General features: G+C 67.8%; 53 protein-coding genes (1 of these 53 only partly in view). 22 read left to right on the forward strand and 31 right to left on the reverse strand.

What is annotated here, in order from left to right; translation table 11 throughout:
- Nucleotides 1–23 precede the first annotated feature (23 nt).
- The 3 genes from IB257_RS02830 to IB257_RS02840 are packed head-to-tail and all read left to right on the forward strand — an operon-like array spanning nt 24 to nt 2,802.
- Nucleotides 24–1,337: an MFS transporter gene (locus IB257_RS02830; RefSeq protein WP_054454595.1), complete on the forward strand. Its 1,314-nt coding sequence runs from the start codon at nt 24–26 to the stop codon at nt 1,335–1,337.
- A complete protein-coding gene (locus tag IB257_RS02835) occupies nt 1,334–2,482 on the forward strand; it encodes a thiolase family protein (RefSeq protein WP_175180893.1) in 1,149 nt (382 codons plus the stop codon). The genes IB257_RS02830 and IB257_RS02835 overlap by 4 nt, the downstream gene beginning before the upstream one ends.
- Complete coding sequence (locus IB257_RS02840; protein ID WP_175180894.1) at nt 2,479–2,802, forward strand: hypothetical protein; 324 nt, start codon at nt 2,479–2,481, stop codon at nt 2,800–2,802. Before IB257_RS02835 ends, IB257_RS02840 begins: the two co-directional genes overlap by 4 nt.
- Nucleotides 2,803–2,814: 12 nt before the next feature.
- Here the strand turns inward: IB257_RS02840 and IB257_RS02845 are convergent, their stop codons facing one another.
- Nucleotides 2,815–3,645, reverse strand: a complete 831-nt coding sequence (locus IB257_RS02845) for a prolipoprotein diacylglyceryl transferase family protein (protein WP_175180895.1) — start codon at nt 3,643–3,645, stop codon at nt 2,815–2,817.
- 29 nt (nt 3,646–3,674) lie between these two features.
- Nucleotides 3,675–4,439 (reverse strand): IclR family transcriptional regulator, encoded by a 765-nt coding sequence (locus IB257_RS02850; RefSeq protein WP_054454586.1) that lies wholly within the window; start codon nt 4,437–4,439, stop codon nt 3,675–3,677.
- A 219-nt stretch (nt 4,440–4,658) separates the two neighbouring features.
- Between IB257_RS02850 and IB257_RS02855 the strand changes: the two genes are divergently transcribed.
- The 9 genes from IB257_RS02855 (at nt 4,659) to IB257_RS02895 (ending at nt 14,543) form a co-directional block, all read left to right on the forward strand.
- Complete coding sequence (locus IB257_RS02855) at nt 4,659–6,203, forward strand: acetolactate synthase large subunit (protein WP_175180896.1); 1,545 nt, start codon at nt 4,659–4,661, stop codon at nt 6,201–6,203.
- A gap of 31 nt (nt 6,204–6,234) precedes the next feature.
- On the forward strand, nt 6,235–7,029 hold the full coding sequence (locus IB257_RS02860; RefSeq protein WP_054454582.1) for an SDR family NAD(P)-dependent oxidoreductase: 795 nt from the start codon (nt 6,235–6,237) through the stop codon (nt 7,027–7,029).
- 30 nt (nt 7,030–7,059) lie between these two features.
- Nucleotides 7,060–8,103: a glycosyl hydrolase gene (locus tag IB257_RS02865; RefSeq protein ID WP_175180897.1), complete on the forward strand. Its 1,044-nt coding sequence runs from the start codon at nt 7,060–7,062 to the stop codon at nt 8,101–8,103.
- An 18-nt stretch (nt 8,104–8,121) separates the two neighbouring features.
- The gene (locus IB257_RS02870) at nt 8,122–8,607 is read left to right on the forward strand and encodes a VOC family protein (RefSeq protein WP_054454578.1); all 486 of its coding nucleotides are present in this window, start codon (nt 8,122–8,124) and stop codon (nt 8,605–8,607) included.
- Between the two features lie 49 nt (nt 8,608–8,656).
- Nucleotides 8,657–9,259: an amino acid synthesis family protein gene (locus IB257_RS02875; protein WP_192491833.1), complete on the forward strand. Its 603-nt coding sequence runs from the start codon at nt 8,657–8,659 to the stop codon at nt 9,257–9,259.
- A 12-nt stretch (nt 9,260–9,271) separates the two neighbouring features.
- On the forward strand, nt 9,272–10,114 hold the full coding sequence (locus IB257_RS02880) for an alpha/beta fold hydrolase (protein WP_054454573.1): 843 nt from the start codon (nt 9,272–9,274) through the stop codon (nt 10,112–10,114).
- 54 nt (nt 10,115–10,168) lie between these two features.
- A complete protein-coding gene (locus tag IB257_RS02885) occupies nt 10,169–11,854 on the forward strand; it encodes a bifunctional 3-(3-hydroxy-phenyl)propionate/3-hydroxycinnamic acid hydroxylase (protein WP_192491834.1) in 1,686 nt (561 codons plus the stop codon).
- Nucleotides 11,851–13,446: a sulfatase-like hydrolase/transferase gene (locus tag IB257_RS02890; RefSeq protein ID WP_192327730.1), complete on the forward strand. Its 1,596-nt coding sequence runs from the start codon at nt 11,851–11,853 to the stop codon at nt 13,444–13,446. Before IB257_RS02885 ends, IB257_RS02890 begins: the two co-directional genes overlap by 4 nt.
- A 110-nt stretch (nt 13,447–13,556) precedes the next feature.
- Nucleotides 13,557–14,543, forward strand: coding sequence for a tripartite tricarboxylate transporter substrate binding protein (locus IB257_RS02895; protein WP_175213330.1), 987 nt, complete (start codon nt 13,557–13,559; stop codon nt 14,541–14,543).
- Nucleotides 14,544–14,603: 60 nt separating this feature from the next.
- Here the strand turns inward: IB257_RS02895 and argE are convergent, their stop codons facing one another.
- Genes argE through IB257_RS02930 form a run of 7 tightly spaced genes read right to left on the reverse strand, consistent with a single transcriptional unit; the run spans nt 14,604 to nt 20,146 of the window.
- Nucleotides 14,604–15,755, reverse strand: a complete 1,152-nt coding sequence (gene argE / locus IB257_RS02900) for an acetylornithine deacetylase (RefSeq protein ID WP_192491835.1) — start codon at nt 15,753–15,755, stop codon at nt 14,604–14,606.
- A gap of 12 nt (nt 15,756–15,767) precedes the next feature.
- A complete protein-coding gene (locus tag IB257_RS02905) occupies nt 15,768–16,178 on the reverse strand; it encodes a RidA family protein (RefSeq protein ID WP_119451512.1) in 411 nt (136 codons plus the stop codon).
- A 45-nt stretch (nt 16,179–16,223) separates the two neighbouring features.
- A complete protein-coding gene (locus tag IB257_RS02910; protein ID WP_054454887.1) occupies nt 16,224–16,949 on the reverse strand; it encodes an amino acid ABC transporter ATP-binding protein in 726 nt (241 codons plus the stop codon).
- 14 nt (nt 16,950–16,963) lie between these two features.
- Nucleotides 16,964–17,923 (reverse strand): agmatinase, encoded by a 960-nt coding sequence (locus IB257_RS02915; protein WP_054454560.1) that lies wholly within the window; start codon nt 17,921–17,923, stop codon nt 16,964–16,966.
- Nucleotides 17,924–17,950: 27 nt separating this feature from the next.
- A complete protein-coding gene (locus tag IB257_RS02920) occupies nt 17,951–18,613 on the reverse strand; it encodes an amino acid ABC transporter permease (RefSeq protein ID WP_088140317.1) in 663 nt (220 codons plus the stop codon).
- Nucleotides 18,603–19,283 (reverse strand): amino acid ABC transporter permease, encoded by a 681-nt coding sequence (locus IB257_RS02925; RefSeq protein ID WP_192327736.1) that lies wholly within the window; start codon nt 19,281–19,283, stop codon nt 18,603–18,605. Before IB257_RS02925 ends, IB257_RS02920 begins: the two co-directional genes overlap by 11 nt.
- Nucleotides 19,284–19,294: 11 nt before the next feature.
- On the reverse strand, nt 19,295–20,146 hold the full coding sequence (locus IB257_RS02930; RefSeq protein WP_119451510.1) for a transporter substrate-binding domain-containing protein: 852 nt from the start codon (nt 20,144–20,146) through the stop codon (nt 19,295–19,297).
- A gap of 185 nt (nt 20,147–20,331) precedes the next feature.
- On the opposite strand from IB257_RS02930, the gene IB257_RS02935 reads away from it, so the two are divergent.
- The 4 genes from IB257_RS02935 (at nt 20,332) to IB257_RS02950 (ending at nt 23,684) form a co-directional block, all read left to right on the forward strand.
- Entirely contained in the window at nt 20,332–21,204 is an 873-nt protein-coding gene (locus IB257_RS02935) for a LysR family transcriptional regulator (RefSeq protein ID WP_054454549.1), read from the forward strand.
- A 116-nt stretch (nt 21,205–21,320) separates the two neighbouring features.
- Nucleotides 21,321–22,112, forward strand: a complete 792-nt coding sequence (locus IB257_RS02940; RefSeq protein WP_054454547.1) for an amino acid ABC transporter substrate-binding protein — start codon at nt 21,321–21,323, stop codon at nt 22,110–22,112.
- Between the two features lie 143 nt (nt 22,113–22,255).
- Nucleotides 22,256–22,909 carry an amino acid ABC transporter permease gene (locus tag IB257_RS02945; protein ID WP_054454544.1) on the forward strand — a complete coding sequence of 218 codons (654 nt, stop codon included), beginning with the start codon at nt 22,256–22,258 and terminating at the stop codon, nt 22,907–22,909.
- 22 nt (nt 22,910–22,931) lie between these two features.
- Nucleotides 22,932–23,684: an amino acid ABC transporter ATP-binding protein gene (locus tag IB257_RS02950; protein ID WP_054454542.1), complete on the forward strand. Its 753-nt coding sequence runs from the start codon at nt 22,932–22,934 to the stop codon at nt 23,682–23,684.
- Nucleotides 23,685–23,745: 61 nt separating this feature from the next.
- Here the strand turns inward: IB257_RS02950 and IB257_RS02955 are convergent, their stop codons facing one another.
- Nucleotides 23,746–24,156 carry a hypothetical protein gene (locus IB257_RS02955; protein ID WP_192491836.1) on the reverse strand — a complete coding sequence of 137 codons (411 nt, stop codon included), beginning with the start codon at nt 24,154–24,156 and terminating at the stop codon, nt 23,746–23,748.
- 144 nt (nt 24,157–24,300) lie between these two features.
- On the opposite strand from IB257_RS02955, the gene IB257_RS02960 reads away from it, so the two are divergent.
- The 3 genes from IB257_RS02960 (at nt 24,301) to IB257_RS02970 (ending at nt 27,515) form a co-directional block, all read left to right on the forward strand.
- Nucleotides 24,301–24,927: an ATP-binding cassette domain-containing protein gene (locus tag IB257_RS02960; RefSeq protein WP_192491837.1), complete on the forward strand. Its 627-nt coding sequence runs from the start codon at nt 24,301–24,303 to the stop codon at nt 24,925–24,927.
- Nucleotides 24,918–25,715 carry an iron export ABC transporter permease subunit FetB gene (gene fetB, locus IB257_RS02965; protein ID WP_054454515.1) on the forward strand — a complete coding sequence of 266 codons (798 nt, stop codon included), beginning with the start codon at nt 24,918–24,920 and terminating at the stop codon, nt 25,713–25,715. The genes IB257_RS02960 and fetB overlap by 10 nt, the downstream gene beginning before the upstream one ends.
- Nucleotides 25,716–25,904: 189 nt before the next feature.
- Nucleotides 25,905–27,515: a glycosyltransferase family 39 protein gene (locus IB257_RS02970; RefSeq protein ID WP_192491838.1), complete on the forward strand. Its 1,611-nt coding sequence runs from the start codon at nt 25,905–25,907 to the stop codon at nt 27,513–27,515.
- Nucleotides 27,516–27,589: 74 nt separating this feature from the next.
- Here the strand turns inward: IB257_RS02970 and IB257_RS02975 are convergent, their stop codons facing one another.
- Nucleotides 27,590–29,818 carry an NADP-dependent isocitrate dehydrogenase gene (locus tag IB257_RS02975; RefSeq protein ID WP_054454512.1) on the reverse strand — a complete coding sequence of 743 codons (2,229 nt, stop codon included), beginning with the start codon at nt 29,816–29,818 and terminating at the stop codon, nt 27,590–27,592.
- 516 nt (nt 29,819–30,334) lie between these two features.
- On the opposite strand from IB257_RS02975, the gene ilvA reads away from it, so the two are divergent.
- On the forward strand, nt 30,335–31,921 hold the full coding sequence (gene ilvA / locus IB257_RS02980) for a threonine ammonia-lyase, biosynthetic (protein WP_192491839.1): 1,587 nt from the start codon (nt 30,335–30,337) through the stop codon (nt 31,919–31,921).
- 10 nt (nt 31,922–31,931) lie between these two features.
- Here the strand turns inward: ilvA and IB257_RS02985 are convergent, their stop codons facing one another.
- A complete protein-coding gene (locus tag IB257_RS02985; protein ID WP_192491840.1) occupies nt 31,932–32,867 on the reverse strand; it encodes a hypothetical protein in 936 nt (311 codons plus the stop codon).
- 59 nt (nt 32,868–32,926) lie between these two features.
- Nucleotides 32,927–33,841: a 5-dehydro-4-deoxyglucarate dehydratase gene (kdgD, locus tag IB257_RS02990; RefSeq protein ID WP_054454508.1), complete on the reverse strand. Its 915-nt coding sequence runs from the start codon at nt 33,839–33,841 to the stop codon at nt 32,927–32,929.
- 303 nt (nt 33,842–34,144) lie between these two features.
- Between kdgD and IB257_RS02995 the strand changes: the two genes are divergently transcribed.
- Nucleotides 34,145–35,122 carry a tripartite tricarboxylate transporter substrate binding protein gene (locus IB257_RS02995; protein ID WP_192327755.1) on the forward strand — a complete coding sequence of 326 codons (978 nt, stop codon included), beginning with the start codon at nt 34,145–34,147 and terminating at the stop codon, nt 35,120–35,122.
- A 528-nt stretch (nt 35,123–35,650) separates the two neighbouring features.
- On the opposite strand, the gene IB257_RS03000 is transcribed toward IB257_RS02995, so the two are convergent.
- Nucleotides 35,651–36,610: a LysR family transcriptional regulator gene (locus IB257_RS03000; protein WP_054454505.1), complete on the reverse strand. Its 960-nt coding sequence runs from the start codon at nt 36,608–36,610 to the stop codon at nt 35,651–35,653.
- Nucleotides 36,611–36,771: 161 nt separating this feature from the next.
- Here IB257_RS03000 and IB257_RS03005 point away from each other — a divergent pair, with 161 nt between their 5' ends.
- Nucleotides 36,772–38,478 carry a thiamine pyrophosphate-dependent enzyme gene (locus IB257_RS03005; protein ID WP_192352093.1) on the forward strand — a complete coding sequence of 569 codons (1,707 nt, stop codon included), beginning with the start codon at nt 36,772–36,774 and terminating at the stop codon, nt 38,476–38,478.
- On the opposite strand, the gene IB257_RS03010 is transcribed toward IB257_RS03005, so the two are convergent.
- From IB257_RS03010 to IB257_RS03090, 17 genes are all read right to left on the reverse strand, one after another.
- Complete coding sequence (locus tag IB257_RS03010; RefSeq protein ID WP_175162810.1) at nt 38,466–39,209, reverse strand: class II aldolase/adducin family protein; 744 nt, start codon at nt 39,207–39,209, stop codon at nt 38,466–38,468. The genes IB257_RS03005 and IB257_RS03010 overlap by 13 nt on opposite strands.
- Before the next feature lie 16 nt (nt 39,210–39,225).
- A complete protein-coding gene (locus IB257_RS03015) occupies nt 39,226–40,218 on the reverse strand; it encodes a tripartite tricarboxylate transporter substrate binding protein (RefSeq protein ID WP_192491841.1) in 993 nt (330 codons plus the stop codon).
- 187 nt (nt 40,219–40,405) lie between these two features.
- On the reverse strand, nt 40,406–41,902 hold the full coding sequence (locus IB257_RS03020) for an aldehyde dehydrogenase (protein ID WP_192327764.1): 1,497 nt from the start codon (nt 41,900–41,902) through the stop codon (nt 40,406–40,408).
- On the reverse strand, nt 41,899–43,146 hold the full coding sequence (locus IB257_RS03025) for a Zn-dependent hydrolase (protein WP_175213348.1): 1,248 nt from the start codon (nt 43,144–43,146) through the stop codon (nt 41,899–41,901). The genes IB257_RS03020 and IB257_RS03025 overlap by 4 nt, the downstream gene beginning before the upstream one ends.
- Before the next feature lie 17 nt (nt 43,147–43,163).
- Nucleotides 43,164–44,876, reverse strand: coding sequence for a thiamine pyrophosphate-binding protein (locus tag IB257_RS03030; protein ID WP_175162802.1), 1,713 nt, complete (start codon nt 44,874–44,876; stop codon nt 43,164–43,166).
- Nucleotides 44,873–45,802 carry a CoA ester lyase gene (locus IB257_RS03035; protein WP_054454493.1) on the reverse strand — a complete coding sequence of 310 codons (930 nt, stop codon included), beginning with the start codon at nt 45,800–45,802 and terminating at the stop codon, nt 44,873–44,875. Before IB257_RS03035 ends, IB257_RS03030 begins: the two co-directional genes overlap by 4 nt.
- Nucleotides 45,799–47,082, reverse strand: a complete 1,284-nt coding sequence (locus IB257_RS03040) for a TRAP transporter large permease (protein WP_054454491.1) — start codon at nt 47,080–47,082, stop codon at nt 45,799–45,801. Before IB257_RS03040 ends, IB257_RS03035 begins: the two co-directional genes overlap by 4 nt.
- A 4-nt stretch (nt 47,083–47,086) precedes the next feature.
- Nucleotides 47,087–47,566 (reverse strand): TRAP transporter small permease, encoded by a 480-nt coding sequence (locus tag IB257_RS03045; RefSeq protein WP_192491842.1) that lies wholly within the window; start codon nt 47,564–47,566, stop codon nt 47,087–47,089.
- Complete coding sequence (locus IB257_RS03050) at nt 47,566–48,561, reverse strand: DctP family TRAP transporter solute-binding subunit (protein ID WP_192491843.1); 996 nt, start codon at nt 48,559–48,561, stop codon at nt 47,566–47,568. The genes IB257_RS03045 and IB257_RS03050 overlap by 1 nt, the downstream gene beginning before the upstream one ends.
- Before the next feature lie 34 nt (nt 48,562–48,595).
- Nucleotides 48,596–49,732 carry a YncE family protein gene (locus tag IB257_RS03055; protein ID WP_192491844.1) on the reverse strand — a complete coding sequence of 379 codons (1,137 nt, stop codon included), beginning with the start codon at nt 49,730–49,732 and terminating at the stop codon, nt 48,596–48,598.
- The gene (locus IB257_RS03060) at nt 49,729–50,541 is read right to left on the reverse strand and encodes an ATP-binding cassette domain-containing protein (RefSeq protein ID WP_192491845.1); all 813 of its coding nucleotides are present in this window, start codon (nt 50,539–50,541) and stop codon (nt 49,729–49,731) included. The genes IB257_RS03055 and IB257_RS03060 overlap by 4 nt, the downstream gene beginning before the upstream one ends.
- Nucleotides 50,538–51,536: an ABC transporter ATP-binding protein gene (locus IB257_RS03065; protein WP_175180920.1), complete on the reverse strand. Its 999-nt coding sequence runs from the start codon at nt 51,534–51,536 to the stop codon at nt 50,538–50,540. Before IB257_RS03065 ends, IB257_RS03060 begins: the two co-directional genes overlap by 4 nt.
- Before the next feature lie 4 nt (nt 51,537–51,540).
- The gene (locus IB257_RS03070; RefSeq protein WP_054454479.1) at nt 51,541–52,410 is read right to left on the reverse strand and encodes an ABC transporter permease; all 870 of its coding nucleotides are present in this window, start codon (nt 52,408–52,410) and stop codon (nt 51,541–51,543) included.
- Entirely contained in the window at nt 52,407–53,324 is a 918-nt protein-coding gene (locus tag IB257_RS03075) for an ABC transporter permease (protein ID WP_119451496.1), read from the reverse strand. Before IB257_RS03075 ends, IB257_RS03070 begins: the two co-directional genes overlap by 4 nt.
- An 85-nt stretch (nt 53,325–53,409) precedes the next feature.
- Nucleotides 53,410–54,915 carry an ABC transporter substrate-binding protein gene (locus IB257_RS03080; protein ID WP_054454475.1) on the reverse strand — a complete coding sequence of 502 codons (1,506 nt, stop codon included), beginning with the start codon at nt 54,913–54,915 and terminating at the stop codon, nt 53,410–53,412.
- Between the two features lie 178 nt (nt 54,916–55,093).
- Nucleotides 55,094–55,828 (reverse strand): FadR/GntR family transcriptional regulator, encoded by a 735-nt coding sequence (locus tag IB257_RS03085; RefSeq protein WP_054454472.1) that lies wholly within the window; start codon nt 55,826–55,828, stop codon nt 55,094–55,096.
- Nucleotides 55,829–56,089: 261 nt separating this feature from the next.
- Nucleotides 56,090–56,192, reverse strand: partial view of a histone deacetylase family protein gene (locus tag IB257_RS03090; RefSeq protein ID WP_119451495.1) — the 3' end only. The gene runs 917 nt beyond the window's last position; 103 of the gene's 1,020 nt are visible here — the last part of the coding sequence; its start codon lies beyond the right edge, outside the window; its stop codon occupies nt 56,090–56,092.

Consider the following 56,192-nt stretch of genomic DNA (forward strand, 5'->3'; position numbering starts at 1 on the left):
ATTCAAACAGACTAGGGGCGGCAATGACGATGGCATACAAAGGGGCGGCCGCGGCCGCTGGCGACGATGCGCGCAGAAAACGCACGCGGCGCGTGGTGATGGCGTCCGTCGCGGGCAACGCGATGGAATGGTATGACTTCTTCATCTACGGCACGGCGGCGGCGCTGGTGTTCGGCGAACTGTTCTTTCCCAAGGGCACCGACCCGCTGCTGGGCACCATGGGGGCGTTTGCCGGCTTTGCGGTCGGCTTTCTGGCGCGGCCGCTGGGCGGCGTGATCTTCGGCCATATCGGCGACCGCTACGGCCGCAAGCTGGCGCTGGAATGGACCCTGGGCTTGATGGGCGCCGCCACCTTCCTGATCGGGCTGTTGCCTACCTATGATCAGGTCGGCTTCTGGGCGCCGGTTGCCATGGTGGTGTTGCGCATCCTGCAAGGCGCGGCCGCGGGCGGCGAGTGGGGCGGGGGCGTGCTGCTGATCAGCGAGGCGGTCGGGGGCAAGCGCCGCGGCTACTTCTCGTCCTTCAGCCAATTGGGAGTGGCGGGCGGCTTCGTGCTGTCGTCGGGCGTCTTCATGCTGGCGCAGCAGCTGCCGCAGGAAGCCTTCATGAGCTGGGGCTGGCGCCTGCCGTTCCTCTTGAGCGTGCTGATCTTCGGCGTGGGCCTCTACATCCGCAAGCACATCCCCGAAAGCGATGAATTCGTGCAGGCCGCCAAGACCGCCAAGCGCGGCATGCCGGCAGTCGAAGTGTTCCGCCGCTATCCGCGCCAGGTCTTTACCGCGATGGGATTGCGCGTGGCCGAGAACGGCGGGTCGTACATCTTCCTGGCGTTTGCGCTGGCCTACGGCAAATTCCTTGGCATACCCAACGACGTCATGCTGGGCGGCGTGCTGGTGTCGATGTTCATCGAGCTCGGCACGCTGGTCTGGTTCGGCCACCTGTCCGATCGCATCGGCCGGCGGACGGTGTACCTGATTGGTTCGGCCGGCCTGGTGCTGGTGGCATTCCCGTTCTTCTGGCTGGTGCAGACCAAGGAGCCGGTGTGGATATTCCTGGCCTTCTTCCTGGGCAACACGGTCTGCCATGCCGCGATGATCGGCACCCAGCCGGCGTATTTCGCCGAACTGTTTCCCGCAGAGGTCCGCTACACCGGATTGGCGCTGGGGCATGAACTGGCTTCTGTATTCGCCGGCGGCCTGTCGCCGCTGATCGCCATGGCGCTGCTGCGCAAGTATGAATCGGCGACCCCGGTAGCGTGGTTCCTGGTGGGCATGGCCGCGGTCACCGTGATCACCTTGCTGCTGACGCGCGAACCCCCACGGCAGGAGTCGGCGTGAGCGCGGCGCGCGGCCCGGGCATCGTCGGCGTGGGCGAAACGCCTTCGCTGCGCCATCCCGGCCCGGGAACCAGCACGGCCGGCCTGATGGCCGAGGCGATCGCGCAGGCGCTGCGCGGCGCAGGGTTGAAGCCCGGCGATGTGGACGGCCTGGGCGTGGCTTCATTCACGCTGCGCCCCGACCGCGCGATCGATCTGGCGTGGCGCCTGGGACTGCGGCTGAACTGGTGCATGCAGGACGAAATGGGCGGCGCCAGCGCCATCAACCTGTTGCGCCAGGCCTGGCTCGCGTTGCAGGCCGGGCAGGCCGAGACGATCGTGCTGGTCGCGGGAGACCATTTCACGGGCGCCGATTTCGCAGGGCTGGTACGCGGCTACAACCGCAGCGCGCAGGACTATCTCAGTCCCCTGGGCTGCGAGGGGCCGAATCCCCTGTTCGCCATGCTCACGCAAAGGCAGATGGCGCGCGCCGGTCTTGCCCGCGAGGACTATGGCGCGCTATGCGTCGCGCAGCGGCTATGGGCAGCAGGCAACCCCAACGCCGCGTATCGCGATCCATTGAGCCTGGCGCAATACCTGGCCGCGCCCATGGTCGCGCCGCCGCTGGGACGCCTGGATTGCGTGCCGGTGGTCAGCGGCGCTTGCGCGCTGGTGCTGAGCGCGCGTCCGGCGGGAATCAGCGTGCGGCTGCTGGCCAGCGATGCGCGCTACAACGATGACCAGCAGGAAGGCGACGGATTGCAGACCGGCATCGCGGCGTTCGCGCCAGCGCTCTGGCAGCGCGCTGGCCTGGGACCGGAAGACATGGATGTGCTCAGCGTGTACGACGACTATCCCGCCATGGCGCTGGCGCAGCTGTGCGATCTGGGCTTCGCCAGCATCGATGACCTGCCTGGCTTCATCGCGCGCCGCCTGGCCACCCGGGACTTGCCGGTCAACACCGCAGGCGGCCAACTGTCCGCCGGGCAGGCGGGCACCGCCGGCGGCATGCATGGCCTGGTCGAAGTGGCGCGCCAATTGCTGGGGCAGGCAGGGGAACGGCAGGTGCGCGGCGGGCGTCACGGCGTGGCTACCGGCTACGGCATGGTGCAGCTGCGTTACGGGATGTGCGCCAATGCGGCCGTGCTGGCGCGGGAGGAAGCATGAGCGTCGACGTCAGCCAATGTTGCAGCTGCGACCATCTGGTCTATCCCGTGCGGCTGTGGTGCCCGGCTTGCGGCCATGGACAGGCGCGCGCGGCGGCGGTGGAACAGGCCGAGTTGCAGGCCTGGACCGAATTGCCGTCGCGGAACGGTGCGCCTGCCGCAGTCATCGCCACGGTCCGGGCGCTGCCCGCGGGACCGGTCCTGGTCGTGCGGCTGGAAGAACCGCCCGCCCATGCGGGCCAGCGCCTGTGGCTATTCGAACGCGATACGGACGGGCAGCCTTTGCCTTGGGCCCGCGTCGCGGCCGAACCGCAGATCTGAAGCGCCAACGCGTCAATCGCCGCTGGCCGGCGCCTGGATCGCCTCCAGGCGCTGGGCCAGCGAAGCCGCGGACAACTCGCCCACGCGCAGGTCCACCAGCCGTCCCTGGGCGTCCAGGAACAGCGTGGCGGGCAGGCCGCGGTTGCTCATCTGGCGCGAGGCCGCGCCTGCGGGATCGAGCAGCACGTTGCGCAGCGACGGCGCGTGCTGCGCCAGGAACGCCGTCACGTCCGGCGGCGCTTCGGCCTGGTTCAGGAAGACGAAATTCACATCGGGATGCGCCGCTTGCGCCTCGGTGAATGCGGGCATTTCGCGGCGGCAAGGCGGGCACCAGCTTGCCCATAGATTGATGACGGTAGGTTTGCCCTGGTAGGCCGCGAGCGCCGCGGGCGTGCCGTCCAGCTGGCGCAAGGCGAGCGCGGACAGTTCGGGCAGGGCCTGCGGCGCGCGCGCCAGCCACCGCCCGCCGCCTATCCAGACCGCGCTGGCCAGCGCCAGCGCGCCCAGCAGCGCGGGCCGCGACGCCTGGCGGCGCAAGGCCGCGTACAGCGTGTAGAGCCATGCCGCGGCAAGCCCGGCCATACCGGCCCAGCCGCCATCGCGCACGTCCAGGATCCGGAGCGGATTCTCGATGAAGTGGGCCTGGAACTGCCAGACAAAGCCGAGCCGGGCGACGACCAGGCCGATGATGAGCGCGCGCCACAACACCGTACTGGTGTCGGGCCGGGACTCCTGCCCGCGGGTCAGCAGCCTGGCGGCCAGCAGTCCGATAGCGGCGGCAACGATGAGAACCAGCAGGTCCGAGGGAAAGACGAGGGGACCGATACGGATGGCGGGCGTCATGCGTGAATCTGGAACTGGCGCGGCGGGGATCAGGCTGCCTGCTGCAGCTTGGCCGGCGCCTGCGCGATGCGGCGGGTGATTTCGGTGGCGGCGCGGCAGGTCAGGCCGGCGAGGTAGTCCTCGCGGAAGGCCGCGAAGGCGTCCTGCATGCCGATGAGCGTGATGCTGCCCAGCACATGGTTCTCTTCATCGAAGATCGGCGCGGCGATGCCGGTCTTGCCGGAATCCAGTTCCCCCGACGAGATGCAATAGCCGGCCTTGCGCACTTGCAGCATGGCCCGGGAAAAGGACTTCCAGTCCTGGCCCAGCCGCTGCATGTCGGGGGCATCGGCGTGTTCGTCGTAGACGCGGCGCAACTGGCGCGGCCCCAGATTGGCCAGGATCACGCGGGCGGTCGCGCTGCGCAAAAGCGGCATGTGCCGGCCGCGGCCGAAGTTCAGGGCCTGGGTATTGCGCCCGGCCTGCTGGTGCACGTTGATGACCTTGTCGTCGTAGCGCGCGCTGAGCAGCACGTCCAGGCCGGTCTGGCTGGATAGTTCCTCGATCAGGTCGCGGCTGACCGTCAGCATGGGGTCGTACTCCCGCATCTGCAGATCCAGCGCGATGATGCGCGGACCCAGCGCGTAGCCGGCTGGCAGGCGCACCAGCAGGCCGCAGGCGCACAGTTCGCGCACGTAGCGGTAGGCGGTGGCGGGCGCGTAGCCGCGCAGCTGGCAGATGGCATCGACGTCCAGGACCGGCCGGTCGGGCTGAAAGAGGTCCAGGACATCGAGCATGCGGCGAAGACTGTTCATGTGCGTGAGGTGTTGTAAGGCTGACGTGCTGCGAGGGTGCACCAAGGGGCGCGTATTGGCAAATCGTCCTGCCGCGCGCGCAGCGTGCACGCGCGTATAGGAGATCCGCGCAGAACTATCAAATAGATAATTCTAATAAATTATCCAGCATCAATCCGCCAAAAGAAATTGCACATTTATCAAATTACGATAAAGTAGCGAAAAAAGGAGGCGGTAATCATGACCGGAGCTAGTGCCTTGCTGGAGGCTCTGCGCAAGCAGGGCGTGGAAGTCTGTTTCGCCAATCCCGGCACGACCGAGCTGGACCTGGTGCGTGCGATGGAGGAGGTGCGCGGCATGCGCTGCGTGGTCGGCCTGCAGGAGAACGTCTGCACCGGCGCGGCCGACGGTTATGGCCGGCTGGCTGGAAAGCCGGCCGCGACCCTGCTGCATCTGGGGCCGGGCTTCGCCAACGGCATCGCCAATCTGCACAATGCGCGGCGCGCCCGCACCCCCATCGTCAACATCATCGGCGACCACGCCAGCTGGCACCTGGAATGCGACGCGCCCCTGACTTCGGACATCGAGTCGCTGGCGCGCCCAGTCTCCGGCTGGGTGGAGCGCATCGCGTCCGCCCAGGACGCCGCTGGCGCCGCCCGCGCCGCCGTGCAGGCCAGCCTGGCCGATGGCGGCCAGGGCGCGACGCTGATCTTTCCCGCCGACTTCCAGGCGGAAAGCGTGACGCCGGATTCCGCGGATGCTGCCGCCGAGGCCGCTGCGCAGCCCGAGACCTTCGACGCCGCCGCCGCATGGCAGCGCCTGAGCCGCGCGCAAAAGCCGCTGTTCCTGCTGGGCGGGGGCGGTCCCGCCAGCGGCCTGGGACGCCGCGCGCAGATTGCGGCCGCGCGCCTGTGCGCCGCCCTGGGCGGCAAGGCTTACGCCGAGACCTTTCCCGCCAGATCGGAACGCGGCCGGGACTTGCCGGACTTCGACCGCCTGCCGTATTTCCCGGAACCCGCTCGCGCTGCCCTGGACGCTGCCGACCTGGTGGTGCTGGTGGGGGCGCTGCCGCCCGTGACCTACTTCGGCTATGCCGGTCACCCCAGCCGGTTGGTGCCGGCGGAACGCCTGCTGGAACTGGCCGCTCCCGGCCAGGACGCGGCCTCGCGCCTGGAAGCGCTGGCCGAATTGGCGGGCGCGCCGGCCTTCGAATCCGCCGCCGCGCCGCTGCCCGAGCCTGCACCAGGCGCCTTGACGCCGCAATCCATTGCCGCAGTGGTGGCGCGGGCCTTGCCCGAAGACGCCATCGTTTCGGTCGAAGGCGGCACCTGCGGCTATCCGCTGTATGCCGCGTCCGCCGGCGCCGCGCCGCACACCGTGCTGACCAATACCGGCGGCGCCATCGGCCAGGGCTTGCCAGTCGCGATGGGCGCCGCCATCGCCTGCCCGCAGCGCCGCGTGGTGGCCGTGCTGTCCGACGGCAGCACCCAATACACGATCCAGGCATTGTGGTCGCTGGCGCATGAAAACCTGCCGGTCACGGTGCTGATCGCCGCCAACCACCAGTACGCCATCCTGCGCAACGAGCTGCGCCGCGGCAACGCCGTGCTGGGCGAACGCGCGGCCGAACTGACCGCGCTGGACCGCCCGCGCATCGACTGGGTGGGGCTGGCCTCCAGCTACGGGGTGCAGGCCAGCCGCGCCGCGACCTCGGAAGAATTGGCCGCGCAGCTGGAATCGGCGCTGCGCCAGCCGGGCCCGGTCCTGATCGAGATGGCGCTGTAGGCGCCGCCATATATATAAGGAGCATCAAAGCATGGACTTGCAACTCAAGGGGAAAGTCGCGGTGGTCACGGGCGGCAGCCTGGGCATCGGGCGCGCGGTGACCGAAGCGCTGGCCGCCGAGGGCGTGCGTGTGGCCATCGTGGCGCGCCGCCAGGCGCAGCTGGACGAAGTGGCGGCTGAAATCACCCGGGCCACGGGCGTGGAAGTGCTGGGCGTGGCGGCCGACGTGTCGGACACCGCCCAGGTCAACGCGATGATGCAGCGCGTGGCCGAACACTTTGGCCGCATCGACATCCTGGTCAATGGCGCGGCCCATCCCGGCGGCCTGGTGCGCAGCGAGATCGACGAGGCCGATCCCGAAGGCCTGCTGGAAGACATCAACATCAAGGTGGTGGGCTACATGCGCTGCGCCAAGGCTGCGGCGCCGCACATGCGCCAGGGCGGCTTTGGCCGCATCGTCAACATCGGCGGCCTGACCGGGCGCGGCAGCAAGCAGCTTTCGGGCATGCGCAACGTGGCCATCTGCCACATGACCAAGACCCTGTCGGACCAGCTGGGTCCGCATGGCATCACGGTCAACGTGATCCATCCGGGCGTGGTAGAGACGCCCCACATCCATGAACTGTACGAAAAGGAAGCCGCCAAGCAGGGGCTGACCCCCGCCCAGGTCGAGGCCAACTATGCCAAGGCCACGCCCATACGCCGGGTGCTGCAGCCGGCGGAGATCGCCGACGCGGTGCTGTTCCTGGCATCGCCGCGGGCAGGGGCCATCACCGGCGAATCGCTGGGGGTGGATGGCGGCATCACGCGCGGCATCTTTCTTTGAACCGCTGAACCTCATTCGGGGAGTCTGGATATGCAAGGCACGATACTGGTCGGCACCGCCGGCCAAGGAATACTGCGCAGCGTGGACGATGGCGCCACCTGGCACCGCCTGGGGCTGAAGGAAGCCATCGAGTTCGACGGCACGGTGCGCAGTCTGGCCGTGGATCCGGCCGACCCGCGCCGCGTCTTTGCCGGGGCCGACGCCGGCATGTGTGTCAGCACCGACGGCGGCGCGCATTTCACGCGGGTGGACAGCCCCATGAACGGCATGACCGTCTGGGCCATGGCCATCGATCCCACAAATCCGCGGCGCATGTACGCGGGCACCGGCGCGCCGTCGCGCGCAGCGATGTTCCGTTCGGTGGACGGCGGCGCGAGCTGGCAGCGCCTGTCGCCCGAACTGCCGGAGTTCTGTCGCGGCGTGAACCGCCCGCGCATCCTGTCGGTCTGCGTGGATCCGGATGACGGCCGCGAGGTCTGGTTCGGCGTCGAAGAAGGGGGCTTGTGGCGCAGCCGCGACGGCGGCGATACCTGGTCGCGCGAGGACGATGAAGGCAATGCCGATGCCATCGCCAACCCCGACATCCATTGCGTAGCTGTCCTGCCGGCCACGGCCGCCGCGCCCAAGACCGCCATGGTGCTGACGGTGAACTCCGTCTATCTCAGCGAGGACGACGCCCGGCGCTGGAATGGCGTGGCTTCCAAGTCGCGCTTTGACGGCATGTACTACACCCGCACGGTGCAGGCGCTGCCGGACGATCCCGACACGCTGCTGCTGGCCATCGGCGACGGCACGCCAGGCACGCGCAGCAGGATCTACCGTTCGTCCGACCGCGGCCGCAACTGGCAGCCGGCGCTGCTGCACACGCCGCCAAATTCCACCTTCTGGGCCTTCGGCGTGCACGCAGCCGACCCGCGGCTGGCGTTCGCCGGCACCAAGTACGGCCATCTGTTCCGCTCCACCGACGGCGGCCGCAGCTGGTTCAAGGAATGGCGCGATTTCAGCGAAATCACCGCCGTGGCCTGGACGCCGTACGCCGCGCCCGTGACCGCGCACCCCCAGTCCATCAACTGACACCCGCCCGAGACCGCCATGTCCACCAACACCACGCTTGCGCCGGCAGACCGCCGGCCGCGCATCGCGCGCACCCACCTGGCCCTGTTCGTGCGCGACCCGTTCGCGTCGGCGCCCTGGTACGAATCCGTGCTCGGCATGCAGGAGACCGCGCGCGGCGAGCAATGGGTGTTCCTGTCCTTTGGGCGCAAGCACCACGACATCGCCCTGATCCGCGCGGCCGAAGGCGAGCCCGCCCGCGGCCCCGTCAACATGCAGCACTACGGGCTGGAGATCGAGGGCGACGTGGACGAGCTGCGCCGCCTCTACGGCATGTTGCTGGCCAAGGGCGTGGACGTCGTGAAAATCACCGATCACAAAGTCGGCTACGGGCTGTACTTCACCGACCCCGACGGCCACCGCTTCGAGTTCTTCTGCGAAACCGTGCACGGCGACGAAGAGGGCAAGCAGGTCCTGCACGACCACAACGCGCCCAGCGTCCCCATGACCCTGGACCCGCTTTGACCGCCCGCACGGCGCACTCCTTCCTGATCCCACATTTTCTGGAGCATCCATGAGCAGCACCAACTTCGGTCCCTACCGCATCCGCAAGTGGTATTTGCAGATCGACGACACCCTCACTACTGAAACCGGCGAACCGGCCGACGGCGAGCCGCTGCGCAAGATCGTTATCGCGGCCGCGCTGCACAACCCCTATGCCGGGCGCTTCGAACGCGACCTGTCGGGCTATGTCGAACCCTCGGGCAGGCTGGGCGAGGAGTTCGGCCGGCGCATCATCGCCGCGGCCGGCGGCCAGCCGCTGGAAAGCTACGGCAAGGCCTGCGTGGTGGGCACGGACGGCGAATACGAGCACGGCAACGCGTTGTTGACCACCATCTTCGCCGAACCCGTGCGCGCGGCGCTCGGCGGCGGCAAGGCCTGGGTGCCTTCCACCGGCAAGCGCGGCGGTCCCGGCACCGTCATCGACATTCCGCTTGCCCACAAGGACGCGCTCTATGTCCGTTCGCACTACGACAGCGTGACCGCGCTGTTCGGCGACGCGCCCAACCGCGACGAAGTGCTGATCGCCTTCGCGTTCGCCACGCGCGGGCGCCTGCATGCGCGGCTGGGCGGCATCCCCGCCAGCGAAATCCAGGGCAAAGACGGACTCTGCTGAAAGGAAGCCGATATGCAACGCCGCGACACCGCTATCGCCGTCAACGGCATGACTTTGCACCTGACCGAGTGGGGCCCCCAGGCGGGGCGTCCGCTATTCATGCTGCACGGCATCCGCGGCTATGCCGAGACCTTCGCCGGCATCGCGCAGGCGTTGCAGCCGGATTTCCGCGTCCTGGCCTATGACCAGCGCGGCCGCGGCGCCAGCAGTTGGGATCCGCAGCGCAACTACTACACCGACGCCTACGTGGATGACCTGGCGGGCGTGGCCGACGCGCTGGGCCTGGACCGCTTCGATCTGCTCGGCCATTCGATGGGCGGCATCGCCGCCATCGTCTTTGCCGCCCGCCATCCGCAGCGCGTGCGGCGCCTGATCGTCGAGGATGCCGGACCCGCCGCTTTCGAAGGCAGCGCGGGCGCGGCGCGCATCCAGCGCGAATTGCGCGAAACGCCCGAGTTCTTTCCCGACATCGCCGCGGCCCGCGAGTACCTGCGCGCGCTGCGGCCCAGCGTGACCGAAGCCGCCCGCGAGGAACGGCTGCGCCACATGTTGAAGGAAGACGGAGCAGGCGGCTGGACCTGGCGCCACGACCATGCGGGCATCGCCGCGACCCGGCTGGACCCCGATCCGGCGCGCGTGGTGGACCTGTGGCCGCAGGTCCAGGCGCTGGGCTGTCCGACCCTGGTCGTGCGCGGCGGGCGTTCGGACTACCTGCAGGCCCAGACCGCCCGCGACATGGCGGCGCGCAATCCGAACGTGGAATGGGTCGAGATAGAAGGCGCCGGCCATTACATCCATGACGATCAGCCGGCCGCCTTCGAGCAGGCCGTCGGCGGGTTCCTGCGGCGCGCCTGAGGTGTCTGAGCGCAACCCGTCAGGCAAAAGACAAGAATCCAAGGGAGAGCCGAGATGGCGCATATCGTAGAAGTGCCGGTGCTGGTGGTGGGCGCCGGGCCGGTCGGCGTGACGCTGGCCAATCTGCTGGGCAGTTATGGCGTGGAAACGCTGGTGCTGGAACGCAACCGGGACGTGCTGGACTATCCGCGCGCGGTGGGCCTGGACGACGAAGCCATGCGTACCTTTCAGAGCGCGGGCCTGGCCGATGAAATGCTGCGCGACATGATCCAGAACGTGCCCATGCGCATGTACACGCGGACCAAGCGCTGCTTTGCCGAGATCCTGCCGGCCACGCGCGAGTTCGGCTGGTATCGCCGCAATCTGTTTTCGCAGCCGCTGGGCGAACGCACCCTGCGCGCCGGTCTGCGGCGCTTTCCCCATGTGACGCTGGAACTGGGCAGCGAGCTGCTGTCGCTGGCGCAGGACGAGCGCGGCGTCACGGTGCGGGTGCGCGATGCCGAGGGCGCCGAGCGCGAGATCCGCACGCAATACCTGCTGGCCGCCGACGGTGGGCGCAGCACAGTGCGCGAACGCCTTCTGCAATTGCCCTTCGACGGCAATACGCATCCGCGCAAATGGGTGGTCATCGAATGCGACCAGGACCCGCTGGACGCCCCTTATACCGCGCTGCATTGCGAGCCGCGCCGCCCCTATGTCTGCCTGCGCCTGCCTTACGGCCTGCGGCGCTGGGAGTTCATGCTGTTTCCGGGCGAGGACGGCGAGCAGATGCTGCAGCCGGAAAAGGTGCAGGAACTGCTGCGCCATCACGTGGCCGACCCGGCCAGGTTGAACGTCATCCGCGCCCGCGTCTATACCCACAATTCCCGTGTGGCGCGTACTTTCGTCTCGGGCCGCGTCTGTCTGGCGGGCGACGCCGCGCACCTGACCCCGCCCTGGATCGGCCAGGGCCTGAACGCCGGCCTGCGCGACGCCTTCAACCTGGCCTGGAAGGTGGCCTGGATCGTGCAGGGCCGCCTGGACCCGGCCGCCTTGCAGAGCTACCACGACGAACGCCACAGCCATGCCCGCGCCATGATTTCGCTGGCCGACATGTTCGGCGCCATGCTGTCGCAGACCAACCCGGTACTGGCGGCGCTGCGCGACACGTTCTTCCTGTCGATCCGGAATATTCCGAAGATCCGCGACTATGTGCTGCAAATGAAGTTCAAACCCATGCCGCGCTATAGCCGCGGCGTGGTGGGCGACAGCGCCGACAAGACGCAGCGCGAGTGCATCGGCCGCATGTTCATCCAGCCGCTGGTGGAAGGCGAGAACGGCGCCACGCTGCGCCTGGACGAAGCGCTGGGCGCGGGCTTCGCGCTGATAGGCTGGCGCCGCGATCCGCGCGCAGGGCTGCCGCCGGCCCTGCGGGCGCAGTTGGACAAGCTGGGCTGCCGCTACGTGGCGGCGCAGCGCGCGCGCAGCGGCTGCGATCCCGACGAACTGCAAGCCGGCGCCTTGCCCGTGTTGCAGGATACGGAGAACGCGCTGCATTTCTGGTTCCAGCGCACCCGCGCGGACTGGGTGCTGGTGCGGCCGGACCGCTACGTCGCGGCGCTGGGCCGCAGCGCGGACGCCGCCGACGCCCTGGGTCGCTTCGCCGCCCGCTTCGTACCCGGGGCAACCCAGATGGCCGCGCAGCCGGCAGGCAAGCCGTCTCACGCGCCCGGGGCGATCCTGAACGGAGCGCAGCCATGAACGCACCGGTCCAGCCCGCGGGCAACCCGGTCCGCAACGTGCTGTTCATCATGTGCGACCAACTGCGCGCGGATCACCTTTCCTGTTATGGCGGAGCCGGCGCCTTGCGCACGCCCCACATCGACCGGCTGGCAAGCATGGGCGTTCAGTACGACCGCGCCTACGTGACGTCCGCGGTCTGCGGCCCGTCGCGCGCGTCCTACTACACCGGCCGCTATCCGCTGTCGCACCGCGTCACCTGGAACCGGGTGCCGCATCCGGTGGACGAATGGTGCCTGGGCGAATACCTGGCCCAGGCCGGACTGCCGCTGCACCTGCTGGGCAAGACGCACTTCGTGCCCGACCGCGCCGGATTGCGGGGCAAAGGCTATGCGGCCGAGGACGAGCAACGTTTCCTGCAAGGCGGCTTCGTGCCGATCGAGCGTTACGACGGCCATTTCGAACTGGCCAAGGACAGCCCATACCGCCGCTACCTGCGCGAACGCGGCTACGACAGCGAACGCCCCTGGGAAGACTACGTGGTGGGCAGCCAGGCGGCCGACGGCAGCATCGCCAGCGGCTGGCTGATGCGCAACGCGCCGCTGCCCGCCCGCGTGGACGCGGCGGATTCCGAGACGGCCTATCTCACGGACCGCGCACTGGACTTCATGCAGGGGCAGGGCGACAAGCCCTGGGCGCTGCATCTTTCCTACATCAAGCCGCACTGGCCGTACAAGGCGCCGGCGCCATACCACGCCATGTACGGCGCGGAAGACTGCGCGGCGCCCGTGCGCTCGCAGGCGGAGCGGGAGCGCCCCCATCCTGTGCATGGCGCCTACCAGCGGCTGGAAGAGTCGCAGTCCTTCGCCCGCGACGAAGTCTGGCGCAGCGTACGGCCGGTCTACATGGGGCTGGTCAAGCAGATCGACGACCAGATCGGCCGGGTACTGGACTTCCTGGAGCGCAGCGGCCGGCTCAAGGACACGCTGATCCTCTTCACCTCGGACCACGGCGACCACCTGGGCGACCACTGGCTGGGCGAAAAGGAGTACTTCTACGACAGCGCGATGCGCGTGCCTTGCCTGGTCTATGACCCGGCGCCGGCCGCCGACGCGACCCGCGGCAGCCGCAGCGACGCATTCGTCGAATGCATAGACGTCGTCCCGACGGTGCTGGAGGCGCTGGCGCTGCCGGGCCAGGAACACCGCATCGAGGGCCGCTCGCTGCTGCCGGGCATCCGCGGCGTGTCGGAGTCCGCGCCGTCCGCGCGCGAGTACGTGGTGGGCAGCCTGGACTACGCCTACCGCGAGGCGCGCCTGTTCCTGGGACGCGGCGAGCGCGAGTGCACCGGCCTGATGGTGCGCGACGAGCGCTACAAGTACCTGCATTGGCAGGGCTATCCCGCGCAATTGTTCGACCTGCGCGACGACCCGGGCGAGCTGCATGACCTGGGCGCCGATCCGGGCATGGCGCCGGTGGCGGCACGGATGCGCTCGGCGCTGCTGGACTGGCATGAAGGCCTCAAGCGCCGCGCCACCGAGACCGACGAGGAAGTACGCGAGCGCACGCATGCGCACGAACGGATGATGGGCATTCTGATCGGCCGCTGGTGAAGCGGACCGGTCCTGATCTGGATTTCCAGCCGCCCGGGTCCGTCCTGGCCCGGAGCGGCAACTCAGTCGCCGGACTATTCCGGGAAACGACATATACAAGGGGAAGTACCATGGGATCGCCGTACCGTTGTTGTTTGCAACCCGTCCTGTGGGCCGCGCTGGCGCTAGTGCCGGCCGGCCAGGCCGCGGCCCAGTCCTGGCCGTCGGACACCGTGAAGATCGTGGTGCCGTATCCGCCCGGCACCGAACCCGACGTGCTGGCGCGCGACCTGGGCAACCGCCTCTTCAAAGAGAGCGGCAAGACCGTGGTGGTGGAAAACCGCCCCGGCGCCAACGCCATCATCGGCAGCGATTACGTCGCCAAGGCGGCGGGTGACGGCAATACCTTGCTGATGGTCGACCGCCTGGCGCTCGAGACCAATCCCTTCCTGTACGCCAAAGTGCCGTACCGGTGGCAGGAGGATTTCAAGCCGGTCACCGACCTGGGCCAGGTGCAGCTGTACGTGGCGGTCAGCAATGCCTTTCCGGCCAAGACCTACAAGGAATTCATCGACTACGCCCGGGCCAATCCGCAACGCATCAACGTAGGCACCGGCGGCCAGGGCCACGTGAACCATCTGGGCATGGCCATGCTGGCCAGCGCCGAAGGCGTGCAGTTCACCTATGTGCCGTTCAAGGGCGTGGCGCCGGCCATGACCGCGACCATGGCTGGCGACGTGGACAGCGTCATGGCTGGCGGCCTGGCGGTGTCGGAACAGTACAAGGCCGGCAAGATCCGCGTGCTGGTCGCCGGCGCTTCGCAGCGGGCGGCGATGATGCCCGACGTGCCGACGCTGCAGGAAGCGGGCGGCAAGGCCGGCAGCATCCCGTCCACGGTCTTTACCCTGTTCGCTCCCGGCAAGACGCCGGACGAGCTGGTGGCGCGGATCAACCAGGCGGTGACGGCGGTCACGGCGGATCCGGCGTTTCGCCAGACCTACGAAGCGCGTGGCCTGCTGGTGCGCGGCTCCACGCCCCAGGCCACGCTGGCTGCCATGAAGGAAGAGGCCGGCCGCTATGAAACCCTGATCAAGTCCGCTGGCATCAAGCCGGATTGAGCACGCGTCCCGGCGCCGCCGCGGGTGGCGTCCGGGGACGTGGAAACGCCGGGGCCGGCGCTATAGCGCCGCCAACAGCCGTTCCAGGAATGCATCGCACTCGGCGAGTTGCGCGCGCGAGATGAATTCGTCGGGCTTGTGGGCTTGCGTGATGGATCCCGGACCGCACACCACCACGGGGACGTCCAGGTGCCGGGTGAACAGCCCGCCCTCGGTGCCGAAAGCCACCTTGGTCTTGCCGGTCCCGGCGGGCAGCAGGGATTCCACGAAACGCACGGCCTCGCTGGCCGGATGCGTGTCCAGCCCCGGATAGGCGTTGATCTGCTCTATCCGGATATCCGCGGCGGGCGCACGCAGGCGCGCCTGATCGCGGATGTCCTCGGCCGCCTGGCGCAAGGGCGCAAGCAGCGCGTCGGGATCGTCCTGGGCCAGATGCCGGATCTCGAAGTCGACCGCGCATTCGTTGGGCACGATGTTCAAGGCGCGTCCGCCGTGGATGCAGCCCGCGTGGACGGTTGCATAGGGCACCTCATAGGCCGGGTCGCGCGCGCCATGGGCTTGCAGCTCGTCCTGCAGGGCGCGCATGGCGCCGACCATGTCGCACGCCAGATGGATGGCGTTCAGCGCCCGCGGCGCCAGCGCGGAATGGCCTTCGACTCCCTGGCAGACGGCGCGCAAGGCCATCTTGCCCTTATGGCCGGTGGCGATCTGCATGGAGGTCGGTTCGCCCACGATGCACAGCGCGGGCCGGGTGGGCGCCATTTCCATGACGTCCAGCAGCCGGCGCACGCCGACGCAGCCGATCTCCTCGTCGTAGGACAGCGCCAGTTGCAGCGGCCGCCGCAACGGACGCTTGCTGGCCAGCAGCATCGCGTTGACGGCACCGGCCACGAAGCCCTTCATGTCCGCTGCGCCGCGGCCATACAAGAGCCCGTCGCGCTCGGTCAGCGCGAAGGGCGGCACGGTCCAGGCCTGTCCGGCGGCGGGCACCACGTCGGTATGTCCCGACAGCAGCACGCCCGGAACATCGGCGGGGCCGACGGACGCGTGCAGGTTGGCGCGGGTGCCGTCGTCGCTGCGCACCAGCGTGCAGGCAATGCCGTGCGCCGCCAGCAGTTCGCGCACGGCCTCGATCAGCGCCAGGTTGGGCGTGAGGGTCACCGTGTCGAAGGCGATCAGGCGCGCCAGCAGCGCCTCGGAAGCGGTAGGCATGGCGTTGCCGCCTCAGCCCGGAATGACCGCGGTCACGTCGATTTCCACCAGCCATTCGGGACGGGCCAGGGCCGAGACCACGATACCGGTGGAAACGGGGAACACGCCCTTGAGCCAGCGGCCAACCACGTTGTAGACCTCTTCGCGGTAGCGCACGTCGACCAGATAGACGGTGAGCTTGCATATGTGCGAGAGTTCGCTGCCGCATTCCTGCAGCAGCATGGCGACGTTGGCCATGGCTTTTTCGGCCTGGGCGGCGACGTCGCCGACGCCCACCGATTCCCGGGTGTCCAGGTCCTGGCCGATCTGGCCGCGCAGGAACACGGTGTTGCCGGCGATCACGGCTTGGCACAGGTCGTTGTCCAGGCGTTGTTCGGGATAGGTTTGGCGAGTATTGAATTTGCGGATGCGGGTGTGGGCCATATTGAGTCCTGATGCGGGCGGATGGATCTGGCGGCTATCCGGCCGTCAGTGGGGAAGGATCTTGGAAAGAAAACGGCGCGCCTGGGGGCTGGCCGCGTCGCGGAAGAAGCTGTCCGTGGGGCAGTCCTCGATGATGGCGCCGTCTTCCATGAAGACCACACGATTGGCCACGCGGCGCGCAAAGCCCATCTCATGGGTGACGACCATCATGGTCATGCCTTCCTCGGCCAGCTCCACCATCACGTCCAGCACTTCATTGACCATCTCGGGGTCCAGCGCGGAGGTCGGTTCGTCAAACAGCATGGCCATCGGATCCATCGAGAGCGCGCGGGCGATGGCTACGCGCTGCTGCTGGCCGCCGGACAGCTGGCCCGGATGCTTGCCGGCATGGGCGGACAGGCCCACGCGTTCCAGCAGCGCGCCGGCCTTGGCGCGGGCCGAGCCGATATCCCGCCCCAGCACGATCTGCTGCGCCAGGGTCAGGTTGCGCATGATGTCCAGGTGCGGAAACAGCTCGAAGTGCTGGAACACCATGCCGACCTTGGTGCGCAGCTTGGGCAGGTCGGTGGCGCCCGTCACCGAGGCGCCGTCGATCAGGATGTCGCCGGCCTGGATCGGTTCGAGCGCGTTGACGGTCTTGATGAGGGTGGATTTGCCGGAGCCGGACGGCCCGCAGACCACCACGATCTCGCCCCGGTTCACGCGCGTCGAGCATTGCTTGAGCACCTGGTGGCTGCCGTAGAACTTGTCCACGCCGCGGATTTCGATGATGGGAGCGGGCGCGTTCATTTGTCGTAATGCCCTGCGCGGATGGACGCGCCGATGAGATTGAGGATCAGCCGGCCGGCCGTGATGCAGGAAATCTGGTTCAGGTCCTTTTCGGGCTGGATTTCGACGATGTCCATGCCCACCACGCGGCCCTTGCGCACCAGGCCGTGGATCAGCTTGCGGGCCTGGACGAAGGTGACGCCGCCCGGGGCCGGGCCGGCGACCGCCGGCATGGTGGCGGGATCCATGCCGTCGGCGTCGATGGTCAGGTAGTAATTGCCGCCGTCCGGAATGCGCTCGAGCACCGCGTCCATGCCGATGTCATGCAGTTCGTACGCGGTGACCAGTTCGGCGCCATAGGCGCGCGCCGCTTCCAGCTCTTCGGGGCGGCCGCTGCCCTGGGCGCGCAGGCCGATCTGGATGATGCGGTCCACGTGCGCCATTTCGGAGGCGCGCCGGATAGGGCTGGACAACCCGTCGCGCACGCCGTTGACGTCGTCGCGCCAGTCCAGGTGGGCGTCGATGTGCACCAGCGTGATCGGACCCTGCTGGTCCAGGCCGCGCAGGACGGGCGTGGTGATGCCGTGGTCGCCGCCCAGCACGATGGGCACGGCGCCCGCGGCGGCGATGCGCCGCACCGCGGCCTCGGCGCGTTCATAGTGTTCGCCGCGGGGCTTGGACAGGTCGGGGATGATGTCGCCGCAATCCACGAAGCGGATGTCGTCGCGGCCTTGCAGCAGCGGCCCGTCGATGTCGAAATCGTAGTGCCCTGGGCGGCGCACCACGCGGTCGGTCGCCTGGCGGATCGCCGTGGGCGCATTGGTCTGGTCGTTGCTGAAGTCCGCGGCCGAATAGGGCGAGCCGTAGGGCATGCCCAGCACGGCGACATCGGCCTGCAGGTTTTCCAGGTCCAGCGCCAGCGTGGAGTACAGCAGGGTGGGGTGGCCGGTGCGGGGAGGGACCGTATAGGTGCTCATGTTCTCGTTTCCTTGATGGTGGGAGGATCAGGCCTGGCGCGTCTTGCGGCGGACCAGGGTTTCCAGGCGGCGGCCCGTGCCGGCCATCAGCACGCTGCACACCCAGTAGATGAGGGCGGTGGTGCCCAGCACTTCCAGGTAGGCGAAGGTGTTGGCCGTGAGCAGATTGCTCTGGTAAGTCATTTCCGGCAGGCTCATCACCGAGAAGATCGCCGAGTCCTTGAACATCATGATGACCAGGCTGGTGGTGGGCGGGATGAGAAAGCCGAACAGCTGGGGCACGACGATGTGGCGCTGCGTCTGCCAGTAGGTCATGCCCAGCGACAGGGCGGCGCTGGTCTGGCCGCGCGGCACGCTCTTCAACGCGGCGCGCAGCACCTCGCAGAAGTAGCCGCCGGTGTAGAAGGCGGTGCAGCCGATGGCGACCGACATCGCCGAGGCCGGCACCCCCAGCTTGGGCAGGCCGAAGAACGACAGGTACACGAGGATCAGGTACGGGATGTTGCGCACCAGTTCGACGTAGGCCAGGGCCACTGGCCGCAGCAGGCTGCGCGACTGCGCGGCATAGGCCGCGATCGTGCCGATCAGGATGCCCAGCGGAATTCCGATGAGACTGACCAGGGCGGTGATCCGCAGGCCCTTGAGCAGGACCGGGACGGACTGCCCGACGATGGAGAGATCAATGGGCATTGGGCAGCATCCTGGACACGCGGCGCTCGCACAGGCGCGAGGCGGCCGACAGGCAGAAAAGAATGATGAAGTACACCGCGGCCGTCACGGTGAACACCTGCAGCGGCAGGTCGCTTTGCAGCGTGGCGTTGCGCGCCACGGTGGCCAGCTCCGGAACGGCGATGATGGACATCAGCGACGAGGCCTTCAGCAGTATGGTGAGTTCGCTGGTCAGGGGCGGGATGGCGCGGTAGAACACCTGCGGCAGCAGCACGTGGCGCCAGATCTGCCGGCTGCGCATGCCCAGCGCGCGCGCGGCCGCCACCTGGCCGGACGACAGCGTGCCCAGCGCCCCGCGCAGGATCTCGACGATGTAGGCGCTGGTGTTGCAGGCCAGCGCGCCGATCCCGGCCGCCAGCGGCGACACGGAGATGCCCAGCAGGGGCGGCACCACGTAGTAGGCGATCAGCATATGGATGAGCGCGGGCGTGCCGCGTATGGCGCTGACCCAGAACATGACCAGCCCGCGCAAGGGCGCGTAGGGGGACAGGCGCGCCAGCAGCAGCGCGACCCCCAGGCAGATGCCGATGGCGAACGCCGCCACCGATGCCGCCAGGGTGATCGCCGTGCCCGAGACGACGCCGTGCAGGAACGGCGCCAGGGCGCCGTTCTGATTCAACCAATCCAGCATGGGAGGTCCGCCTAGATCGCGCCGTCAGGCAGGTAGTTGGCGCGCGGCGTGTCCATGGGGGCGCCGAACCACTTCTTCTGCAGCTCCAGCAGTTGGTTGCTGGCGCGCAGTTCGTCGAAGGTGTCGTTGATGAACTGGCGGATCTCCAGGTCCTTGGGGTTGGCGACCCATGCCAGCAGCTTGGCCTGGCCGATCTCGCCGGCGATGCGGAACGCTCCCGGCTGCTTGCGCATCTGCACGGCCGCGATGTTCGAGGGCATCAGCGCCACGTCCACGGTCTTGTTGGCCAAGGCGTTGGAGACGTCCGGGTAGGCCTGGAACAGCTTGGTGTCGGCATAGCCCTTGCCGTTCTTTTCCTTCAGCCGCTTTTCGAATTCTTCGGCCACCGGCTGGGAAGACGAGCCCATCTGGGTCCCGATGATCTTGCCGGCGATATCCATGTCCTGCTTGATGGACGCATCGTCCACCCGCACCATCAGCACCGAACGCACCACGCCCACGGGCTGGGTGAAGGCGAAGCGGCGGGCGCGTTCGGGGGTGATGCCCACGCTGGTCGCGACAAAATCGAACTTGCGCGACATCAGGCCCGGCAACAGACCCTGGAACGGCAGGTTCATCTGTTCCAGCTGCACGCCGAGCTTGGCCGCCATCAGCTGGAGCACGTCGTGCCCATAGCCCACGACCTTGCCGTTCTCGACGAATTCGAACGGTTCGTAGGCGGCTTCTGTGCCCACGGTCAGCTTGCCGCGCTTCTTGATGTCGGCCAGCGATCCGCCCTCGGCGTAGGACAGCGAGGGCAGGGCCAGCGCGGCCCCGGCTGCGAGCGTAGTCGCGACAAAACGCCTTCTGGACAGGTTCTGCATGATTTTTCCCTTGTATGTCGTCATGGTTCCGGCACTGGGCCGGCGGATATCCCTTGCGGAATGTGCCGGGGTCTGCGCCCCTGGACGCCAGTGCTGGACCCACTGTATCTGCCGGGTTGGGTTGTGAAAAATGATTTTTTTAGTGGTATGGTTTCGAAAACCGATACCTTTTCAGAGCCGCCGCCTTGTCCCGTCCCGAGTTCACCGAACGCGACCTGCGTTCCCTGCGGATCTTCTGCGCCGTGGCCCAGGCCAACGGCTTCGCGGCGGCGGAAAAACAGCTGCATATGTCCAAGGCGTCCATCAGCCGGCACGTGCGCGAGGTCGAGGAAACCCTGGGCGTGCGGCTGTGCGACCGCGGCCCCTCGGGCTTTGAACTCACGCAAGCTGGCAAGGTCGCCCTGGAGCTGGCCCGCGATGCCCTGAAATCGCTGGAGCGGATCCGTCCCGAAATCGACGCGGTGCGCGGCGTGCTGTCGGGCACCCTGTCCATCGGCATGGTCGAGCACGTCATCACCGACGCCGACTGCCATATCCCGGAAGCCCTGGCGGCCATGCGCGTCGAGGCGCCCGACGTCAAGGTCGAACTCACCGTCATGACCTTCAACGAGCTGGACCAGGCGCTGCGCGAGCGGCGGGTGCAGGTCGCCATCCGCGGCATGTACCGGCGGGAAAGCGGCTTCAACTATCAGCGGCTGTTCATCGAGCGCCACCAGATCTTCGTGGCACGCGGCAGCGTGCGCCAGGCCCGCGACCTGCCGCTGGTCTACCGTTCGCACCCATTCGTGCACGACGCGCTGGGCGTTTACGGCTTTGCCCGCGGGCCGGAGGCCACCGGGCTGGAGGCCATCGCCATGCTGGTGTCGTCCGGTCACTGCGTGGGCCTGCTACCCGCCCACTACGCAGATTCGGTCTCGCGCCGCCACGCCCTGACCCGCCTGCCGGGCGGACCCACCTACGAAAACACCCTCTGCGCGATCACCGAGGTGTCGCGCCCGGGCTCGCGCGCCGTGGAGCTGTTCCTGCGCCTGCTGGAGCGTTTCCACCCGGCGCAATAGCGCACGCCAGCCCGGGTCCGCGCCCGCGGTCGCGGGGGAGGCTAAAATACCGGCTCGCGGCTTTTTGACTGGCCATTCCGGCATTCTTCATTCTTGCGCCCGGCGCATCCATAACGATGAAAAAACTGACAGCTGTACTCCTCGCTTCCGCAACCGCGCTGCTGACCGCTTGCGGTCCCAGCGACAATGCGCCCGCCGCCAGCGCGCAGGCGCCTGCCGCCGCCAAGAAGGTCGTGGTTGGCCTGGATGACAACTTCCCGCCGATGGGTTTCCGCGATTCGAACAACCAGATCGTCGGTTTTGACATCGACATGGCCAAGGAAGCCAGCAAGCGCCTGGGCCTGGAAGTGGAGTTCAAGCCCATCGACTGGAGCGCCAAGGAAGCCGAACTCAACGGCAAGCGCGTCGACGTGCTGTGGAACGGCCTGACCATCACCGAAGAGCGCAAGAAGAACATCAGCTTCACCGCGCCCTACATGGCCAACCACCAGATCATCATCGTCGGCAACGCCTCGCCCGTGAAGCTCAAGGCTGACCTGGCGGGCAAGGTCGTGGGCGCCCAGGACGGCAGCAGCGCCACCGACGCCATCGCCAAGGACCCGGTCGCCGCCCAGATCAAGGAAGTCAAGAAGTTCGGCGACAACGTCACCGCGCTGATGGACCTGGCCGCCGGCCGCCTGGACGCCATCGTGGTGGACGAAGTGGTGGGCCGCTACCTGATCAGCAAGCGCGCCGGCGAATACCGCGTCCTGGACGAGAACTTCGGCACCGAAGACTACGGCGTCGGCGTGCGCAAGGACGACACCGAGCTGCTGGGCAAGCTGGACAAGACCCTGGACTCGATGAAGCAGGACGGCACCGCCGGCCGCATCGCCACCCAGTGGTTCGGCGCCAACATCATCAAGTAAGGGGCGGGCGGCGTCCGCGGCCATTGGGCCCGGGCGTCCCGGCCTGTATTTCGCAGCCCGCCGCGGCGCCATGCGCCAGGCGGGCTTACTCATGAAACGATCTTGCCCTGGCGTCCGCGGACGCTGACGGCGTGAACCCAAGCATGGACTACGTACTCTCCCTATTGGGGCCACTGGCGCAAGGCGCGAAAGTCACCTTGACGCTGTTTTTCATCACGCTGGCGCTGGCCGTCCCGCTGGGCCTGGTGCTGGCGCTGGTGCGGATTTCCAAATGGCGGCTGGCCAGCAGCCTGGTCAACGGCTACATCTGGCTCATGCGCGGCACGCCGCTGATGCTGCAGATGCTGTTCATCTACTTCGCGCTGCCGTTCGTGCCTGTGATCGGCATCCGTCTGCCGGACTTTCCCGCCGCCGTGGTGGCCTTCGCGCTGAACTACGCGGCCTATTTCGCCGAGATCTTCCGCGCCGGCATCCAGTCGGTGGACCGCGGCCAGTACGAGGGCAGCAAGGTCCTGGGCATGACCTATCTGCAGACCCTGCGCCGCATCGTGCTGCCGCAGATGGTGCAGCGGGTGCTGCCGCCCATGAGCAACGAGACCATCACGCTGGTCAAGGACACCTCGCTCATCTACGTGCTGGCGCTCAACGACATTCTGCGCACCGCGCGCGGCATCGTGCAGCGCGACTTCACGACCACGCCGTTCCTGGTTGCCGCCGCCTTCTATCTCATCATGACGCTGATCCTGACGTGGTTCTTCCAGCACATGGAAAAGCGCTATGCCAAATATGACCAGTAATTCTCCGTCCGCGCGTCCCGTCATGATCGAGGCCCGCGAAATCATCAAGTCGTTCGGCTCCAACCGCGTGCTGGACCGCGTGTCGCTGACCCTGGGCCAGGGCGAAGTGGTGGCGGTGATCGGACCGTCCGGCTCCGGCAAGAGCACCTTCCTGCGCTGCCTGAACCATCTGGAAACCATCGACGAGGGCAGCATCGAGGTCGAAGGCGAGGCCATGGCCCGGGCCGTGCCGGGCGGACGCAGCCAGTACGCCAGCGACGCCGACGTGCGCCGTATCTGCCGCAAGATGGGCATGGTGTTCCAGTCGTTCAACCTGTTCCCGCACATGACCGTGCTGCAGAACATCATCGAGGCGCCCATCACCGTCAAGGGGATGAGCCGCGCCCAGATCGTTCCCAAGGCGGAAGAGCTGCTGCGCAAGGTCGGCCTGCTGAACAAGCGCGACAACTATCCGACGCGCCTGTCCGGCGGCCAGAAGCAGCGCGTGGCGATCGCCCGCGCGCTGGCCATGGAGCCGGACATCATGTTGTTCGACGAGCCCACCTCGGCGCTGGACCCGGAACTGACCGGCGAAGTGCTGCGCACCATGAAGCAGCTGGCCGACGAACGCATGACCATGCTGGTCGTCACTCATGAAATGGGCTTTGCGCGCGAAGTCGCGCACCGGGTCATCTTCATGGACGAAGGCCGCATCATCGAGGAAGCGCCTTCGGCGGATTTCTTCCGCGCCCCGCAAGAGGCGCGCAGCCGCGAGTTCCTGGCGCATATGCTGTGAGGCTCTGCGTTGCAGGACAAGGCCCGCTCAGGCGGGCTTTTTCATTTCTCAGCGGTGCTTGTCATTGCCGGGAGGTGCCCAGGGAAGAGCAGACCGTCTCTGCGATGAGCGCAAAGGGCAGCTTCTGGGCGCTGCGCGGGAGCTGGGCGGAACGGAAGCCGTCGGCCAGCCAGTCCTCCACGGTATGTTCCGGCCGCTCTTGCGGGGAGGCCGCCGCCACCGTCTTGGGTACGGAGATGGCAAGCAACAAGGACTCCTTTTTCGCGTAGTACCTGGCGGTGGAGGAAAAGCCTTCTGGTCCGTAGTCGGTGATGCTGCCGCCGATCCACAACTGGATGTCGATGGTTCCCAGGCCGTTGACGGACAGGTCCGCCAACGCGGACTTCAGCTTCGGCCGAAGCTGGACGATGCTGGCGAGCCAGGCGGCTCCGGCCTCGGGACCGCCCATTCTGCAACTCAAGGAAACTTCCATCGATACTCCTGAAAAGGCAGACAGGCTGCAATGCGCGGCGCGCCATCGCCGCATGTTACGCGGCAGCCCAGGGGTACTTGAGAGTAACGCATCGCCGATGTGGCTCCAGGAGCAGGGCGGCGCCAGGCGCTAAGATCTCTATCCATGCCGAACACCACCATCGACGCCCACCCGCTGCTCAGGCTGCGCGGTATTTACAGCGAACGACTTGCGCCCGTCAGTCTGGACCTGGCTGCGGGCGAGTGCGCCGCCATCATGGGACCCTCGGGCTCAGGCAAATCCCTCCTGTTGCGGCAAGTGGCCGACCTGGACCCCGGGCATGGCGAGGCCTTGCTGGATGGCCGGCCGCGCTCGGGCATGCGGGGCTACGAATGGCGCCGGCAGGTCATGTACTGCCAGGCCGAGGCCGGCTGGTGGGACGACCTGGTCGCGCGGCATTTCACGGACCGCGCCCGGGCCTTGGCCATCATGCAACGCCTGGGGCTGTCCGCGGACAAGCTGGACGCCTTGGTGCATGAACTGTCCACGGGCGAACGCCAGCGCCTGGGCCTGGTGCGCGCATTGGCGCTGGCGCCGCGCGTGCTGCTGCTGGACGAGCCGACCGCGGCGCTGGACCAGGCGGCCACGGATCAGGTCGAAGCGGAGCTGCGGCGCTACCTGGAGGGCGGGGCGGGGATCCTGATGGTGACCCATAGTCCAGCCCAGGCCGAACGGCTTGCGCGGCGTTCCTGGCGCATGGAACAAGGCAGGTTGGAGCCGCTATGGACGTGATCAAGCTGCAGGCCTCGGACCTGGCCATAGCCTCGCTGCTGGTGCTGCTCAGCGCCGGCATTTCCTTCGCCTTGCGCCTGAACCTGCAGCGACAGGTACTGTGGGCCGCGCTGCGCACCGTGGTGCAGCTGCTGCTGGTCGGCCACATTCTGCGCATCGTGTTCGCGCACGCCGCCCCCTGGCTGACGGCGCTGGTGGTGGCGGTGATGATGGCGCTGGCGGCCAGGGAGGTCGCCGCGCGCCCGAAGGCCAGGCTGACGCAACGCGGAAACGGCTGGGTCGGCGCGATGGCGGTGGCGGGGACTACGGTCATCACGGTGCTGTTCATCCTGAACACGGCGCTGCGTCCGGACCCCTGGTACGACCCGCGCTACACCATCGCGCTGATCGGCATCGTGTTGGGCAGCGTGCTCAACGCCGCCAGCCTGGCGCTGGACGGGGTGCTGTCCGGCGCTCGCCGGGAAAAGCTGGCGATCGAGGCGAGGCTGGCGCTGGGCGCGACCGTGCACGAGGCATTTTCGTCCTTGCTGCGCGAATCGGTGCGGCGCGGCATCGTGCCCAGCATCAACCAGATGTCGGCCGCCGGCATCATCACGCTGCCGGGCATCATGACCGGGCAGATCATCGCCGGCATGGATCCGATCGAGGCCGCCAAGTACCAGATCCTGCTGATGTTCCTGCTGTGCGGCGCCAGCGGCATGGCGGCGATCGCCGCAGCCTACGGCGCCATGCGCCGCCTGACCGACGAGCGCGGGCGGCTCAGGCTGGACAGGCTGCATCCGTCCTAGGAAGCGGCGGCTTTTCCGGAAATTTCATGAAAGCTTGACGCGCGCTTGGCGATACTGCGCGAAATCTTGCATTTTCCTGAACCTTTTCCGGATCCCCATGCCTTTTGCTTCCCATTCCGCGGCGCCCCCGCAGCAGCTTGCTTCCGCTCAGCGCCGCCTCTCTGCGCGCGCCTTGCCGGAGCGCCGGGCATGAGCGTTTCCATGACCGCATCGATGGCGCCTGCGGCGCGCCGCGCTGCCTTTCCAGGCTGGCTGGTGCTGGCGTGCCTGGCTCTCTGGCTGGGCGCGCTGGCCTGGGCCCGCTGGCTGACCTTGCCCGACGAAGGCCGTTACGCCGGAGTGGCCTGGGAGATGCTGCGCAGCGGCTCGCCCATGGTGCCGCTGCTTGACGGCATGCCGTACTTCCACAAGCCGCCGCTGTATTACTGGCTGGCCCAGATCAGCTATGTGCTGTTCGGCGTACACGAATTCAGTGCGCGGCTGCCGTCGCTGCTGGGCGCCTGGAGCGCGGGCGCCGGGCTCTATGCCTTCGTGGCGCGCTACCGCAATGCCGCGCAAGCGCGCTGGGCCGTGGTGATCCTGGGCATGATGCCGCTGTTCTTCGGCGCCGCCCAGTTCGCCAATATGGACATGCTGGTGGCCAGCATGATCACGCTGTGCGTGCTGGCAGCCGCCGACACCGTCTTGCGCCGCGCCGCGGGGCGGCCGTTCCGCGCGATGTCGGTGGCCACGGGCGTGCTGGCTGCGCTGGCGGTGCTGGCCAAGGGACTGATCGGAGTGGCGCTGCCCGGCGCGATCGTGCTGGCCTGGCTGCTGCTGCGTCGCGACTGGCCCGGCGTGCGCGCCTTGCTGTGGGTGCCAGCCTTGCTGGCGTTCGCGGCAGTGGCGGTGCCCTGGTTCTGGCTGATGGAGCTGCGTTATCCCGGCTTCTACCAGTACTTCTTCGTCTACCAGCAGTTCGAGCGTTTTTCGCAGGGAGGCTTCAACAACGCGCAGCCGTTCTGGTTCTACCTGCCCATCGTGGCGGGGTTGGCGCTGCCGTGGTCGATTTGGGGCGCGTCGGTCTTCAGGCCGTCTTACTGGCGCGAAGCCGATCCGCAGGGCCTGCGCCGCCTGGCGGCGATCTGGATGGCGGTCGTGATTGTGTTCTTTTCCATCCCGCATTCCAAGCTGATCGGTTATGTGCTGCCGGTGTTTCCGCCGCTGGCGTTCCTGGTCAGCGAGCGTATCGCGCCTGCCTGGGCGGCGGGCAAGCACAGGGGCGTCTGGATCGCCGCCGGGGTGTCGGCCGTGATCTGCGTGGCCGCGGTCATCGTCGGGGCATCGAATCCGCGCGGCAGCGCGGGGCCGCAGGCGCGGGAACTGCGCGGCGAAATGCAGCCGCAAGATATACAGGTCGCGCTGCATGCCTTGCCCTTCGACCTGGGTTTCTATACCCAGGCCCGCGAGCCCGCCTGGATCGTTGACGACTGGCGGAACCCCGATATCCCCAAGCGGGACAACTGGCGCAAGGAGCTGTACGACGCGGCGCAATTCGATCCGGCCACGGGCAAGCGCGTGCTGATCGACGACCAGGACTTGCGTCTGCGCATGTGCGAGGCCGCCGACGGGGCGCGTTTCTGGATCTGGGGCCAGAAGGAGGACGGCGGACGATATCCCGTACTCAATGGCGTGGCCGCGCGGCTTGCAAGCGAGAAGCGGAGTATTTGGCGCATCGACGTGGACGCGGCGTTCCGCCAGCGTGCGTGCGCCGGTCTGCCGTCCGCCAATCCGACCCCAATGCCGCAGCCCAGGCCCTGAATCCGAGCGCATGAAAAAAGGCCGGCTGCCCGAGGGCTGCCGGCCTTTTACTTGCCGCTATGCGCGGCAGGCGCTTAGCCGATCGAGGCCAGGGCCTGGTTCAGCGTGGCGCTGGGGCGCATGGCCTGGCTGGCGAGGGCTTCGTTGGGCTGGTAGTAGCCGCCGATGTCGACGGGCTTGCCCTGGGCAGCCTTCAGTTCGGCCAGGATCTTGTCCTCGCCGTCGGCCAGCGCGCGGGCCGGCGCCGCGAACAGGGCAGCCAGTTCGCGGTCGTCAGTCTGCGCGGCCACGGCCTGGGCCCAGTACATGGCCAGGTAGTAGTGGCTGCCGCGGTTGTCCAGGCCGCCGACCTTGCGCTCGGGCGACTTGTTCTCGTCCAGGAACTTGGCGGTCGCCAGGTCCAGGGTCTTGGCCAGGACCTGTGCGCGGGCGTTGCCGTAGCTGCGGCCCAGGTGGTCCAGCGATTCTGCCAGGGCCATGAACTCGCCCAGCGAATCCCAGCGCAGGAAGCCTTCTTCCAGGAACTGTTGCACGTGCTTGGGGGCGGAACCGCCCGCGCCCGTTTCAAACAGGCCGCCGCCGGCGACCAGCGGCACGATCGACAGCATCTTGGCGCTGGTGCCCAGTTCCATGATGGGGAACAGGTCGGTCAGGTAGTCGCGCAGCACGTTGCCGGTCACCGAGATGGTGTCCAGGCCTTCGCGGATGCGCTTGACCGAGAACTTGGTGGCTTCCACCGGGCTCAGGATGCGCAGATCCAGGCCGCTGGTGTCGTGGTCCTTCAGGTAGTGCTTGACCTTGGCGATGATCTGCGCGTCGTGGGCGCGGTTCTCGTCCAGCCAGAACACGGCGGGCGTCTTGGTGGCGCGGGCGCGGGTGACGGCCAGCTTGACCCAGTCCTGCACGGCGGCGTCCTTGGTCTGGCACATGCGCCAGAGGTCGCCGGCTTCGACGGCCTGTTCCAGCAGCACCTTGCCCGAAGCGTCGGTGACGCGAACGGTGCCGGCAGCCGGGATGACGAAGGTCTTGTTGTGCGAGCCGTATTCCTCGGCGGCCTGGGCCATCAGGCCGACGTTGGGCACGCTGCCCATCGTGACCGGGTTATAGGCGCCATTGCGCTTGCAGTCTTCGATGACGGCCTGGTAGACGCCGGCGTAGCTGCGGTCGGGGATCACGGCCTTGGCGTCCTGCAGGTTGCCTTCGGCGTTCCACATCTTGCCCGAGTCGCGGATCATGGCGGGCATGGACGCGTCGACGATGACGTCGCTGGGCACGTGCAGGTTGGTGATGCCGCGGTCGGAGTTCACCATGGCCAGCTGCGGCAGGGTCTTGTAGCCGGCGTCGATGTCAGCGGTGATCTCGGCCTGCTTGTCGGCCGGCAGGGACTGGATCTTGGCGTACAGGTCGCCGATGCCGTTGTTGGGATCGAAGCCCGCTTGCTTGAGCGCGTCGGCGTGCTTGGCCAGCACGTCCTTGTAGAACACGGACACGACGTGGCCGAAGATGACCGGGTCGGAGACCTTCATCATCGTGGCTTTCAGGTGCACCGAGAACAGCACGCCGGTGGCGCGGGCATCGTCGATCTGGGCTTGCAGGAAGGACTTCAGCTTGGCCGTGGACAGCACGGCGGCGTCGATGATCTCGCCGGCCTTGACCGGGGTCTTTTCCTTCAGGACGGTCTTCGCGCCGTCGGCGGCGGTCAGTTCGATCTTGACGTCGCCGGCTTCCGAAATCAGCGCCGACTTTTCGGTGCCGTAGAAGTCGCCTTCGCTCATGTGGGCGACGTGCGACTTGGAGTCAGCCGACCAGGCGCCCATCTTGTGCGGGTGCTTGCGGGCGTAGTTCTTGACGGACAGCGGGGCGCGGCGGTCGGAGTTGCCTTCGCGCAGGACCGGGTTCACGGCGCTGCCCTTGACCTTGTCGTAGCGGGCCTTGACGTCGCGCTCGGTGTCGTTGGCGGGGGCGTCCGGGTAGTCGGGCAGCTTGTAGCCCTGGTCCTGGAGTTCCTTGATGGCCGCCTTCAGCTGCGGCATGGACGCGCTGATGTTGGGCAGCTTGATGATGTTGGCTTCGGGCTGCACGGCGAGGGCGCCGAGTTCCGACAGGGCATCGCCCAGTTTCTGGCTGTCTTCGAGGTAGTCGGGGAAGACCGAGATGATGCGGCCGGCCAGCGAGATGTCGCGGGTCTCGACCGTGATGCCTGCGGGCTTTGCGAAAGCCTGGACGATGGGCAGCAGCGAACGGGTTGCAAGCGCCGGAGCTTCATCGGTGAGGGTATAGATAATCTTCGGAGTAAGAGACATGATCCTTGAATCTGTTCGGCAGGCGCTAGGCGCAAACCCGAACATGCTATGCGGCCAGAAGCCGGTAGATGTTGTCGGAGAGTGGGTTCGTATGGGCAAGCACGCGGACGCGTCCAGGACCTGGTCGGAAGGCGTATACCCAACATGGCTGGCGCCTGCCCTTTTTTGATTTGGGGAAGTGCGACTGCCACGAACCTTCCATTGTAATACCGCGCTACGCCTGCTGCGCAGCAAAAACCCGCGGATTCGGCCGGGATGTGGCCATAATGGCGCCAAATTAAACGGGGACATATCAAATCAGGCGCGCCATGGCCGATTGCCCGTTTGACAAAGCGCCGCACAAGGAGGAAGCTACGTCCCCATGAATTTCCGCGCCGTCCGCATTTCGCTGATTATTACCATCATTCCTGGAATGGTGGGTTAGCGCGCGACCGCAACAGTCACAGCCACCCGCCCCACGAGGCGGGTTTTTTGTGGCCGCCTCTGCCGGGCAAGCACACCGAAGCAGAGAGCCAGATGCACCACACCCCGCAAGCCAGCCAGCAAACCGCCACGCCGACCGCATTCCAGGACGGCCGGGCTACGCCGATGGAATACCTGAGGCAGATCCTGACCGCCCGCATTTACGACATCGCCCGCGAAACCGAGCTGGACTGCGCCCGCGGCCTGTCGGCCCGGCTGGGCAATCCGGTCTACTTCAAACGCGAGGACAATCAACCGGTCTTCTCCTTCAAGGTGCGCGGCGCCTACAACAAGATGCGCAATACGCCGCAGGCCGCGCTGGATCGCGGCGTGATCACGGCGTCCGCCGGCAACCATGCGCAGGGCGTGGCGATCTCGGCGGCCAGGATGGGTGTGCGCGCCATCATCGTGGTGCCGCAGACCACGCCGCAGGTGAAGGTGGATGCGGTCAAGGCGCATGGCGGCCCCACGGTGACGGTGGTGCAGGCGGGCGATTCGTATAGCGATGCCTACGGCCACGCCCAGAAGCTGGCCAGCGCGCAGGACCTGACCTTCATCCCGGCCTTTGACGATCCCTATGTGATCGCCGGCCAGGGTACGGTGGGCATGGAGATCCTGCGCCAGCACGCGGGCCCCTTGCATGCTGTCTTCGTGCCGATCGGCGGCGGCGGGCTGGCCGCGGGCGTGGCGACCTACATCAAGGCGGTGGATCCGGGCGTCAAGGTCATCGGCGTGCAGACCGAGGATTCCTGCGCCATGTCGCTGTCCATGCAGGTGGGCGAACGGGTCAACCTGCCCGAGGTGGGCCTGTTCTCGGACGGCACGGCGGTCAAGCTGGTGGGCGAGGAGACCTTCCGCCTGTGCCGTGAACACCTGGACGAGATCATCCTGGTGGATACGGACGCGGTCTGCGCGGCGATCAAGGACGTATTCCTGGACACGCGCAGCGTGTTGGAGCCGGCCGGCGCGCTGGCGGTGGCCGGGCTGAAGAAGTACGTGGAACGCGACGGCGTGCAAGGCCTGCCCATGGTGGCGGTGACCTCGGGCGCGAACATGAACTTCGACCGCCTGCGCTTCGTGGCGGACCGCGCCGAGGTCGGCGAAGCCCGCGAGGCGGTCTTTGCCGTGACGGTGCCGGAAGAGCGCGGCAGCTTCCGCCGCTTCTGCAGCGTGATCGGCCAGCGCAGCGTGACGGAATTCAACTACCGCATCGCCGATGTGCGTACCGCTCACATCTTCGTCAGCATGCAGATCTCGCGGCGCGGCGACGCCGCGGAAATCATGACGGCGCTGCAGGAGCAGGGTTTCTCCGTCGGCGACCTGAGCAACAACGAAGTATCCAAGCAGCACATCCGCTACATGGTGGGTGGCCGCTCGCCGCTGGCAGCCGGCGAGCGCCTGTTCCGCTTCGAGTTTCCTGAGCGTCCCGGCGCCCTGATGAAGTTCCTGTCCGAGATGGCGCCCAACTGGAACATCAGCCTGTTCCACTACCGCAACCAGGGCACGGAGTTCAGCTCGGCGCTGGTCGGCATCCAGGCTCCCTTGGCGGACAGCGCCGCGCTGGACGCATTCCTGCGGCAGTTGGGCTACGCCCATACCGAAGAAACCGCCAACGAGGCCTATCGCCAGTTCCTGATCTGAGCGGGCGAGATCAACCCGGCGCGCAGCCAGGCTTGCGCGGCAGGGCCACGCCCGGCTGCAGGCGCAGCGCGGCGCGCCCCTGCGCCGCCTGCGTCAGCTGCAGGGTGGCGGCGCGCCAGGCCGGCACGTCGTCGAAGGCCACGTCGGGCGCTGCCGAGGTCTTGGATAGCGCGTCCGGCCGGTCGAACTGGATCGCGGGCAGGCGCAGGCAAGGGTCCTTGAAATCCAGGCGGGCCAGTTCGCGCCCGTCGCTCATGCGCACCGCGCGGAACGCCACCGGAGTGTCCACGAACTTGGTGATGGCCGGCACGATCTGCAGATAGCCATCGGCATCCTTGACCCGCTTGGTGGGCTCGATCTCGATCACGTCCCTGCCTGGCGGCACGGCCAGGTAGGCCACGCCGTCGGCCACGTCCAGCAGCTTGCCCGGGCCCAGGTTCAGGGCGGCAAGCGGCGCGTGGCGGATCATCACGGTTTCGTTCCAGGAAGTCTGGACGCGTGTCCAGCCGGGCAGGCGCGCGTCTTCGAAGCGGGTCGTGGCGATGCGGTCGCGCTCGGGCTTGGCGGACAAGGCCAGGCGCTCGACCCGCAGCGCGCCGTTGGCCACGCGCAGTTGCGCCAGCACGGTATTGGCGCTGGAACTGGTGAAGTAGGCCAGCACGGCGTCCGTTTCCAAGGCCTTGGCGGTGGACGCGCAGAAGAAGGCGCGGGCCTCGATGCGCTGGCCATCGGGATAGAGCAGGGCGCCGACGTCCTTGCCGCAAAGCGGCTGGCCCCGGTAGGTGATGGTGGTGGCGCGGGTGGTCTGCCGCTGGCCGGTGTTCCAGTCGCTGCGGCTGCCGGTGGCGGCTTCGACCACCAGTCCATGGTTGTCGTAGACCACGTCTGCGCCCGCGGGCGCGGCAAGCATGCTGAGCAGAAACGCGAGGCTGCGTCGACGCGCCATGGTCGGACTCCCTGGTGTGGCTGGACGGGTCTATATATACCACCGCCAGGGAGCGTCCCTTACTGCGGGCCGAGCTTGCGGATCAAGGCGTCCAGCATCTCCAGTTCTTCAGTCCGCAAGTCCGTCAGAGGCGCGCGTACGGGACCCGCATCGTGACCGACCAATTTGGCGCCGGCCTTGACGATGCTGACGGCATATCCCGGCACGCGGTTGCGGATGTCGAGGTACGGCAGGAAAAAATCGTCCAGCAGGCGGTTGGTGGTGTCATGGTCGCCCGCGGCGATCGCGCGGTAGAAGTCCATGGCCATACGCGGCACGAAATTGAACACGGCCGACGAATAGACCGGCACGCCCAGCGCGCGGTAGGCGGCGGCATAGACCTCGGCCGTGGGCAGGCCGCCCAGGTAGGAAAAGCGGTCGCCCAGCTTGCGGCGGATGCGCACCATGGCTTCGATATCGCCCACGCCGTCCTTGAAACCCACCAGGTTGGGGCAGCGTTCGGCCAGTTGCGCCAGGCTGTCGGCCGAAAGGCGCGACTGTGCGCGGTTGTAGACGATGACGCCGATGTTCACGGATTTGCAGACCTGCTCGACGTGCGCCGCGATGCCCTGTTGCGAAGCCTCGGTCAGGTAGTGGGGCAGTAGCAGTATGCCCTTGGCGCCCAGGCGCTCGGCTTCTTGCGCGTAGGCGATGGCAGTGCGGGTCGGACCGCCCGCGCCGGCCAGGATGGGAACCTTGCCCGCGCAGGTCTGCACCGCGGTGCGGATGACGTCGGCGTATTCCTCTGGCGCCAGCGAAAAGAACTCGCCCGTGCCGCCGGCGGCGAACAGGGCGGTCGCGCCGTAGGGCGCCAGCCATTCCAGGCGCTGCGCATAGTTCCTGGCGTTGAAGTCGCCGTTCTGGTCGAAATCGGTGACGGGGAAAGACAGCAAGCCTTCCGAAACGATGTGCTTGAGTTCCTGCGGGGTGGTCATGTTGCGTTGATCCGTATGGGGCGCCATCGAACGGCAAAGTCTGCCGGCAGCCTGTTTAAGTGGTAAGTCATCGTACAACATGAAATATCGCCATTCAAGGAAAATTCATTGCCGTAGGCGCCGGGATAGGTGCATACCCGATAGGGATATATTTTGCTTTCCAATAATAATTTCATAGTTGTACGATGACTATGGTCTAGCCGGACGAAGCTGGCGCAGGTGCGCGCGGCGGCCGTTCCCAAAAGGCTGCGGCAGTGCGCCGGGGACGGCGTCCGCGCGCAAGATAATTCCAGAGGAGACTGCATGAACCCGAGCAAGAGACAATTCCTGGGCGGCGCTGCGGCGCTATGCCTGTCGCCGTGGTTGCCGGCATGGGCGCAGCCGGGCGACTGGCCGACGCGCGCGGTCCGCATCATCGTGCCTTACCCGCCCGGCGGCTCGTCGGACATCATCGCGCGCATCCTGGCGCCGCGCCTGGCCGACGCCCTGAAGCAGACCGTGGTGGTCGAGAACAAGCCTGGAGCCAATGGCAACCTGGGCGCCGGCCTGGTGGTGCAGGCGGCGCAAGAGGGCCATACCGTGCTCTTGTGCGACGTGGGGGCGCTGGCGATCAGCCCGTCCGTGTACACCAAGCTGTCTTTCGATCCGTCCAAGGACTTGCGCGCGGTCGGCATGCTGGCCTATTCGCCGCACGTGCTGGCCGTGCATCCCGACGTGCCGGCCAAGACGGTGACCGAACTGGTGGCCCTGTCGAAGAAGCAGCGCCTGAACTTCGCGGTCACGGCGATCGGCAGCGCGCCGCATCTGGCCGCGGTCGCCGTGCAGCAGGCGACGGGCGCGCAATGGGAGTATGTGCCCTACAAGGGCGGTTCGCAGGCGGTGACGGACACCATAGGCGGGCAGACCCAGGTCATCATGAATGGGTTGCTGGCCACGTTGCCCCACATCAAGGCCGGCAAGCTGCGGCCGATCGCGATCTCCAAGCGCGAACGCATGCAACTGGTGCCTGACATCCCCACCATTTCCGAACAGGGCGTGGCGGGCTTCGAGTCCGGCACCTGGCAAGGGGTGATGGCGCCCGTGACCACGACCGATCCCGTCGCCATCCGCTTGTCGGAATTGATGGCGCAGATCGTCAACCAGCCGGACGTGAAGGCGCAGTTGAACGAACAGGGCGCTGAAATCGTCACCCGCAATCCCGCCGAACTGGCGCAGTTCTTCAACAGCGAACGCGCGCGCTGGGCGTCGGTGGTGAAAAGCGCGGATATCCGGCTGGATTGACGGCGGGGCTGCCTGGACAGGCATTCAGGCGCGGGAGCACACTGGAATCATCCCGCGTCCGTCCAGGCCCCGGCGCGACGCGGGCCCGGGCTGCGCAGGCAACTTCGCGCGCGGCCGCAGACCAGGGGCAGAGGGGCTGCAGCCATGAAAATTCTTTGCGCCGCCGCGCTGCTGGCGGCGGCCTGCGGGCCAGCCGTCGCGCAAGGCGCCGGACCCGCGGTTCCCCAACCCCCGCCTTCGGCCCGCGTCATACCCGATGCCTGCGTCGGCGCATCATGTCCCCGGCTGGTCAATCCGGGCGCTACCCAGGAACCCTGCCTGGGCACCGGTTGCGCCACCGCGGGCAGGCCGCCTGGCCCGCCCGCGCCACCCTCCAGTGGACCGAGCCGGCAGCCCGGCTGGATGAGCCCCGCGCCATCCCGCCTGCCGCCGATGCCGGCGCAGCGCGGCGTGCCGACGGGGCCGCTGACGCCTGCGCCGCCGTTGCCGGTGCCGAGGTGATGCTGGGGGATGGAAGGCGGCAAAACCTCATGGCGGTGCCGACCGCGCATCCGCCATCCGCATGTACGACCGATAAGGCTCCGCCTCAACCATGTCCCGCAGCAATTCACGCAGGATGTCCTGCACTATCTTCACCGCCTGCGTCAGCGGCCGGTTCGATGCGGTGGCCAGCATCAGGCGGGTGGACAGGGCGGGATTGACGATCCTGCGGGCGACGAGCTGGCCGCTGTTCAATTCGCCTACCACCGCAGGCAGGGCCAGCACCGTGTGGGCCAGTCCGTTCAGGACGATTTCCTTCATCAGTTCCAGCGCGTCCATTTCGAACACGACATTCAGGGGCGCATCGGCCTGCGCTGCCGCCTGTTCCAGCGTGCGGCGCAGGCCATGGCTGCGCGTGGGCAGCGCCAGGGGCAGATCGCCCAGCTGAGCGAAGTCGATGGAGGGCAAGGCCCGCGCGGCGGGGGACAGGTTCTGTGCGGGCGATACCAGCGCCAGGTCCAGCTCGGCCAGGGGATCGACCACCACGTGCTGGGAACGCCGCGCATCGTGCAGCACCGCGATGTCGACGCGGGCGTTGGCCAGCCATTCGTGCACATAGCCGCTGTAGCCGGTGATGACGTTGAGCTGGATGCGCGGATGGCGCTTCCAGACTGCCGCCACCAGCGGCATGCCGACCATGTGGGACAGCGTGGGCGTCAGGCCCAGCGTGACCTGGCCGGAGGGCGATTTCTGCTCGTCATGGAATTCGGTCACCACCCGCGCCATTTGCGCCAGCAAGGGGCGCAGGCTATCCAGCAGTTTCTCGCCTTCCGGGGTCAAGGACACGCCGCGGCCGTTGCGATAGAGCAGGGCGCAGCCGCATTCGTCTTCCAGCTTTCTGACCTGGCGGCCCAGCGCCGATTGCGCGATGCCCAGCACCGAAGCAGCCTTGGAGAAGCTGCCCGAGTCGGCCACGTGGATCAGGTTTTCGATCTTGCGCAGGTCCATCGCGATGTCTCGCCGCCAGCGCTTGCGGGCGGCTCCTCCTTGTGTGCGTTTTTTGTATATCTGATAGGCACAGTATGCCTACATGGCCTGCCGCCAGCCACCCTAGAATTCCTGCGTATCAGACCCGCGCCTGCGCGCTTGCCCTTGGTTTCCTGCCATCCATGACACCTGCTGCCGAACTGAACACGTCTTCCCACGCCTTGCTCGGGGTCTTCGCCCGCAACGGCATCGACCGGGTCTTCCTGGTCCCTGGCGAAAGCTATCTGGGCGTGCTCGATGCCTTGCACGATTTCGCCGGCATCGACGTGGTGACCTGCAGGCACGAAGGGGGCGCGGCATTCATGGCGTGCGCCGATGGCCGGTTGACGGGCCGCCCGGGGGTGGTCATGGTGTCCAGGGGACCGGGCGCGGCGAATGCGGCCATCGGCGTGCATGCCGCGCAGCAGGACGGCGTGCCGCTGATCCTGCTGATCGGGCAAGTGCCGCGCAAGGACCTGCGCAAGGAGGCCTTCCAGGAGATCGATTACCAGAAGATGTTCGGTTCGATCGCCAAATGGGTGCATGAGGTGGCGGCGCCCGAGGACGTGGCCTGGGCCGCTTTCAAGGCTTTGCGCGTGGCCACTTCGGGTACGCCAGGGCCAGTGGTGCTGGTGGTGCCGGAAGACGTCCAGCAGGCCTGCGTGCCGCAACCGGACTGGGTGGCCGAGCCGGCCAGTCCCGCGCAGCCGGCGCCCGCCGCGCTGGCGCGACTGCAAGCCTTGCTGGACGCCGCCCGCAAGCCGCTGATCATTGCCGGGGGCGCCTTCAACGCGCCGGGCGGCCGCGAGGCGCTGCGGCAGCTGGCGGAGCGGCACGGCATACCGGTGGCAGTATCGTTCCGCCAGCATGACTTGTTCCCCAACACGCATCCGCTGTACGCCGGCGACCTGGACCTGGCGACGCAGCCCGCGCAGGTGGAGGCGTTCGATTCCAGCGATCTGATCCTGGCCCTGGGCACGCGCCTGGGCGACATCACCACCCAGGGCTACACGTTTCCGGCCTATCCCAGGCCGTCGCAGACGCTGGTGCATTGCCATGCCGACGCGCATTTCGTGAACCAGCACTTTGCGGCGGACGTGGGCATCATCGCGGATCCGGTGGCTACGGCGCAGGCGCTGGCCGCGCTGCCGGCGGCGGACCGTGGCGGGCGCGAGGACTGGGCGGAATCCTTGCGCGCGATCCGCGAGCGCTCCGCCGCCTGGCCCGATCCAAAGGCCGACGATGGCGTGCCCTTCGTGTCGGTGGTGCGAGCGCTGGCCGAACAGGCGCCGCCGGACCTCATGGTTTGTCTGGACGCGGGCACCTTCGCGGCGCCGGTGTATCGCCACTTTCCCTTCGTCTACCCGCAACGGCTGATGGCCTCGCAATCGGGCGCCATGGGCTACGGCACGCCGGCGGCGATTGCCTCGCAGCTGCGCAATCCGCATGGCAAGGTGGTGTGCCTGGTTGGCGACGGCGGCTTCATGATGACGGGCAACGAGATGATGGCCGCGGCCGAGCGCGGACTGCCGGTGTTCTTCATCGTCTCCAACAACAATTGCTATGGCTCCATCCGCCTGCATCAGGCGCGCACCTATCCCGGGCGCTACGCGGGCACCAATCTGGCAAGTCCCGATTTCGCGATGATGGCGCGCGCCTTCGGCATGCAGACCGAGTATGTCACCCATCCGGACCAGGTGGCCGCGGCCATCGCCCGCGGGCTGGCCTCGGCCGCGCCGTACTTCGTGGAGGTCAAGACCAGCCTCGCCGCGATCCTGCCGGACGGCGCGGACAGCGCGGCCGGCATCGACCTTCTGGGGCGAGACCAGGCAGGGACTCAATCGCGGTAGCCAGGATCCTTCCTGTCCATCAGACGCAGCATGGCCGGCCATTCCAGTTCGCCGAAGGGGCGGCGCGTTGTAGGCTGATACAGGTGCCAGGTCTTCTCGACGACCTCTGGCGGCGGCACGCATAGTTCGCGGTTGGCGGCCAGGGCGTCGACCTGCGCCTTGCAGGCCATCTCCAGCCAATACAGTGTGTTGAATGCCTGCGCGATGCTCGGGCCGGCGGCTAGCAGGCCGTGGTTGCGCAGGATCATCGCCTCGGACTGGCCCAGGTCCGCCACCAGGCGCGCGCGCTCGTCCAGGTCGATGGCCACGCTCTCATAGTCGTGGTAGGGAATCTTGGCGAAGCGCATGGCGGTCTGGGTCAGCGGCAGCAGGCCGCATTGCAGCGCCGATACCGCCATGCCGGCCCGCGTGTGGGTATGGATGACGCATTGCACGTCGTGGCGCGCGCCGTGCACGGCGCTGTGGATCACGTAGCCCGCAGCGTTGATGCCGTACTCGCCGGGATTGTCCAGCACGTTCCCGTCCAGGTCTATCCTGATCAGGCTGGAAGCGGTGATTTCGTCGTACATCATGCCGTAGGGATTGATCAGCAGATGGCCCTCGGGCCCGGGTATGCGCGCGGTGATGTGGTTGTAGATGAGATCGCTCATGCCAAAGTGGGACACCAGCCGGTAGCAGGCGGCCAGTTGAATGCGGGTGTCGCGTTCCGCGGGGCTCATGGCTTTTTGCATGGTTCGGGTCTCCGGTTCAGTCGCTGGCCTTGACGTTGAAATCGCGGACCACCTTGCCCCACGATTCGTATTCGGATTTCATCAGCGCGCCGAACTCGGCGGGCGTGGCGGTGGTGCGGACCTGGGCGCCCAGGTCCGCCAGCTTGTCGCGCACGGCGGGGTCTGCCAGCACGGCGTTGACCTCGACGGCCAGCTTCTGCTGGATCTCGGGCGGGATGCCGGCGGGCGCGATCAGGCCCAGCCAGGCGCCCATGTCGAAACCGGGGTAGCCCTGTTCGGCGACGGTGGGCACCTCCGGCAGGCTCGCGACCCGCTCAGGGGTGCTGACGGCGATCGCCTTCAGGCGTCCCGCTTTAACCAGGGCCAGCGAGGACACCATGGTGTCGAAGGTGGCGTAGGTCCGCCCGCCCACGATATCGGTCTGCGCCTGGCTGCTGCCTTTGTAGGGCACGTGGATCATGCTGGCGCCGGCCTTGGCCAGCAGCACCGAGGTCACCAGATGGCTGGTGGTGCCGACGCCGGTGGTGGCGTAGGTGTACTGGTTCGGTTTGGCCTTCACGGCAGCGAGGAAGTCCTGCAGGTTGTTGGCCGGATTGTTGGGGCTGACGACGAACAGGTAGGGCAGCCAGGTCAGCAGGCCGATGGGCGCGAAATCCTTGCGCGCGTCGTAGTTCAGGTTGGGATAGACATGCGGGTTGATGGCTTGCGGCGCGGACGCGCCGATCATGAGCGTATAGCCGTCGGGCTTGGCGCGCGCGCCCAGGCCGGCGGCGATGGAGCCGCCCGCGCCAGGCTTGTTCTCGACGATGAACTGCTGGCCCAGACGCTGCGCCAGGCGGTCGCCGACCATGCGGGCGACGGTGTCGGTGGCCGTGCCGGGCGGGAATCCGACCAGGATCGTGACGGGCTTGGAGGGATAGGGGGCTTGCGCCCAAGCCGGCCCGGCTGCGGCCCAGGCTGTGGCGGCCAGCATGGCGGCCAGCGCGGCTCGCCTTGTCGCATTGCGCATCGTAGTCTCCAGTCATTGTTCTGATGGCGGGAGAGCGCCTGCGCCTGCCCGCAACGGAACCGCGGTGGGCAGCCCGTCGCCGTTCAAGGTCGCACAAGGGCCCACCGCCTTCAATGGCGCTGGCGGCCAAGCAGATAACGCGAAATGGCAAGGATGGCGGACGCCGCGCGGGCGTCCGCCCAGGGGATCAAGCCGTCAGGCTGATCCAGGTCGTCTTCAGGTCGCTGTACTTGTCCAGCGCGTGCAGCGACTTGTCGCGGCCGAAGCCCGACTGTTTGACCCCGCCGAAAGGCACGGTGATGTCGCCGTCGGCGTAGCAGTTGACCCACACCAGGCCCGCGCGCAGGCGGCGCGAGAGACGGTGCGCGCGCGACAGGTTGGCAGTCCAGAGCCCAGCGCCCAGGCCGTAGATCGAATCGTTGGCCAGCCGCACCGCGTCGTCCTCGGTGGCGAAGCGCTGCGCGGCCAGCACCGGGCCGAAGATCTCCTCGCGCACCAGGCTGCTGTCCTGGCTGGCGCAATCGAAAATCGTCGGTTCGATGTAGTAGCCCCCGGTGGCGCCCAGGGCCTGGCGCCCACCCATGCGCAACTGCGCGCCTTCGGCCGAGCCCGCTTCGATGCGGGCCAGCACGCCGCGCATCTGGCGTTCGTCGACCATGGCGCCCATGGCGGTGGCGGGATCCAGCGGATCGCCCGGTTGCAGGGCGGCGGCGTAGTCCGCGACCTTGGACATGAAGGCGTCGTAGATGCCGTCCTGCACATACAGGCGCGAGCCCGCGATGCAGACTTCGCCCTGGTTGGAGAAGATGGCCAGGGCCGCAGCCTGAGCGGCGCGGTCCAGGTCGGGGCAGTCCTCGAACACGATGTGCGGCGACTTGCCGCCGCACTCCAGCCACACGCGCTTCAGGTTCGATTGTCCCGAATACTCCATGAAGCGCTTGCCGGTGGCGGTCGACCCGGTGAAGGCGATGCAGTCCACATCGGGATGCAGGCCCAGCGCCTGGCCGGCCTGCGCGCCCAGGCCGGGCACCACGCTGAAGACGCCGGCGGGGATGCCTGCTTCCTCGGCCAGCGCCGCCAGCCGGATGGCCGACAGCGAGGCCTGTTCGGCCGGTTTGAGGATGACGCTGTTGCCGGCGGCCAAGGCTGGCGCGACTTTCCAGGCGGCCATCATCAGCGGGTAGTTCCACGGCACCACCGCCGCGACCACGCCCAGCGCTTCGCGCGTGATGGTGGCCAGCGCGTCCGGGCCGGTGGGGGCGATCTCGTCGTAGATCTTGTCGATCGCCTCGGCGTACCAGGCGTAGCAGCGCGCCGTCTCGGGTACGTCGAAGGCCAGCGCGTCGCGGATGGGCTTGCCCATGTCCAGCGTTTCCAGCAGCGCGAGTTCCTCGCGGTGCTCGTCGATCAGCGCGGCCAGGCGCAGCAGATGCTGCTTGCGCTGGCGCGGCGCCAAGGCGCTCCAGACGCCGGCTTCGAAGGCGCGGCGGGCGGCCTGCACGGCGCGGTCCACGTCGGCCGCGCCGCAAGACGCCACGTCGGCCAGCTTGCGCCCGTCTATCGGGCTGGTGGCGGGGAAGGTGGCGCCATCGGCCGCGTCGCAATAGGCGCCGTCGATGTAGGCCTGGCCATTGAAGGCGAGCGCGGCGGCGCGGGCGCGCCAGTAGGCGGCGTCCTGGGTCATGAGCGGACCTCCTGGGCGTTGGCGCGCGCCACCATGGCGTCGAGCAGCACGTTGCAGCCCGCTTCCAGGTCAGCGGGCTTGGCGTCCTCGATCTCGTTGTGGCTGACGCCGTCCTTGCACGGCACGAAGATCATGGCGGTAGGGGTGACGGCGGCCATGTAGACCGCGTCGTGGCCCGCGCCGGTGACGATGTCCATGGCGGCCAGGCCGCGGCGCGCGGCGCCGTCGCGCACCTTGCCGACCAGGTCCGGGTCGAACGGGGTGGGCGGGAAGTACTGCACGTGCTTCACGTCCACTTCCACGTTGTGGCGCTGGGCGATTTCGGCGCAGATTTCGTGCCAGCGCTGGTCCATGCGGGTGAGCGTGGCCTCGTCCTCGTGGCGCAGGTCCACCGTGAAACGCACCTGGCCCGGGATGACGTTGCGCGAACCGGGGTGCGCGTGGATTTCACCCACGGTGCCGCGGCCATGCGGCTGGTTATCGTTGGCAATGTCGACCACCGCCTGCAGCAGGAAGCTGGAGGCGTACAGCGCGTCGCGCCGGATCGGCATGGGGGTGGGGCCGGCATGCATTTCCATGCCGGTCACGGTCACGTCGTACCAGCGCAGGCCGAGCGACCCGGTCACCACGCCAACCACTTTTTCTTCATGCTCCAGGATCGGGCCTTGTTCGATGTGGGCCTCGAAATAGGCGCCCACCGGGCGGCCGCCCACGGGGTCCGTGCCGGCATAGCCGATGGCTGCCAGCTCTTCGGCCACCGACTTGCCGTCGCGGTCGGTCGCGGTCAGCGCCACTTCCAGCGGGAATTTGCCGGCGAATACGCCCGAACCCATCATCACGGGCACGAAGCGCGAGCCTTCCTCGTTGGTCCAGATGGCGACTTCCAGCGGCGCCTCCGTGACCACGCCGTGGTCGTTCAGGCTGCGCATGACCTCCAGGCCCGCCAGCACGCCATAGCAGCCGTCGAACTTGCCGCCGGTGGGCTGGGTGTCGATATGGCTGCCGGTCATGACCGGCGGCAGGTCATTGTTGCGGCCGGCGCGGCGGGCGAAGATGTTGCCCACCTGGTCCACGCGCAGCGTCATGCCGGCATCGCGCATCCAGCCGGTGACCAGGTCGCGGCCCTGGCCATCCAGCGCGGTCAGCGCCAGGCGGCAGTTGCCGCCCTTGGCCGTGGCGCCGATCTGCGCCAGGTCCATCAGCGACTGCCACAGCCGCTGTCCGTTGATCGATATCGTCGTCATGTTGGAGTTCCTCTGTGTCAGTGGCTGGCGGCGGCATTGCGGGCCAGTGCGGCTTCGCGGATGCCCATCAGGGTTTCGCCCGGCGAAATGCCATTGGCGTCGTAGCGGATTTCCAGAAGGGCCGGCATGTTTTCGCGTTCGGCAAAGGCCAGCGCGCGTTCGAATGCGGGACCGAAGCTGGCGGTGTCTTCCACGGCTTCGCCGTAGCCGCCGTAGCCGCGGATGATCTGCGTGAAATCCGGGTTCTCGAAGGACAGGGCGATGGTGCGCGCCGGGAACTCGCGTTCCTGGTGCGCGCGGATGGTGCCCCAGATGCCATTGTTGAACACCAGCACCACCACGCCCAGGCGGTATTGCAGCGCCACGCCCAGTTCCTGCATGTTCATCTGGAAGCAGCCGTCGCCGGCATAGCAGACCACCGTGCGTTTGCGGTCTTCCAGCTTCGCCGAGATCGCCGCCGGCAGGCCGTAGCCCATGGAGCCCACGGTGGGCGTGAGGCTGGTGCCGGGGCCGGCATAGCGGCGGTAGCGGTGGGGATACAGCGCATAGTTGCCTGCGCCCACGGTGATGCAGGCGTCGGCCGGCACGTGCGCGTCGACGTAGGCGGCGGCCTGGTCCAGGCTCATCGGCCCGGGCGAAGGCAGCGGCTTGAGGCTGTCAACCAGTTCCTGGTGCGCGGCGCGCACCGCCTCGCCGCGCGCCGTCTTGTGGCCGGGGACCAGGCCCGCCACGCTGGCGGCGAAGCTGGCCACGTCCGCCACGATGGCCTGGGTCGGCGAGAACACGCGGCCCAGTTCGGCGGCGTCCGGATACACGTGGATCAGTTGCTGGCGCGGCAGCGGGCTTTCGATGACGGTATAGCCTTCGGTCGTGGCCTCGCCCATGCGCGTGCCCACGGCCAGCACCAGGTCGGCGTCGTGCAGGCGCTGGCGCAGCTCGGGCGTCATGGCCCAGCCGACGTGGCCGGCGGCGTTGGGGTGGCGCTGGTCGAAGCACTCCAGGCGGCGCCAGGCCGTGCCTACCGGCAGCTCGAAGCGTTCGGCGAAGCCGGCGATCTGGTCGATGGCGGTCTGGTGCCAGCCATTGCCGCCCAGCAGCAGGAAGGGACGTTCGGCAGCGTCCAGCAATTGGGTCATGCGGGCCAGGTCGGCGGCGCCGGGGTGGCTGTGCACGCGCGGGTAGCGCGGCAGGTCGGCCACGCGGGCGCGGCCCCACAGCGTGTCCTCGGGCAGCGCCAGCACCACGGGGCCGGGACGGCCGCTGGTGGCAATTGCGAAGGCGCGCGAGATGTACTCGGGGATGCGGTCGGTGCGGTCGATCTGCGCCACCCATTTGGCCATCTGGCCGAACATGCGGCGGTAGTCGATTTCCTGGAAGGCTTCGCGCTCCATGAAGTCGTTGCCCACCTGGCCCACGAACAGGATCATCGGGGTCGAGTCCTGGAAGGCGGTATGCACGCCGATGCTGGCGTTGGTGGCGCCCGGGCCCCGCGTGACGAAGCAGATGCCGGGTTCGCCGGTCAGCTTGCCATAGGCTTCGGCCATGTAGGCCGCGCCGCTTTCCTGGCGGCAGACGATGGCCTCGATGGCATCGGTGTGGTCGTTCAGCGCGTCGATGCAGGGCAGATAGCTTTCGCCGGGGATCATGAACACGCGGCGCGCGCCATGGATGCGCAGCTGCTGCATCAGGATCTGACCGCCATTGCGTTCGGGAATTGCTGCTGACGTCATGCGGAGTCTCCTTGTTGCGGGACGGCCTGCGCGCGGCGCTCGGCGGCCCATCGTTCGAATTGGTGATGGCGCGCCAACAGACGGCGCGCGGTGTTGTAGACAGGCGGATCGATGCGCTCGGCGTCGTGGCGGCCGGCGCGCTGGGCTTCATAGCGGGCGACGCAATCATGGGCCGCCATGACTTCGTCCGGGGCGGGCGTGAACACCGCGTGGATCAGCTTGACCTGGTCGGCCACGGTGGCGCACTTGGACTTCAGGCCCATGCGGCGGGCCCAGCGCACATCGGCTTCCAGCGCCGGCATGTCGCGGTAGTTGAAGGGGCAGTCGATGGGCAGGCAGCCGGCCGCCGTGCAATCCAGCAGGAAGCGGGCGCGCAGGTGATGCAGTTCGATGCCGTCCTTGCCGCGTTCGGCGCCCAGGCTGGCGGTCAGGTCCTCGGCGGCCAGCAGGCAGGCGGACACGCGCGGGCTGGCGGTCAGGATGTCATAGGCGCGGTGCACGCCCAGCGCGGACTCCAGCGTGGGCACGATCTCGGTGCTGCCGGCGGGCAGGCCCAGTTCGGCTTCCAGCGCGGTGATCGCCTGGTCCAGCGCGGCGATCTGCGCCGCGCTTTCGGCGTGGGGCAGGAACACCGCGTCCGGCGCGCCCGGCATCACGCCGCGCAGGTCCGCCAGGCCGTCGTCTTCGAGCTTGTTGATGCGCACCGCGGCCACCACGCCCAGGGCGCGGCAGCGGCCGAACAGTTCGGCGATGATGGGGCGCGCGGCTGGCCGGTCCGCCGGGGCGGTGAACTCTTCCAGGTCCGCGACCAGCGCATCGGCGCCGCTGGCCAGGCCGTCGGCCTGGGCGTTGGGGTCGAATCCGGGCACGAACATCCAGCTGCGGCGCAGGAAGGGGGGACGGCGGGAGGGGGTAATAGGGGTCATTGCACGTGCCTCGGCAGGAACAGCACCAGTTCAGGTACGAAAGTCAGCAGCAGCATGACCGCGGTCATGGCCAGCATCATCCAGGACAGAGGACGCAGGGTCTGCATCATGTTGATGCCGCCGATCTTGCACGCGGCCATCAGGTCGACCCCGACGGGCGGCGTGTTGGCGCCAATGGCCATGTTGATCGACAGCAGGATGCCGAAGTGCACCGGATCGATGTTGTAGTGCGCCAGCACCGGCATCACGACCGGGGCCACGATGATGATGACCGGGATCGCTTCCATGAAAGTGCCCAGGAGCAGCAGCACCACGGTCAGCACCAGCAGCACGGCGGTCTTGCTGTCGGTCCATTCGACCAGCAGCGTGGACAGCGCCTGCGGCACCTGCTCGGCCACCAGCACCCAGGCGAACAGGCCCGACGCGCCGATGATGAGCAGGATGGACGCGCTGCTTTCGCCGGTGGACTTCAGGTTGTCCCACAGCGACTTCAGGCTCAGCGTGCGGTACCAGAAGAAGCCGATCAGCAAGGCGTAGATGATGGCGCTGGAGGCGGCCTCGGTAGCGGTGAAGATCCCGAAGCGGATGCCGCCGATGATCAGCACCGGCACCATCAGGGCCGGCAGCGCGTCGATGGCGGCGGCGCGCAGTTCCGGCCAGCTGAATGGCTGGCCGCCGGCCCAGTTGTGCTTGCGCGACTGCCAGACGGCCACGCCGATCAGCGACAGCCCCAGCAGGATGCCCGGAATGATCCCGGCCACGAACAGCTTGCCCACCGAGGTGTCGGTGATGGTGCCGTAGACGATCAGCACGATGCTGGGCGGGATGATGGTGGAAGTGGCGCCGGCGCTGCCGACCAGGGCGCAGGAAAAGCCCTTGTCGTAGCCGCTGCGGGCCATGGCGGGCAGCAGCAGGCTGCCGATGGCGACCACGTCGGCCACGCCGGAACCGGACAGCGCGCCGAACATCAGGCAGGCCAGCACGGCCACCACCGCCAGGCCACCCTTGATGTCGCCGACGATGGCGGCGCACAGGCGCACGATGCGCTGGGTCAGGCCGGCGCCGTTCATCAGCTGCGCGGCCAGGATGAACAGCGGAATCGCCAGCAGCGTGAAGCTGTCCAGCCCCACCACATACTGTTGCGCCGCCACCATCATGGGCGCGGAGTCGAAGACCGCCAGATAGGCCAGGCAGGACAGCACCAGGCCGAAAGCGATGGGCATGTCGATCAGCACCGTGATCGTGAACACGCCCATCAGGAAGAGAGCACCCGTAGACATCTTGTTAATCCTTTGCAGCGGCGGGAGCGGAAGAGAACAGCTGCGCCAGGTGCACCACGATGGTGATGGCGCAGGCGAAAGGCAGCGCCAGGTAGACGGCGCCGGCGGACACGTCCAGCGCGGGCAGGGTCTGGTCCATGGTCAGCTCGGCCAGCTGCCAGCCGGCATAACCCAGCGCCGCCAGGCCGACGATGATGAGCGCCTGGTTGATGCGTTCAAAGGCGTTGAGGATCCGGGGATTGCGCACCACGAAGGGCAGCAGCCCGGCCATCAGGTGCGAACGCTCATGGCTGCAGACGACGCCGCCGATGAAGGCCGACCACACCAGCACCAGCCGCGGCAGTTCCTCGGCCCAGTGCGGCGTGGTGTGGGTGACGAAGCGGGCGAACACCACGTAGGAGATCAGGATCGCCAGCAAGGCCACCGCCAGGGCGGCGAAGGCCTTGCTGATGCCCGACAGGATCGCGGACAGTCGGTTGAGCATTACTTGGCCTCGCGGTACTTCTGCACCAGCGCCATCAGCTCGGGGCCGTAGGTGACCGAGTAGGTCTTCCACACCGGCTCCACCGCGGCGGCGAAGGCGGCCTTGTCGACCTCGTTGACCTGCATGCCCTTGTCCTTCAGCTGGGCGATGTATTGCTGGTCGCCGTCGGTGATCATCTGGCGCTGGGCGTCGCGCCACTTGTCGGCGGCGGCCTGCACGATCTTCTTGTCCTCGGCCGAGAGGCGGTTCCACACCGGCTTGGAGATGATCAGGTTGGCCGGACCCCAGACGTGGCCGGTCAGCGACAGGTACTTCTGCACCTCGAAGAAGGACGAGGTGTAGATGATGGACAGCGGGTTCTCCTGGGCGTCGAACACCTTCTGCTGCAGGGCCGAGTACAGTTCGCCGAAGGCCAGCGGCGCGGGGTTGGCGCCCAGCGCGGTAAAGGTGTCCAGGCGCATCTTGTCGGGCGTGACGCGGGTCTTCAGGCCGGCCAGGTCGGCGGGTTTGGCCACCGCGCCGCGGTTGTTGGTGACGTGGCGAAAGCCGTTTTCCCACCACGAGATGATGGTCAGGTTCTTCTTGTCGGCCAGCTTGGCCAGCGCGTCGCCCAGTTCGCCGTCGAAGGCCTTGTAGGCCTGTTGCGAGGTCGACCAGGTATAGGGCAGCTCGACCACGCCGAACTTGGGTTCGATGGGCTGCAGCGAGCCCGAGCCGATGATGGCCGCGCCCTGGCTGCCGATCTGCAGGCCTTCGAGCATGGTCTTTTCATTGCCCAGCTGGCCGCTGGGGAACAGCACGAAATTGACGCGGCCGGCGGTCTTTTCCTTGACCTCGGCGGCAAAGCCTTCGGCGGCCTTGTTCCAGCTGTGGCTGGGCGCCAGCACGTGGCCGAGCTTGATATCCAGGGCGTGGGCCGACAACGGCGCGAGGCCGGCGAGGGCGAGCAGGGCGGCGGCCAGCAGGGCCGGTTTCTTTTGAGGAGCGGTGGTCATGGCGGAACTCCGGGAGCAGGGGGGATGGGTAGGGTCAGTAGGATTGGGCGCGCATCGAAGCGGGCCGTCCGGGCAGGGCGATGCGGGTGCCGGTGTCGCTCAGACCGTGGTCGCCCACGGCCAGAACCTGCATTTCGGCATCGAGGAAATTGCCGACATAGAGGTAGCGGCTGTCGGGGCTGAAGGCCAGGCCCTCGGGCAGCGCGCCGACTTCGATGGCGCCGGCGCGGCTCACGGACTGCCCGTCGATGCGCAGCAATACGATCTGTCCGCGCGGGTGGTGGAACCAGACGCTGGACGGGTTGTTCGAACCTTGGACGATGGCGACCGCCGCATGGCGGCCGTCGGGGCTGATGGCGATGCCTTCGGGGCCGTCCTCGACCATGACGCGGTCGATCACGCGCGGCGGATCGGCGCGCAGGTCCACCACGCTGACCGAATCCGCATGGCCGTCCGACGCGGTCGGGCTGCCCATGTCCACCACCAGCGCCAGCGCGCCGTCGGGCGACACTACCAGGTTGAACGGCACCAGGCCGGTGGTCAGGTCCTCGGCCGGATCGTGGGTCACGATGGGGGCCGCGCCGCTCTCGTCGATGCGCAGCACGCCCAGGCGATGGGTGTCGGTCTTGACCACGAAGGCGCGGCGGCCGTCCGCGGAAAATGAAACGGCCACCACAGGGGTGCCCACGTCCACTTCGCCGCAGACCTCGGCGCGCTTGCCCGCGATGCGCAGCACCGATACCGAGCGGCCGGCCTTGTTGGCCACCAGCGCCAGCGTGCCGGCGCGGTTGATGGACAGGCCCGAGGGCTGCAACCCGACCTCCAGCCGCTGCACAATGGCGGGCGGGCTGGCTTGCAGGTCGATCACGTACAGGCCGCGGCCCGGCTTGGGCTGCCAGCCGGCGCCGTCGGCGCGCGCGGACCAATCCATCGAATCCGCGATCAGGCCCAGGCGCTGGTCGGGCGTGACGGCCAGGTTGACTGGCGGGCCGAACAGGGAGTTGGGCAGGGACAAGGTGGCGACCAATTCCGGCGCGGCGGGATTCGCGCCGGCGTCGTAGACGCACAGGCTGTCATTGCCCGGGGCCAGGAAACGGATCTGGCCGTCGTCCCAGGTGACCTTCTGGTCGTTGCCGACCAGCAGCAGGTGGCGGGTGGCGGGTGTGGTCATGCCGCGAGCTCCTGCGCCTGCGGTACCGCCAGGGTGGCGCCGATGAGCTGCCGCGTGTACGGGTGGACCGGCTCGAAGTAAACCTGGCTGGCAGGACCGCGTTCGACCACGCGGCCGCCTTGCAGCACCACGATCTCGTCGGCAATGTGCTGCACCACGGCCAGGTTGTGGCTGATGAACAGATAGCCCAGGCCGCGTTCGCGCTGCAGCTCCATCAAAAGGTTCAGGATCTGCGCCTGCACCGATACGTCCAGCGCCGAAGTGGGTTCGTCGCAGATCAGCAACTGCGGCTCCAGCATCAGGGCGCGCGCGATGGCCACGCGCTGGCGCTGGCCGCCGGACAGCTCGCGCGGATAGCGCGCGGCGAAGGCCGGCACCAGGCCCACGGCGTCCATCATGCGGCGCACCGACGCGGCCTGGGAGGCCGCATTGCCGATGCCATGCGTGCGCAGCGGCGCGGTCAGGATCTCGCTGATGGTGCGGCGCGGGTTGAGCGAGGAATAAGGATCCTGAAACACCATCTGGATGCGGCGGGCGCGGGCGCGGGCCGGCATCGCGGCCAGCGGCTTGCCGTCCAGCAGCGCCTGGCCCTGGGTCGGCGCCAACAGGCCCAGCATCAGCTTGGCGATGGTGGACTTGCCGCTGCCGGATTCGCCCACCAGGCCGATGGTCTGGCCGGCGGGCACGTGCAAGTCGATGTCATGCAAGATGCGCGGCGCGGGCCGGCGCGAGAACAGGCCGGCGCGGCCATACTGGAAGCACAGCGAGTTCAGGCTGATGCTGGCGGAAGTGGCGGTCGGGCTGCTCATGCCGTGGCTCCTAGGCGCAAGGCGCCGGGTTTGATGCACAGGCAGCGGTGTCCGCCCTGCACGCGCGCGGGGAAGGGCTGGGCACAGCGGGCTTCGGCCGCCGGGCAGCGCTCGCGGAAGGCGCAGCCGCGGATGGCGGTGTCCAGCGAGGGGACGGCGCCGGCGATGGTGGGCAGGTCGGCGCGCGGCGCGGTGCGTCCGGGCTGCGGGATGCAGTTCAGCAGCATCGCGGTATAGGGATGGCTGGGTTGCTCCAGCACTTCGCGCACGCTGCCGCCTTCGACGATGTCGCCCGCGTACATGACGATGACATGGTCGGCGATGCGCGCCACCAGGCCCATGTCATGGGAGATGAACACCATGCCCAGACCGAACTCGGCCTGGATGTCGCGCAGCAGGTCCAGCAGCTCGGCCTGCACGGTGACGTCCAGCGCGGTGGTGGGTTCGTCGGCGATCAGCAGCTCGGGACCGCACATGAGCGCCATTGCGATCATGACGCGCTGGCGCAGTCCGCCCGAAAGTTCAAAGGGATACTGCCGCATGCGGTCGCGGGGATTGGCGATGCCGACGCGGCGCAGCAGGTACTCCGCGCGTTCTTCAGCCGCGCGCCGGCTGACACGCTTGTGCCGGCGCAGCACGTCGACCAGCTGGGTGCCGATGGGGAACACCGGGTTCAGCGAGGTCATCGGATCCTGGAAGATCATGGCGATGCGCGCGCCGCGCAGCTGCGCCAGTTCGGCGGGCGTGAGCGCCGCCAAGTCCTGGCCGGCGAACTCCAGCTTCGCCACGCGGCGGCGCGCGGCCGCCGGCAGCAGGTCCAGCAGCGCCAGCGCGGTCAACGATTTGCCGCAACCCGATTCGCCCACGATGCACAGTGTCTTGCCGCGCTCCAGGCTGAAGTCCACCGCGCGCACCACGTGCTTGACGTGGGTGGGCGTCTGGATGTCGATGTGCAGATCCTGGACCCGCAGCAGGGGATGGCTGGTATCGGTCATGGGGTCAGCCCTTCTTCATTTGCACGGCGCGCAGCGATTCGCCCGCGCGGTTCACGCACAGCACCAGCACGAACAGCACCACGCTGGGGATCACCACCAGCGAGGGCTGGAACAGCATGTTCTCCTTGCCTTCGGCGATCATCAGGCCCAGCGACGGCATCGGCGCCGGCACGCCCAGGCCCAGGAACGACAGCGACGCTTCCAGCGTGATCGCCATGGCGGCGTCCACGGTGCCGATGATGAGCAGGTTGCCCACCAGGTTGGGCAGGATGTCGCGCCAGATGATCTGCAGATGGGTGCAGCCCTGCAGGCGCGAGGCCGTGACGAACTCGGCGTTGCGCAGGCCGGCCGCCATGGTGCGGGCCACCAGCGCATAGCGTTCCCACAGCAACAGGCCCAGCACCAGCACCACCACGGTGAGCGAGGCGCCCACCACCGACACCACCGCCAGCGCCACCAGGATGATGGGCAGCGCCAGGCGCGCGGTGATCAGGAAGGACACGGCGCGATCCACCGCGCCGCCGAAGTAGCCGGCGGCCACGCCCAGCGTGGTGCCGATCAGCCCGCCCATCAGCGCGACCGACAGGCCGATCAGCGCCGACACGCGCACGCCGTACAGCGCGCGCGCCAGCACGTCGCGGCCCAGCTGGTCGGTGCCGAGGATATGGTTCCAGCTGCCGTCTTCGCCCCAGACGGGCTCTTGCAGCCGCGCCAGCAGGTCCTGCGTGTACGGGTCGTGCGGGACGAGGTAGGGGCCCAGCAGGCCGGCCAGCACCAGCAGCGCCAGCACGGCCAGGCCCAGGTTGCGGCCCAGGCGGGCCGCGCGTGCGCCGCGCGAGCGGACGGGAAAGGAGGAGGCGATGACGCTGCTCATGAGGAAACTCGCACGCGGGGGTCGAGCCAACCGTTGATCAGGTCGGCGACCAGGGTCAGGACGATGTAGATCAGGGCGAAGATCAGGATCAGCGCCTGCATCGTGGGAAAGTCGCCGCGCAGGATCGAGGTCCAGGCCAGGAGGCCCGCGCCGTTGATGGCGAACACGGTCTCGATGACGACGGAACCGGCCAGCAGCGTGCCCATCTGGGCCGCGGCCAGCGACACCAGCGGCCGCAAGGCGTTGCGCAGCGCGTACTTGAGCACCACGCTCGGGCCGCCCAGGCCCATGGCCCGCGCAGTCCGGATGTAGTCGGTGGCCAGCACGGTTTCCATTTCGGATTTCATCAGCCGCAGCATTGCCGGCATGGCGAACAGCCCCAGCGCGGTCACCGGCATCACGTAGTGCTTCCAGCTGTCAAAGCCCGAGGCCGGCAGCCATTGGTTGCGCACGCTGAAAAGGATGATGAGCAGGAAGGCCAGGCAGAACGGCGGCATGGCCTGGGCGCAGGCCGACAGCAGCATGGTGGCGCGGTCGATCAGCGAGCCGCGGCGCAGTCCGGCGACCACGCCCAGCGGTATCGCCAGCAGCAGCGCGAACAGCATGGCGGCCAGGCCCAGCTTGGCGGTGGCGGGGAAATGCTGGGTCAGCAGTTCGGCCACCGGGCGGCTGAAGTACAGGCTGTCGCCGAAGTCGCCGCGGGCGACGCCGCCCAGCCAGCGGCCGTACTGGACCAGGATGGGGTCGTTGAAGCCGTGCAGCTGCGCCAGGCGGGCCGCGTCGGCGGCGCTGCCTTCACCGGCCAGGCGCGCCGCCGGGTTGCCGGAAGCGAACACCAGCGAGAAGCTGATCAGCGAGACGAACACCACCAGCAGCGCGGACACAATCAGGCGGCGGAACAGGAATGCAATCATGGGGCTACCTATGACGGAATGCGCCGGAGAGGCCGCCGCTCCCGCCCGGCCGGGCGTGGGAACGGGGCCGCGCCGGCGGCGCCGGTCAGTTCCAGCGGGCCTTGTAGAAACGCGGGAACTCGTCGCCGTCGACCGAGAAGTTCAGGTCCTTGGACTGCACCGCGTTGAGCGAGTGGTTCCACAGCGGCACCCAGTAGGCCTGTTCGGCCACGATCTTCTGGGCGGCGGCGTAGTTCTTGGCGCGCAGCTCGCGGTCCACGGAGGTGTCGGCGGTTTCCAGGTACTTGATGACTTCCGGGTTGCGCGCCTGGTCGTCCGGACCGCCGCGGAAGAAGTTGCTGGTCGACAGCGCCGCGTCGGCGATGCCGTAGGAGCCCCAGTTGGACGACAGCATGGCGATCTTGCCTTCGCGCCAGTTGGTCATGGCGGTGCCGTACTGCTGTTCGACCAGGTTCAGCTTGATGCCGGCCTGCGCCATCTGCGCGGCGGCGGCGTCCAGGATGGCGCGCGGCGGGGCAGAGATCACCAGGTCCAGCGTCACGCCGTTGGGGTAGCCGGCCTGGGCCAGCAGCTGCTTGGCGCGGGCGGGGTCGAACTTGTAGGACTGCACGTCGGCGGCGCAGCCGAACTGCGCCGGGTTGCAGGCCGCGTTGATCACCTTGGAGGCGCCGCCTACCAGGGCCTTGCGGATGGCTTCGCGGTCGATGGCGTAGTTGATGGCCTGGCGCACTTCCTGCTTGGCCAGCGGCGACTTGCCGTCGTCAGCGCGCGGGTTCAGCGAGATGTAGCTGATGCGCATGATGCTGCTGCTCTTGACTGTGACGGCCGGCTGCTTTTCCATGCGCTTGGCCACGTCCGGCGGTACGCGCCAGATCCAGTCCAGGCCGCCGGACAACATCTCGGCGTATTGGGTATTGGCGTCCGGCAGCACGCGCACCACGAGCTTCTGCACGGCGGGCTTGGGGCCGAAGTAGTCCTCGAAGCGCTCGTACACGTAGCGGCTGCCGGGCTGGCTTTCCACCAGGCGGTAGGGGCCGGTGCCGATGGGCTTGGCGCCCATGTCGGACTGGTTGGCCTCGTAGTACTTGCGCGGATAGATCGGCAGGTTTTCCGAAAGCATTTCCAGCGCCAGCGGGTACGGCGTCTTCATCTTGATGCGGACGGTATCGTCGGAAGCCTTTTCGGCCTTGGCGATCCAGGCCACCTGGTTCTGGAAGCGCGCCTTGTAGCCTTCGGATGACACCAGGTTCAGGGTGTACAGCACGTCGTCGATGGTGAGCAACGAGCCGTCATGGAACTTCACGTCCTTGCGGATGGGCAGTTCGATCGTGGTGTCGTCCACGAACTTGTAGCCGGTGGCGATGGCCGGACCGAATTCGCCCGTGTCCTGGTTCTTCTGCAGCAGTCCCGAGAACACCATGCGCGCCAGCGCCAGGCCGGGACGGTCCGATTCCTTGTAGGCGTCCAGCGTGGCGGGCGCCGCGTCGAACGCGATGTTGAGGGAGTTGTCAGCCTTGTTGGCCTGGGCGGCATGGGCGCCAAGCGCCAATAGCGCCGCGCTCAAAAGCTTCACGGTACGGGTCAGCTGCATGTTTTCACCTTGATGTGTTTTAGGTATGGGACTTACGGGTACTGCGGAACTGCTGTTTGCGTATCGGCGGGCAAGCCGCTCCCCTTGCCGCAGGCGGCGCGTTCTGCGCCGGCGGTGCTTGTTCTGTCGGTAAGGGGAGGGGCCTGGCGTTCAGGCCGGGGTTCAGGCGTTCATCAAATCATCGGATCCCAGCGCTGCCGAAGTCTTCCCGCAGGCGGGCCAGGATGCCGACCAGGTGGTCGTGCATGGCGTGGCGCGCGCGGATGGGATCGCGGTCGGAAATGGCCGCGAGGATGCGTTCGTGTTCCTGCTGGGCTTCGCTCCACACCTTGGTGGTCACGAAGTGCTCTTCAAGACGGTTGAATACGGGACTCAGCGTGCTGAGGTGCCAGATATGGGAAATTGCCGCCGCCAGGGCGGCGTTGCCGCAGGCCGCGCCGATCGCGCTGTGGAAGGCGCGGTCGTGCACGCTGGGCGATTCGGTCAGGGACATGCCTTCGTGCGCGGCGCGGATCGCCGCGATCTGGGCGGGCGATGCCTTCTGCGCCGCCAGGGCCGCGCACTCTGGTTCCAGCAGCAAACGGGTTTCCAGCAGGTCGAAGGGGCCGATGTCGGTGGCTTCGACGCCGTTGGCGGCAACCGGCGCCTGCTGCGGCGACAGGTACTGGCCGTCTTCGCGCGCCGGGTTCACGAACACGCCCGTGCCTACGCGCACTTCTACATAGCCTTCGATTTCCAGCGCGATCAGCGCCTCGCGCACCGAGGCGCGGCTGACCTGCAACTGTTCAGCCAGTTCGCGCTCTGCCGGCAGCCGCCCGCCCGCGGGGAAGTCGCCCGCCTTGATGCGCGCGGCGATCTGGTCGGCAATCATGCGGTAGAGGCGGGTGGAGGCGACGGCCTGGAGAGAGGTCATTGTTGCGTCTAGATGAATGGTCGGGATGTAGAGGGTAATGGGTCTGCCCGGGCTTTGTCTTGCATGCCCCCCGGGCGATCACCGAGGGTGCCTGGATATCTGGTGGCCCAGTGGTCAGGCCACTGGACGAAATGTACCGGAGGCGCCCCGGCTTGTGAACCGGGCTTTTCCATTTCTAGGGAAAACCACTAGCGCGGCTTTTGCGCCACGGCAGCGGACTTGCGGCCGGCGTCCGCGGCGGGACGCCGGCGGCGCGCGCGGTCAGCCCGAAGCCAGTCCGCCGAAGAAGCGCGAGGCGTTCGATTCCAGGCCTTCGATGTAATAGCCGCCCTCTTGCACGATCAGGGTGGGCAGCGCCAGGCCG

The sequence above is a fragment of the Achromobacter sp. ACM03 genome (assembly GCF_014851665.1).
Classification (GTDB): Bacteria; Pseudomonadota; Gammaproteobacteria; order Burkholderiales; family Burkholderiaceae_B; genus Achromobacter; species Achromobacter aegrifaciens.

Coding starts and splice junctions, on each gene's coding strand:
- IB257_RS02830 (WP_054454595.1), top strand. CDS start 24: ATGACGATGGCATACAAAGGGGCGGCCGCGGCCGCTGGCGACGATGCG.
- IB257_RS02840 (WP_175180894.1), top strand. CDS start 2,479: ATGAGCGTCGACGTCAGCCAATGTTGCAGCTGCGACCATCTGGTCTAT.
- IB257_RS02845 (WP_175180895.1), bottom strand. CDS start 3,645: ATGACGCCCGCCATCCGTATCGGTCCCCTCGTCTTTCCCTCGGACCTG.
- IB257_RS02850 (WP_054454586.1), bottom strand. CDS start 4,439: ATGAACAGTCTTCGCCGCATGCTCGATGTCCTGGACCTCTTTCAGCCC.
- IB257_RS02855 (WP_175180896.1), top strand. CDS start 4,659: ATGACCGGAGCTAGTGCCTTGCTGGAGGCTCTGCGCAAGCAGGGCGTG.
- IB257_RS02860 (WP_054454582.1), top strand. CDS start 6,235: ATGGACTTGCAACTCAAGGGGAAAGTCGCGGTGGTCACGGGCGGCAGC.
- IB257_RS02865 (WP_175180897.1), top strand. CDS start 7,060: ATGCAAGGCACGATACTGGTCGGCACCGCCGGCCAAGGAATACTGCGC.
- IB257_RS02870 (WP_054454578.1), top strand. CDS start 8,122: ATGTCCACCAACACCACGCTTGCGCCGGCAGACCGCCGGCCGCGCATC.
- IB257_RS02875 (WP_192491833.1), top strand. CDS start 8,657: ATGAGCAGCACCAACTTCGGTCCCTACCGCATCCGCAAGTGGTATTTG.
- IB257_RS02880 (WP_054454573.1), top strand. CDS start 9,272: ATGCAACGCCGCGACACCGCTATCGCCGTCAACGGCATGACTTTGCAC.
- IB257_RS02885 (WP_192491834.1), top strand. CDS start 10,169: ATGGCGCATATCGTAGAAGTGCCGGTGCTGGTGGTGGGCGCCGGGCCG.
- IB257_RS02890 (WP_192327730.1), top strand. CDS start 11,851: ATGAACGCACCGGTCCAGCCCGCGGGCAACCCGGTCCGCAACGTGCTG.
- IB257_RS02895 (WP_175213330.1), top strand. CDS start 13,557: ATGGGATCGCCGTACCGTTGTTGTTTGCAACCCGTCCTGTGGGCCGCG.
- argE (WP_192491835.1), bottom strand. CDS start 15,755: ATGCCTACCGCTTCCGAGGCGCTGCTGGCGCGCCTGATCGCCTTCGAC.
- IB257_RS02905 (WP_119451512.1), bottom strand. CDS start 16,178: ATGGCCCACACCCGCATCCGCAAATTCAATACTCGCCAAACCTATCCC.
- IB257_RS02915 (WP_054454560.1), bottom strand. CDS start 17,923: ATGAGCACCTATACGGTCCCTCCCCGCACCGGCCACCCCACCCTGCTG.
- IB257_RS02920 (WP_088140317.1), bottom strand. CDS start 18,613: ATGCCCATTGATCTCTCCATCGTCGGGCAGTCCGTCCCGGTCCTGCTC.
- IB257_RS02925 (WP_192327736.1), bottom strand. CDS start 19,283: ATGCTGGATTGGTTGAATCAGAACGGCGCCCTGGCGCCGTTCCTGCAC.
- IB257_RS02930 (WP_119451510.1), bottom strand. CDS start 20,146: ATGCAGAACCTGTCCAGAAGGCGTTTTGTCGCGACTACGCTCGCAGCC.
- IB257_RS02940 (WP_054454547.1), top strand. CDS start 21,321: ATGAAAAAACTGACAGCTGTACTCCTCGCTTCCGCAACCGCGCTGCTG.
- IB257_RS02945 (WP_054454544.1), top strand. CDS start 22,256: ATGGACTACGTACTCTCCCTATTGGGGCCACTGGCGCAAGGCGCGAAA.
- IB257_RS02950 (WP_054454542.1), top strand. CDS start 22,932: ATGATCGAGGCCCGCGAAATCATCAAGTCGTTCGGCTCCAACCGCGTG.
- IB257_RS02955 (WP_192491836.1), bottom strand. CDS start 24,156: ATGGAAGTTTCCTTGAGTTGCAGAATGGGCGGTCCCGAGGCCGGAGCC.
- IB257_RS02960 (WP_192491837.1), top strand. CDS start 24,301: ATGCCGAACACCACCATCGACGCCCACCCGCTGCTCAGGCTGCGCGGT.
- fetB (WP_054454515.1), top strand. CDS start 24,918: ATGGACGTGATCAAGCTGCAGGCCTCGGACCTGGCCATAGCCTCGCTG.
- IB257_RS02970 (WP_192491838.1), top strand. CDS start 25,905: ATGAGCGTTTCCATGACCGCATCGATGGCGCCTGCGGCGCGCCGCGCT.
- IB257_RS02975 (WP_054454512.1), bottom strand. CDS start 29,818: ATGTCTCTTACTCCGAAGATTATCTATACCCTCACCGATGAAGCTCCG.
- ilvA (WP_192491839.1), top strand. CDS start 30,335: ATGCACCACACCCCGCAAGCCAGCCAGCAAACCGCCACGCCGACCGCA.
- IB257_RS02985 (WP_192491840.1), bottom strand. CDS start 32,867: ATGGCGCGTCGACGCAGCCTCGCGTTTCTGCTCAGCATGCTTGCCGCG.
- kdgD (WP_054454508.1), bottom strand. CDS start 33,841: ATGACCACCCCGCAGGAACTCAAGCACATCGTTTCGGAAGGCTTGCTG.
- IB257_RS02995 (WP_192327755.1), top strand. CDS start 34,145: ATGAACCCGAGCAAGAGACAATTCCTGGGCGGCGCTGCGGCGCTATGC.
- IB257_RS03000 (WP_054454505.1), bottom strand. CDS start 36,610: ATGGACCTGCGCAAGATCGAAAACCTGATCCACGTGGCCGACTCGGGC.
- IB257_RS03005 (WP_192352093.1), top strand. CDS start 36,772: ATGACACCTGCTGCCGAACTGAACACGTCTTCCCACGCCTTGCTCGGG.
- IB257_RS03010 (WP_175162810.1), bottom strand. CDS start 39,209: ATGCAAAAAGCCATGAGCCCCGCGGAACGCGACACCCGCATTCAACTG.
- IB257_RS03015 (WP_192491841.1), bottom strand. CDS start 40,218: ATGCGCAATGCGACAAGGCGAGCCGCGCTGGCCGCCATGCTGGCCGCC.
- IB257_RS03020 (WP_192327764.1), bottom strand. CDS start 41,902: ATGACCCAGGACGCCGCCTACTGGCGCGCCCGCGCCGCCGCGCTCGCC.
- IB257_RS03025 (WP_175213348.1), bottom strand. CDS start 43,146: ATGACGACGATATCGATCAACGGACAGCGGCTGTGGCAGTCGCTGATG.
- IB257_RS03030 (WP_175162802.1), bottom strand. CDS start 44,876: ATGACGTCAGCAGCAATTCCCGAACGCAATGGCGGTCAGATCCTGATG.
- IB257_RS03035 (WP_054454493.1), bottom strand. CDS start 45,802: ATGACCCCTATTACCCCCTCCCGCCGTCCCCCCTTCCTGCGCCGCAGC.
- IB257_RS03040 (WP_054454491.1), bottom strand. CDS start 47,082: ATGTCTACGGGTGCTCTCTTCCTGATGGGCGTGTTCACGATCACGGTG.
- IB257_RS03045 (WP_192491842.1), bottom strand. CDS start 47,566: ATGCTCAACCGACTGTCCGCGATCCTGTCGGGCATCAGCAAGGCCTTC.
- IB257_RS03050 (WP_192491843.1), bottom strand. CDS start 48,561: ATGACCACCGCTCCTCAAAAGAAACCGGCCCTGCTGGCCGCCGCCCTG.
- IB257_RS03055 (WP_192491844.1), bottom strand. CDS start 49,732: ATGACCACACCCGCCACCCGCCACCTGCTGCTGGTCGGCAACGACCAG.
- IB257_RS03060 (WP_192491845.1), bottom strand. CDS start 50,541: ATGAGCAGCCCGACCGCCACTTCCGCCAGCATCAGCCTGAACTCGCTG.
- IB257_RS03065 (WP_175180920.1), bottom strand. CDS start 51,536: ATGACCGATACCAGCCATCCCCTGCTGCGGGTCCAGGATCTGCACATC.
- IB257_RS03070 (WP_054454479.1), bottom strand. CDS start 52,410: ATGAGCAGCGTCATCGCCTCCTCCTTTCCCGTCCGCTCGCGCGGCGCA.
- IB257_RS03075 (WP_119451496.1), bottom strand. CDS start 53,324: ATGATTGCATTCCTGTTCCGCCGCCTGATTGTGTCCGCGCTGCTGGTG.
- IB257_RS03080 (WP_054454475.1), bottom strand. CDS start 54,915: ATGCAGCTGACCCGTACCGTGAAGCTTTTGAGCGCGGCGCTATTGGCG.
- IB257_RS03085 (WP_054454472.1), bottom strand. CDS start 55,828: ATGACCTCTCTCCAGGCCGTCGCCTCCACCCGCCTCTACCGCATGATT.